This window comes from Kitasatospora sp. NPDC015121, assembly GCF_055562955.1.
On the sequence record NZ_JBVHEH010000015.1, the window covers coordinates 224886 to 273903 of the forward strand.

49 protein-coding genes (1 of these 49 running past the window's edge) are annotated in these 49018 nt (G+C 74.3%); 23 read left to right on the forward strand and 26 right to left on the reverse strand.

Features of this window, described 5'->3' with window-relative positions:
- A protein-coding gene (locus ACZ3J7_RS23920; RefSeq protein WP_465624486.1) for an outer membrane protein assembly factor BamB family protein crosses the window boundary here: on the reverse strand, positions 1–1763 show its 5' portion. 601 nt of this gene lie to the left of the window's left edge; 1763 of the gene's 2364 nt are visible here — the first part of the coding sequence; it begins with the start codon at positions 1761–1763; its stop codon lies beyond the left edge, outside the window.
- 304 nt (positions 1764–2067) lie between these two features.
- Between ACZ3J7_RS23920 and ACZ3J7_RS23925 the strand changes: the two genes are divergently transcribed.
- A complete protein-coding gene (locus tag ACZ3J7_RS23925; RefSeq protein WP_465624488.1) occupies positions 2068–2709 on the forward strand; it encodes a TetR family transcriptional regulator in 642 nt (213 codons plus the stop codon).
- 168 nt (positions 2710–2877) lie between these two features.
- Here the strand turns inward: ACZ3J7_RS23925 and ACZ3J7_RS23930 are convergent, their stop codons facing one another.
- The 6 genes from ACZ3J7_RS23930 to ACZ3J7_RS23955 form a co-directional block, all read right to left on the reverse strand.
- The gene (locus ACZ3J7_RS23930; RefSeq protein ID WP_465624490.1) at positions 2878–3822 is read right to left on the reverse strand and encodes a beta-ketoacyl-ACP synthase III; all 945 of its coding nucleotides are present in this window, start codon (positions 3820–3822) and stop codon (positions 2878–2880) included.
- Between the two features lie 96 nt (positions 3823–3918).
- The gene (locus ACZ3J7_RS23935; RefSeq protein ID WP_465624492.1) at positions 3919–4833 is read right to left on the reverse strand and encodes a L,D-transpeptidase family protein; all 915 of its coding nucleotides are present in this window, start codon (positions 4831–4833) and stop codon (positions 3919–3921) included.
- A gap of 212 nt (positions 4834–5045) precedes the next feature.
- Positions 5046–6209 (reverse strand): aminofutalosine synthase MqnE, encoded by a 1164-nt coding sequence (gene mqnE, locus ACZ3J7_RS23940; protein ID WP_465624494.1) that lies wholly within the window; start codon positions 6207–6209, stop codon positions 5046–5048.
- Between the two features lie 53 nt (positions 6210–6262).
- Positions 6263–7225, reverse strand: coding sequence for a threonine ammonia-lyase (locus ACZ3J7_RS23945; protein WP_465624496.1), 963 nt, complete (start codon positions 7223–7225; stop codon positions 6263–6265).
- 26 nt (positions 7226–7251) lie between these two features.
- Positions 7252–7713, reverse strand: coding sequence for an Lrp/AsnC family transcriptional regulator (locus tag ACZ3J7_RS23950; RefSeq protein WP_033250846.1), 462 nt, complete (start codon positions 7711–7713; stop codon positions 7252–7254).
- Between the two features lie 142 nt (positions 7714–7855).
- Entirely contained in the window at positions 7856–8509 is a 654-nt protein-coding gene (locus tag ACZ3J7_RS23955; RefSeq protein WP_465624499.1) for a UbiX family flavin prenyltransferase, read from the reverse strand.
- A gap of 104 nt (positions 8510–8613) precedes the next feature.
- Here ACZ3J7_RS23955 and ACZ3J7_RS23960 point away from each other — a divergent pair, with 104 nt between their 5' ends.
- Together ACZ3J7_RS23960 and ACZ3J7_RS23965 are read left to right on the forward strand one after the other, a co-directional pair.
- Positions 8614–9354 carry a cyclase family protein gene (locus ACZ3J7_RS23960; protein WP_465624501.1) on the forward strand — a complete coding sequence of 247 codons (741 nt, stop codon included), beginning with the start codon at positions 8614–8616 and terminating at the stop codon, positions 9352–9354.
- A 129-nt stretch (positions 9355–9483) separates the two neighbouring features.
- On the forward strand, positions 9484–10194 hold the full coding sequence (locus ACZ3J7_RS23965; RefSeq protein WP_465624503.1) for an MOSC domain-containing protein: 711 nt from the start codon (positions 9484–9486) through the stop codon (positions 10192–10194).
- Positions 10195–10197: 3 nt separating this feature from the next.
- Here the strand turns inward: ACZ3J7_RS23965 and ACZ3J7_RS23970 are convergent, their stop codons facing one another.
- Positions 10198–10575: a VOC family protein gene (locus tag ACZ3J7_RS23970; RefSeq protein ID WP_465624505.1), complete on the reverse strand. Its 378-nt coding sequence runs from the start codon at positions 10573–10575 to the stop codon at positions 10198–10200.
- A gap of 212 nt (positions 10576–10787) precedes the next feature.
- Here ACZ3J7_RS23970 and ACZ3J7_RS23975 point away from each other — a divergent pair, with 212 nt between their 5' ends.
- The 6 genes from ACZ3J7_RS23975 (at position 10788) to ACZ3J7_RS24000 (ending at position 17432) form a co-directional block, all read left to right on the forward strand.
- Entirely contained in the window at positions 10788–11552 is a 765-nt protein-coding gene (locus ACZ3J7_RS23975) for a GntR family transcriptional regulator (protein WP_465624507.1), read from the forward strand.
- Between the two features lie 90 nt (positions 11553–11642).
- On the forward strand, positions 11643–11870 hold the full coding sequence (locus tag ACZ3J7_RS23980; protein ID WP_465624509.1) for a 4Fe-4S dicluster domain-containing protein: 228 nt from the start codon (positions 11643–11645) through the stop codon (positions 11868–11870).
- An 11-nt stretch (positions 11871–11881) separates the two neighbouring features.
- Entirely contained in the window at positions 11882–13261 is a 1380-nt protein-coding gene (locus ACZ3J7_RS23985) for an ABC transporter substrate-binding protein (RefSeq protein ID WP_465624511.1), read from the forward strand.
- On the forward strand, positions 13258–14043 hold the full coding sequence (locus ACZ3J7_RS23990) for an ABC transporter permease (RefSeq protein WP_465624513.1): 786 nt from the start codon (positions 13258–13260) through the stop codon (positions 14041–14043). The genes ACZ3J7_RS23985 and ACZ3J7_RS23990 overlap by 4 nt, the downstream gene beginning before the upstream one ends.
- Positions 14040–14765, forward strand: coding sequence for an ABC transporter ATP-binding protein (locus ACZ3J7_RS23995; RefSeq protein WP_465624515.1), 726 nt, complete (start codon positions 14040–14042; stop codon positions 14763–14765). Before ACZ3J7_RS23990 ends, ACZ3J7_RS23995 begins: the two co-directional genes overlap by 4 nt.
- Before the next feature lie 12 nt (positions 14766–14777).
- A complete protein-coding gene (locus ACZ3J7_RS24000; RefSeq protein ID WP_465624517.1) occupies positions 14778–17432 on the forward strand; it encodes a fumarate reductase/succinate dehydrogenase flavoprotein subunit in 2655 nt (884 codons plus the stop codon).
- A 179-nt stretch (positions 17433–17611) separates the two neighbouring features.
- Here ACZ3J7_RS24000 and ACZ3J7_RS24005 read toward each other — a convergent pair whose 3' ends face one another.
- The 4 genes from ACZ3J7_RS24005 to ACZ3J7_RS24020 form a co-directional block, all read right to left on the reverse strand.
- Positions 17612–20311: an RNA repair domain-containing protein gene (locus tag ACZ3J7_RS24005; protein ID WP_465624518.1), complete on the reverse strand. Its 2700-nt coding sequence runs from the start codon at positions 20309–20311 to the stop codon at positions 17612–17614.
- A complete protein-coding gene (locus tag ACZ3J7_RS24010; RefSeq protein ID WP_465624519.1) occupies positions 20311–22023 on the reverse strand; it encodes an RNA ligase family protein in 1713 nt (570 codons plus the stop codon). Before ACZ3J7_RS24010 ends, ACZ3J7_RS24005 begins: the two co-directional genes overlap by 1 nt.
- A gap of 105 nt (positions 22024–22128) precedes the next feature.
- The gene (gene mqnP, locus ACZ3J7_RS24015) at positions 22129–23031 is read right to left on the reverse strand and encodes a menaquinone biosynthesis prenyltransferase MqnP (protein ID WP_465624521.1); all 903 of its coding nucleotides are present in this window, start codon (positions 23029–23031) and stop codon (positions 22129–22131) included.
- The gene (locus ACZ3J7_RS24020; protein ID WP_465624523.1) at positions 23031–24488 is read right to left on the reverse strand and encodes a menaquinone biosynthesis decarboxylase; all 1458 of its coding nucleotides are present in this window, start codon (positions 24486–24488) and stop codon (positions 23031–23033) included. Before ACZ3J7_RS24020 ends, mqnP begins: the two co-directional genes overlap by 1 nt.
- Positions 24489–24580: 92 nt before the next feature.
- Between ACZ3J7_RS24020 and ACZ3J7_RS24025 the strand changes: the two genes are divergently transcribed.
- The 3 genes from ACZ3J7_RS24025 (at position 24581) to ACZ3J7_RS24035 (ending at position 27181) form a co-directional block, all read left to right on the forward strand.
- The gene (locus ACZ3J7_RS24025) at positions 24581–24979 is read left to right on the forward strand and encodes a PLD nuclease N-terminal domain-containing protein (RefSeq protein ID WP_465624525.1); all 399 of its coding nucleotides are present in this window, start codon (positions 24581–24583) and stop codon (positions 24977–24979) included.
- Between the two features lie 351 nt (positions 24980–25330).
- Entirely contained in the window at positions 25331–26923 is a 1593-nt protein-coding gene (locus ACZ3J7_RS24030; protein ID WP_465624526.1) for an acyl-CoA carboxylase subunit beta, read from the forward strand.
- A 57-nt stretch (positions 26924–26980) separates the two neighbouring features.
- Positions 26981–27181, forward strand: coding sequence for an acyl-CoA carboxylase epsilon subunit (locus tag ACZ3J7_RS24035; protein WP_285736997.1), 201 nt, complete (start codon positions 26981–26983; stop codon positions 27179–27181).
- 81 nt (positions 27182–27262) lie between these two features.
- Here ACZ3J7_RS24035 and ACZ3J7_RS24040 read toward each other — a convergent pair whose 3' ends face one another.
- From ACZ3J7_RS24040 to hemL, 7 genes are all read right to left on the reverse strand, one after another.
- Entirely contained in the window at positions 27263–27667 is a 405-nt protein-coding gene (locus ACZ3J7_RS24040) for a hypothetical protein (protein WP_465624529.1), read from the reverse strand.
- A 70-nt stretch (positions 27668–27737) separates the two neighbouring features.
- Entirely contained in the window at positions 27738–28859 is a 1122-nt protein-coding gene (gene ccsB / locus ACZ3J7_RS24045) for a c-type cytochrome biogenesis protein CcsB (RefSeq protein WP_465624531.1), read from the reverse strand.
- Positions 28860–28862: 3 nt separating this feature from the next.
- Positions 28863–30602, reverse strand: coding sequence for a cytochrome c biogenesis protein ResB (resB, locus tag ACZ3J7_RS24050; protein ID WP_465624533.1), 1740 nt, complete (start codon positions 30600–30602; stop codon positions 28863–28865).
- 2 nt (positions 30603–30604) lie between these two features.
- Positions 30605–31387: a cytochrome c biogenesis CcdA family protein gene (locus ACZ3J7_RS24055; protein WP_465624535.1), complete on the reverse strand. Its 783-nt coding sequence runs from the start codon at positions 31385–31387 to the stop codon at positions 30605–30607.
- A complete protein-coding gene (locus ACZ3J7_RS24060; protein WP_465624537.1) occupies positions 31384–31980 on the reverse strand; it encodes a TlpA family protein disulfide reductase in 597 nt (198 codons plus the stop codon). Before ACZ3J7_RS24060 ends, ACZ3J7_RS24055 begins: the two co-directional genes overlap by 4 nt.
- Positions 31981–32132: 152 nt before the next feature.
- A complete protein-coding gene (locus ACZ3J7_RS24065; protein WP_465624578.1) occupies positions 32133–32783 on the reverse strand; it encodes a histidine phosphatase family protein in 651 nt (216 codons plus the stop codon).
- Positions 32784–32827: 44 nt separating this feature from the next.
- Positions 32828–34171, reverse strand: coding sequence for a glutamate-1-semialdehyde 2,1-aminomutase (hemL, locus tag ACZ3J7_RS24070; RefSeq protein ID WP_465624538.1), 1344 nt, complete (start codon positions 34169–34171; stop codon positions 32828–32830).
- A gap of 365 nt (positions 34172–34536) precedes the next feature.
- On the opposite strand from hemL, the gene ACZ3J7_RS24075 reads away from it, so the two are divergent.
- Together ACZ3J7_RS24075 and ACZ3J7_RS24080 are read left to right on the forward strand one after the other, a co-directional pair.
- The gene (locus ACZ3J7_RS24075) at positions 34537–35025 is read left to right on the forward strand and encodes a hypothetical protein (protein WP_465624540.1); all 489 of its coding nucleotides are present in this window, start codon (positions 34537–34539) and stop codon (positions 35023–35025) included.
- A gap of 60 nt (positions 35026–35085) precedes the next feature.
- Positions 35086–35889 (forward strand): hypothetical protein, encoded by an 804-nt coding sequence (locus ACZ3J7_RS24080; protein ID WP_465624542.1) that lies wholly within the window; start codon positions 35086–35088, stop codon positions 35887–35889.
- Between the two features lie 91 nt (positions 35890–35980).
- On the opposite strand, the gene ACZ3J7_RS24085 is transcribed toward ACZ3J7_RS24080, so the two are convergent.
- Together ACZ3J7_RS24085 and ACZ3J7_RS24090 are read right to left on the reverse strand one after the other, a co-directional pair.
- A complete protein-coding gene (locus ACZ3J7_RS24085) occupies positions 35981–37792 on the reverse strand; it encodes an alkyl/aryl-sulfatase (protein ID WP_465624543.1) in 1812 nt (603 codons plus the stop codon).
- Between the two features lie 170 nt (positions 37793–37962).
- Entirely contained in the window at positions 37963–38721 is a 759-nt protein-coding gene (locus ACZ3J7_RS24090) for a GntR family transcriptional regulator (protein ID WP_465624545.1), read from the reverse strand.
- A 170-nt stretch (positions 38722–38891) separates the two neighbouring features.
- Between ACZ3J7_RS24090 and ACZ3J7_RS24095 the strand changes: the two genes are divergently transcribed.
- Complete coding sequence (locus ACZ3J7_RS24095; protein ID WP_465624547.1) at positions 38892–39395, forward strand: ATP-binding protein; 504 nt, start codon at positions 38892–38894, stop codon at positions 39393–39395.
- Between the two features lie 44 nt (positions 39396–39439).
- Here ACZ3J7_RS24095 and ACZ3J7_RS24100 read toward each other — a convergent pair whose 3' ends face one another.
- The gene (locus ACZ3J7_RS24100) at positions 39440–40390 is read right to left on the reverse strand and encodes an N-acetylglucosamine kinase (protein WP_465624548.1); all 951 of its coding nucleotides are present in this window, start codon (positions 40388–40390) and stop codon (positions 39440–39442) included.
- 88 nt (positions 40391–40478) lie between these two features.
- On the opposite strand from ACZ3J7_RS24100, the gene ACZ3J7_RS24105 reads away from it, so the two are divergent.
- Positions 40479–41057, forward strand: a complete 579-nt coding sequence (locus tag ACZ3J7_RS24105) for a DUF4291 domain-containing protein (protein ID WP_465624549.1) — start codon at positions 40479–40481, stop codon at positions 41055–41057.
- A 9-nt stretch (positions 41058–41066) separates the two neighbouring features.
- On the opposite strand, the gene ACZ3J7_RS24110 is transcribed toward ACZ3J7_RS24105, so the two are convergent.
- On the reverse strand, positions 41067–42725 hold the full coding sequence (locus tag ACZ3J7_RS24110; RefSeq protein WP_465624550.1) for an RICIN domain-containing protein: 1659 nt from the start codon (positions 42723–42725) through the stop codon (positions 41067–41069).
- A gap of 241 nt (positions 42726–42966) precedes the next feature.
- Positions 42967–43206: a chaplin gene (locus ACZ3J7_RS24115; protein WP_465624551.1), complete on the reverse strand. Its 240-nt coding sequence runs from the start codon at positions 43204–43206 to the stop codon at positions 42967–42969.
- 448 nt (positions 43207–43654) lie between these two features.
- On the opposite strand from ACZ3J7_RS24115, the gene ACZ3J7_RS24120 reads away from it, so the two are divergent.
- The 3 genes from ACZ3J7_RS24120 (at position 43655) to ACZ3J7_RS24130 (ending at position 44784) form a co-directional block, all read left to right on the forward strand.
- Positions 43655–43897: a chaplin gene (locus ACZ3J7_RS24120; RefSeq protein WP_014136468.1), complete on the forward strand. Its 243-nt coding sequence runs from the start codon at positions 43655–43657 to the stop codon at positions 43895–43897.
- An 89-nt stretch (positions 43898–43986) separates the two neighbouring features.
- On the forward strand, positions 43987–44277 hold the full coding sequence (locus ACZ3J7_RS24125; RefSeq protein WP_465624553.1) for a chaplin: 291 nt from the start codon (positions 43987–43989) through the stop codon (positions 44275–44277).
- 123 nt (positions 44278–44400) lie between these two features.
- Positions 44401–44784, forward strand: a complete 384-nt coding sequence (locus tag ACZ3J7_RS24130; RefSeq protein WP_465624554.1) for a hypothetical protein — start codon at positions 44401–44403, stop codon at positions 44782–44784.
- A gap of 80 nt (positions 44785–44864) precedes the next feature.
- Here ACZ3J7_RS24130 and ACZ3J7_RS24135 read toward each other — a convergent pair whose 3' ends face one another.
- Positions 44865–45572: a hypothetical protein gene (locus ACZ3J7_RS24135; protein WP_465624556.1), complete on the reverse strand. Its 708-nt coding sequence runs from the start codon at positions 45570–45572 to the stop codon at positions 44865–44867.
- Between the two features lie 268 nt (positions 45573–45840).
- On the opposite strand from ACZ3J7_RS24135, the gene ACZ3J7_RS24140 reads away from it, so the two are divergent.
- The 4 genes from ACZ3J7_RS24140 (at position 45841) to ACZ3J7_RS24155 (ending at position 47860) form a co-directional block, all read left to right on the forward strand.
- Positions 45841–46185: a hypothetical protein gene (locus ACZ3J7_RS24140; protein WP_014136472.1), complete on the forward strand. Its 345-nt coding sequence runs from the start codon at positions 45841–45843 to the stop codon at positions 46183–46185.
- Positions 46186–46333: 148 nt separating this feature from the next.
- Positions 46334–46678: a hypothetical protein gene (locus ACZ3J7_RS24145; protein WP_033252293.1), complete on the forward strand. Its 345-nt coding sequence runs from the start codon at positions 46334–46336 to the stop codon at positions 46676–46678.
- Between the two features lie 201 nt (positions 46679–46879).
- Positions 46880–47137, forward strand: coding sequence for a hypothetical protein (locus ACZ3J7_RS24150; protein ID WP_465624559.1), 258 nt, complete (start codon positions 46880–46882; stop codon positions 47135–47137).
- A gap of 159 nt (positions 47138–47296) precedes the next feature.
- Positions 47297–47860, forward strand: a complete 564-nt coding sequence (locus ACZ3J7_RS24155; RefSeq protein ID WP_465624560.1) for a hypothetical protein — start codon at positions 47297–47299, stop codon at positions 47858–47860.
- 22 nt (positions 47861–47882) lie between these two features.
- Here ACZ3J7_RS24155 and hemB read toward each other — a convergent pair whose 3' ends face one another.
- The gene (hemB, locus tag ACZ3J7_RS24160) at positions 47883–48863 is read right to left on the reverse strand and encodes a porphobilinogen synthase (protein WP_465624561.1); all 981 of its coding nucleotides are present in this window, start codon (positions 48861–48863) and stop codon (positions 47883–47885) included.
- Between the last annotated feature and the right edge of the window lie 155 nt (positions 48864–49018).

The following is a 49018-nucleotide window of genomic DNA, read 5'->3' on the forward strand; positions in this document are numbered from 1 at the left end:
GCCCAGCGCACCCCGCCGCCCAGCGGGTCCACGCAGTGCAGGCGGCCGCCGCCCTGGTAGTAGGCGGCGCCGGCGATCAGCGCCGGGCCGGACTGCGGGTTCTCGTACTCCTGCTGGGCGTCGTCGGTCCGCCACAGCTCGGCGCCGGTGGCCGCGGCGCGCAGCTGCACGCCGCCGCCGCGCACGCCGCAGCACAGCACGCCGTCGGCGGCGTCCAGCGCGTACACCCAGCCGTCCAGCGAGTGGCGCCAGCGCTCGGTGCCGTCGGAGGCGTCCACCGTGTACAGGTGCGGGCCGTCGGCGGCGTGCAGCCGGCCGCCGTCCACGGCCAGCGCCCAGGCCACGTCGCGGGTCTTCCAGCGGCGCTCGCCGGAGCCGATGTCCAGCGCGTGCACCTCGAAGCTGGAGGCGAACAGCGTGCCGTCGGCGACCACCGGGGTGCCCCACACGTCGTTCGACATCCGGAACCGCCAGGGCCGCCAGCGGGCCGCGGGCTGCGGCGGGGCGGCGGACGGGGCGGAGCTGCGGCGCACCCAGTCGGTGCCGGCCGGGACGGCCGGGGGCGCGGCGGGCTCCACCCGCGGCCCGGGGCCTATCGGCACGTGCGCCCCGGGCAGCCGGATCTCGGCGTCGGAGCCGGCCGGGCGGGCCGGACCGGACGGGCCCGGGAGCTCCGGGCGGCGGTGCGGGCGGACCCGCTCGGTGGCGACCTCGGACTCGGAGACCGGCCCGGGCGCCGCGACCGGCGCCCCGACCGGGGCGGGCGGTAGCGGCGGCGGCCCGACCGGCTGGGCCGGCAGCGCGACCTGCGGCTGCGGCTGCTGCTGGGGCTGCGGGCGGGCCGGCGGCGGCTGCTGGGCGGTGACGGGACGTCTGCTGCTGCGCTTGGCCTCGATCAGGTCGAGCGCGGCGGGCGGCAGCCAGTCGCCGGCCTCGCCGGAGGCGTCCGCCCGGGAGAACAGGTGCGGGGCCAGCTCGGCCTGGATCTGGGCGGGCGTCGGCCGGTGCTCGGCGGTGGGGCGCATGCAGGCCCGCACCAGGTCGACCAGCTCGGCCGGCAGCCCGGACAGGTCGGGCTGGTCGCGCAGCAGCTGGAACACCGTCTCGACCGGGTTGGAGCCGCGGTACGGCGGGTGCCCGGTGGCGCAGAACACCACCAGCGAGCCGAGCGAGAACACGTCGCTGGCGCCGGTCACGCTGCGGCTGTCCCGGGCCTGCTCGGGCGACATGTACGCGGGCGTGCCGACCGCGACGTTGGTCATGGTCAGCCGGGTGCTGGAGACCCCGGCGGCGATGCCGAAGTCGATCACCCGCGGCCCGTCCTCGACCACCAGCACGTTGGACGGCTTGAGGTCCCGGTGCACCAGGCCGGCCGCGTGGATGGACTGCAGCGCCTCGGCGATGCCCGCGGTCAGCCAGCGGACCGCGTCGGCGGGCAGCGGCCCGCAGTCGTTGACCAGGTCCTCCAGCGAGGGCGCGGGCACGTACGCGGTGGCCAGCCACGGGACGGCCGCGTCGGCGTCGGCGTCCACCACGGCGGCGGTGTAGAAGCCGCCGACCGTCTTGGCCGCGGCGATCTCGCGGGCGAAGCGGACCCGGAACAGGTTGTCCTCGGCCAGCTCGCTGCGGACGGTCTTGACGGCCACCCGGCGCCCCGAGGCCGACCGGGCCAGGTACACCAGGCCCATGCCGCCCGCGCCGAGCCGGGCCAGCACTTCGAAGGGCCCGATCCGCCTCGGATCGTGCGCCGTCAGCTGGTCCACTCCTCAGCCACCTCCCCTTCCGCCAACGCCCCCCGGCGGTGGCGCCCCCCGATTCTCCAATGCCCGCCGCCCGGGAGCCAATCTCCCCCGCCCGGGACACGCCCCCGGGTACCGGAGCCGCCCCCTCCGAGTGGCCCGGCGGCGGCCGCCGGGGCCCCCTCAGCTGACTTGTCGTCACGCTGTGGGGTCATCAGCACACGGGGGGGCAACAACTCACGCGGAAAAGGCACGGTTTCCCCCCTCACCCGGACTAATAGTCGCACTACCGATTAGCGCCAAGATCTTGCCGCTGTAAGCTGACGGCATGACAGGACAAGTTCGCACCGTCGACGGTCGCGTCGCCGGGCGGCGCGGACAGGAGACGCGGCAGAAGCTGCTCGACTGCCTCCGCGAGATGCTCAGCACGTCGCCGTACCGGGACGTCAAGGTCATCGACGTCGCCCGTATGGCGGGAACCTCCCCCGCGACCTTCTACCAGTACTTCCCGGATGTCGAGGGCGCAGTCCTTGAGATCGCCGAGGAAATGGCCGAGGACAGCGGCGGGCTCAAAGAGCTCGTCGATGGAAAGTCCTGGGCGGGAAAGTCCGGCTTCACCACTTCCGAAGAACTGGTGGACGGATTCCTCGCCTTCTGGCGCAAGAATGACGCCATTCTCCGAGTGGTCACACTCGGTGCCGCGGAAGGGGACAAGCGGTTCTTCAAGATCCGCATGAAGGTCCTCAACTCGGTGGCGGGCCCACTCGCCGAAGCCGTGCGCAACAACCAGGGCAAGACCGACAAGACGGTCGAACCGGCGGCGATCGCCGGCGCCCTGGTGTCGCTGCTCGCCGCGGCCGCCGAGCACGGCAAGGCGTTCACCTCGTGGGGCGTGAAGGTCAAGGACCTCAAGCCCAACCTGGCGCTCCAGGTGTACCTGGGAGTCACCGGAAAGAAGCCGCCGAAGTAAGACAGCAGCCCACTGGCGCTCGGCCCCGGTTCCTGTCCGGGTGTGTCGGATGCGGCCGTGCCTCGGGGGAGGTTCGCCGACGTACCGCGGAGCGCCGTCCTTCAACGGACGGAGGGGCGGCCGGGAGGATTCACCTCCCGGCCGCCCCTTCGTCGTGTCCGCGGGCCCTCAGGGGCAGCGCACGACCTGTCCGGCGTAGGCCAGGCCGCCGCCGAAGCCGAACAGCAGCACCGGGTCGCCGCTGTTCAGCTCGCCGCGCTCGACCAGCTTGGAGAGGGCGAGCGGGATGGAGGCGGCGGAGGTGTTGCCGGAGTCGACGACGTCGCGGGCGACCACCGCGTCCTCGGCCAGGCCGAGCTTGCCGGCGATGGCGTCGATGATCCGCAGGTTGGCCTGGTGGGCGACGAAGCCGCGCAGCTCGGACGGCTCGACGCCGGCCTTCTCGCAGGCCTTCCGGGCCAGCGGGGCGACCTGGGTGGTGGCCCAGCGGAACACGGTCTGGCCCTGCTGGCTGATGACCGGCTTCCAGCCGCTGATCGCGACCGCCTCGCCCTTCTCCGGCGCGGAGCCCCACACCACCGGGCCGACCCCGGCCCGCTCGTCGGGGACCGCCTCCAGCACGGCGGCCCCCGCGCCGTCGCCGAAGATCACGCAGGTGGTGCGGTCGGTCCAGTCGATGATGTCGGACATCCGCTCCACGCCGACCACCAGCGCCCGGGTGGCCGCGCCGGCCCGGATCGCGTGGTCGGCGGTGGCCAGCGCGTACGAGAAGCCCGAGCAGGCGGTGTTCAGCTCGTACGCGGCGGGGGCGGGGATGCCGAGGCGGGCGGCGACGGCGGCGGCGGTGTTGGGGCTGCGCTCGACGGCGGTGCAGGTGGCGACGGCGACCAGGTCGACCCGGTCGGGCGTCACGCCCGCGTTGGCCAGGGCCTTCTCGGCCGCGGCGACCGCGAGGTCGACCAGGGTCTCGTCCTCCGCGATGTGCCGGGTGCGGATGCCGACCCGGGAGCGGATCCACTCGTCGTCGGTGTCGACCATCGCCGAGAGCTCGTCGTTGCCGAGGATCTTCGACGGCTGGTGGTGGCCAAGCGCCACGATGCGGGAGGCGGTCATACAGCCACTCAACCGGGTTACCGGTGAGTCGGGAGGTAACGCCCTGGCACAGGATCGGGTGCCGGAAGCTGTAGGGGCCTCACAACCGGCCGCTGATCAGGCGGCCAGCGAGGGGGCGTCGCCCATCATGATCATCGGGTGCAGCGCCGGGTCCAGGGTCCGGATCAGCTCGACCATGTGGTCCTCGGTGAGCGAGACGCAGCCGTGGGTGGGGCCGCCGTGGTCGAGGTGCAGCCAGATGCCGCCGCCCTTGGCGGCGCCCTGCGGGTAGGTGGTGTCGAGCGGGGACCTGCCCTCGACCCGGTTGTAGTTGATCGCGACCACGTAGTCGAAGGAGCCGGCCAGCGGTTCGTCGTTGAAGCCGCGTCCGGACATCACGAAGTTCCGGTTCTCGTCGTACGGCAGCTTGGAGCCGGGGTCGGCCTTGCGGCCGCCCGCGTCGGTGAGCGAGTACAGGCCGATCGGGCTGCGCAGGTCGCCGGAGCGGTGGTCGGTGGTCCAGCCCTTGTAGGCGTTGTGGGCGGGCCAGGCCTGGCCGGCCTGCCAGCCGCCGTCCTCGCCCCGGGTCCACAGCGTGACGGTGGTGTCCGAGGAGTCCTTGCCCTGGCCGCTGGCCACCAGCAGCTGGCGGGTGTCGGCCGGGACCTTGGCCATCCAGTCGGCGCCGATCCCCGGGATGCTGGTGATCCGGTCCCGGTCGGAGCGGTCCGCGGCGGGCGCCTCGGTGTGCTGGGCCTCGGCGGCCTGCATCGGGACGACCTCGGGCTCGCGGTCGGGGGCCGCGCTGGCGGTGGCGTCCTGGAAGTCCCGGCCGGGGCCGACGGTGAACCAGCCGGCCGCCAGGGCCAGCAGGGTCGCGGTGCCGACGGTGAACTTGCGGGCCCGGCGCGCCTTCGGCTTGCGGCGGCTGCGGCGGGCGGCGGCTCGGCCCTGGGGCTGTCCGGCCTCGTCCCGGTCGGACGGCGCGGCGGCCGGACGGCGGTGCGAGGCGGAGCGGTGGGAACCGGACATGCGGACGATCCTTCCAGACCTCATGGACGTGACGGAACCCGGGCCGTGTGATGAGCCTGTGAGCATACGCGCCCGGGGAAACGTTTCTCCGCCACGGCGGCTGCCCCGGTTGCGCGTTCCCATCCCACGCGCCCCCCGGGAACGGCCCGCGCCCGGTGGCCGGAAGCGGTCACCGGGCGCGGACGGGCCCGTCGGGGGCGGCTGCCGGACGGTCAGAGGCGCATCGCCTGCGGGGTCTCCCGGCGCGCGGGGTCCGGGCCGTCGTACTCGCGGATGACCTCGTAGCGGGTGTTGCGCTCGACCGGGCGGAAGCCGGCGTCCCGGATCAGGCCGAGCAGGTCGTCGCGGCCCAGCTTGTTCGGGGTGCCGAAGTTGTCCGCGTCGTGGGTGATCTTGTACTCGACCACCGAGCCGTCCATGTCGTCCGCGCCGTGGCTGAGCGCCAGCTGGGCGGTGGTGACGCCGTGCATCACCCAGAAGACCTTGACGTGCGGGACGTTGTCGAACAGCAGCCGGGACACCGCGAAGGTCTTCAGCGCCTCGGCGCCGGTGGCCATCTCGGTGCGCGCCATCAGGCGGTTGCGGACCTTGCCGTCCTTGGAGTCGTGGAAGTCGTGCTGGTAGCGCAGCGGGATGAAGACCTGGAAGCCGCCGGTCTCGTCCTGCAGTTCGCGCAGCCGCAGCACGTGGTCGACCCGGTGCCGGGGCTCCTCGATGTGGCCGTACAGCATGGTGGCCGGGGTCTTCAGGCCCTTCTCGTGCGCCAGGCGGTGGATCCGCGACCAGTCCTCCCAGTGGGTGTCGTGGTCGACGATGTGCTGGCGGACCTCCCAGTCGAAGATCTCCGCGCCGCCGCCGGTCAGCGACTCCAGGCCGGCCTCGATCAGCTCGTCCAGGATCTCGCTCGCGCTCAGGCCGCTGATCCGCTCGAACCAGTGGATCTCGGTGGCGGTGAACGCCTTCAGCGAGACGTTCGGCAGCGCGGCCTTCAGCTCCTTCAGGGAGCGCGGGTAGTAGCGCCACGGCAGGGTCGGGTGCAGGCCGTTGACGATGTGCAGCTCGGTCAGCGACTCCGACTCCATCGCCTTGGCGAGCCGGACGGCCTCCTCGATCCGCATCGTGTAGGCGTCCTTCTCGCCCGGCTTGCGCTGGAACGAGCAGTACGCGCAGGAGGCGCTGCAGACGTTGGTCATGTTCAGGTGGCGGTTGACGTTGAAGTGGACGACGTCGCCGTTCTTCCGCGTCCGCACGTGGTGCGCCAGCCCGCCCAGCCAGGCCAGGTCGTCGCTCCCGTAGAGCGCGATCCCGTCCTCGCGGGTCAGCCGCTCACCGGCGTAGACCTTCGCCTCCAGCTCGCGCTTGAGCCCTGCGTCCATGCGGCGCTCCGCCTCCTTGCGACTTCGATTCGTTGCCGGAACCGAGACTACGCCTAGGTAGCCAGCAGACCGGCCAGCAGGGCGGGGTCGAGGTTGCCGCCGCTGACCACGGCCGCGAACACCCGTCCGCCGAGCTCGTCGGCGCGGTGGAAGTAGGCGGCGGGGGCGACCGCGCCGGAGGGCTCGGCGACCAGCCGGCCGCGGCGGGCCAGCAGGGCGACGGTGGCCCGGATCTCGTCCTCGGAGACGGTGACGATGTCGTCCACGTAGGCGGTGATGTGCTCGAACGGGAGCACGCCGACCGAGGGGGTGCGCAGGCCGTCGGCGATGGTCCGGTAGGTGTCGGCGACCGGCCAGGCGGTGCGGACGCCCTCGCGCAGGCTCTGCCGCGCGTCCGCCGCGAGCTCCGGCTCCACGCCGACCACCCGGACGCCCGGGCAGGCCAGCTTGAGCGCGGCGGCCGTCCCGGCGATCAGCCCGCCGCCGGAGACCGGCACCAGCACGGTGTCCAGCTCGTCCGGGGCGTCCTCGGCGATCTCCAGGCCGACGGTGCCCTGGCCCGCGACGACGTACGGGTCGTCGTACGGCGGCACCCACACGTAGCCGTGCTCGGCGGCGAGTTCGGCCGGGACGGTGTCGCGCTGCTCGGCGGTCACGACCACCACCTCGGCGCCGTACGAGCGGGTGTTCTCGATCTTCACGGCGGGCGAGGTGTCGGGCATCACGATCACCGCCTTGATGCCGAGCCGCCGCGCCGCGTACGCCACCGCCTGGGCGTGGTTGCCGCTGGACTGGGCGACCACTCCCCTGGCCCGCTCCTCGTCGGTGAGCGCGACCAGCCGGTTCATCGCGCCGCGGATCTTGAACGCCCCGGTCGGCTGGAGGCTCTCCGGCTTCAGCCAGAGCCGCCGCCCGCCGTCCTCGGCCCACGGGCAGGGCAGCAGCGGGGTGCGCACCGCCGTGCCGGCGATCCGGCGCTGGGCGGCGCGCAGGTCTTCCAGGTCGACCAGGGGCATGGCGGGCGCTCCTCCGGGGGCGGGGCTTATTCGGCGGGGTGCAGCGGGAGTTCGCTGACCCGGTTCTCCCACTTGGTGGAGAGCACCACCGTCGTCCGGGTCCGGGCCACCCCCTTGGTGCCGGACAGCCGCTTGACCACCGACTCCAGGCCCTCGACGTCCGGCACCCGGACCTTGAGCATGTACGAGTCGTCGCCCGCGATGAACCAGCAGTCCTCCACCTCGGGGAGGTCCTTCAGCCGGTGCGAGACGTCGTCGTGGTCGGCCGCGTCGGTGAGCTGCAGGCCGATCAGCGCCGTCACCCCGTAGCCGAGGGTCGCCGGGTTGACCGTGGCGCGGTAGCCGGTGATCACGCCCGCCTGCTCCAGACGGTTGATCCGGTCCGTCACGCTCGGCCCGGACAGGCCCACCAGGCGGCCCAGCTCGGCGTACGAGGCGCGGCCGTTCTCCCGGAGTGCCTGGATGAGCTGTCTGTCCACAGAGTCCATTGCCTGCCGCGTCCTTCCGAACCTCACCAGAACCACAGATCATTATCCGGAATCCAAGGCGCCGCGCGCCGATCAACCCGGGTATCCCAGAGAACATACTCTCCCGTAACGAGGGCGCTCACTCGCCCCGGCGCGGCCGGTTTCAGGGGTGGTTCTCCGGGGTGCTCGCCGCCTCGCCGAGGGTGCCCGACCAGCGGCGGTACAGCCCGTGCGGGACCCCGACCGCGTCCAGCACCCGGCCGGCCACGAAGTCGACCAGCTCGCGGGCGGTCGAACCGCCCGCGTAGAACCCCGGCGAGGCCGGCAGGACGACCGCGCCCTGCTCGTCCAGCGCCACCAGGTGGCGCAGCGTGCTGCCGGTCAGCGGGGTCTCGCGCAGGCAGAGCACCAGCGGGCGGCGCTCCTTGAGGGTGACCGAGGCGGTGCGCTGCAGCAGGTCCTTGGACAGGCCCAGCGCGATGCCGGCCGCGGCGCCGGTGGTCGCCGGGACGACCAGCATGCCCTTCGCCGGGTACGAGCCGGAGGACGGGCCGGCCGCGAAGTCGCCCGCGGACCAGTGGCGGACGTCCGCCAGCTCGGCCTCCCCGGTGCCGAGCCAGGCGGCCAGGTCGGCGCGCCAGTGCGCGTCGCGGAAGGAGACGCCGGTCTCGTCCAGGATGGTCAGGCGGGCGGCCCGGCTGACGATCAGGTCGACGGACTCCCCGGCGGCCAGCAGCGCGCGGACCACCGAGGCGGCGTACGGGGTGCCGCTGGCGCCGGAGACGCCGACGACCCAGGGCTTGCGGGTGGTGCTCATGGTTCCCATTGTGGGGGGCGGGCGGTCGGGGGCCGCCGCGCAGCACGGGCCCGCCGTTCCCCGGGCCCCGGGCGGGGGGCCGTCCGGCGGGTCACAATGGGTGCATGGCAGCCGAGTTGGTGGATCTGACGCATCCGGTGGTGACCGGGATGCCGGTGTATCCGGGGGATCCGGGGGTGGAGTTGCGGGCGGCGCTCACGGTGGCGGGCGAGGGGGTGAACGTGCTGGCGGTGCACCTGGGGTCGCAGACCGGGACGCACGTGGACGCGCCGTACCACCTGGACGTGCGGTGGCCGACGCTGGACGGGCTGCCGCTGGAGCTGTTCACCGGGCCCGCGGTGGTGGTGGACCTGCGGGGGCTGCCGGCCCGGGGCGAGGTGACGGCGGAGCACCTGGCCGGGGCGCTCGCGGTCTCCGGGCCGGGGACGGTGCTGCTGCTGGCGACGGGGTGGCCGCGGTACTGGGGGACGGACCGGTACTTCGCGCACCCGTACCTGGCCGAGGAGGCGGCGGCGGCCATCGTCGCGGCGGGGGTGCGGACGGTGGGCATCGACGCGCTCTCGGTGGACCCGACGCCGGACCCGGGCCCGTCCGACCCGGGGGTGGCCAGTCTGCTGGCGGAGCTGGCGGACGAGCACGACCCGGAGCCGGAGCAGGCGACGCTGACGGCGCACCGGGTGCTGCTGGGGCCGGAGGGCGGCGGGGTGATCGCGGAGAACCTGACCGACCTGTCGGCGCTGCTGGAGGCGCAGGCGGCGGGGCGGCCGGTGGAGGTCTCGCTGTTCCCGCTGCGGCTGACGGCGGCGGACGGGGCGCCGGTGCGGGCGGTGGCGCGGATCGGGTGAGCGGGCGCGGCGCGCGGGGACGGGACGCGGGGACGGGACGGGGGGACGGGACGCGGGAGGCGCCAACGCTCCCCTCGCGTCGGCGACTTGGTCTAGACCACGCCGGGAGCACCCCGCTAGGCTCCCGCCATGCCTGAGATCGTCGGTGTCGTCGAGCGCCTGTGGCGCTACCCCGTGAAGTCGGCGGGCGGCGAGCTGCTGGACTCCGTCGAGGTGGAGGAGCGCGGCCTGGTCGGCGACCGCCTGTACGCGGTGCGCGACGGCGTCGGGAAGCTCGGCTCCGGGAAGAGCACCCGGCGCTTCCGGCGGATGGACGGGCTGCTGCGGCTGAGCGCCCGGCTGGGCGTCCGGATCGACGGCCCGGAGCTGTTCGACCCGCTGGGGATGCCGGTGCCGGACCCGGACTCCTTCCTGCGCGCCTACCTGGAGCAGGAGGACGTCGCGCTGGCCCGCGAGGACGCGGTGTCGCACTTCGACGAGCTGCCGGTGAGCGTCCTCACCACGGCCACCCTGGACTGGGTGGCGCGGACGGTGCCGTCGGCGGTGGTGGACGAGCGCCGGTTCCGGCCGAACGTGCTGCTGCGGACCCCGCCGGGGACGCCGCCGTTCAGCGAGGACGGCTGGTTCGGCCGGGAGGGCCGGGTGAAGGGCGGGACGCGGCTGGCGTTCGTCCGCGCCAGCCCCCGGTGCGCGATGGTCGGGGCGGCGCAGCCCGGGCTGCCGCACTCGCCGGAGATCCTGAAGGCGATCGTCCACGAGCGGGACGGCGAGCTGGCGGCGCTGGCCGCGGTGGCCCGGCCGGGGCGGCTGCGGGTCGGGGACGCGCTCTCGCTGGCGTGAGGCTCAGGCGGAGCGGTGCGCGACCAGGCAGAACGGGTGGCCGGCCGGGTCGGTGAGGACCGTCCAGCGTTCGTGCCAGGCCCTGACCTCGGCGCCGAGGGCGACCGCCTCGGCCTCGGCGGCGGCGGGGTCGGCGACGTCGATGTCGAGGTGGAGCTGCTGCGGGTGGGCCGGGTCGGGCCAGATCGGCGGGCGGTAGTCCTCGACGCGCTGGAAGCAGAGCACCCGGCCGTCGGGCAGGTGGACGGTGGACCAGGCTTCGTCCAGCGTCCAGCGCGGGTCGGGGCGGTCGGCCTCGCCGCCGAGCAGGGCGGCGTAGAACTGGGCCAGGCCCGCCGGGTAGTGGCAGTCCAGCACCACGCACTGCAGTGTGCCGATCATCGTGCTCCCCGTTCCGCTCGCGGTGTCCCCCGCCTCCCAGCATGGCGCATCGGCGCGGCGGGTGGCGGTTCGTCCGGCGGGGGCGGCGTCCGCGCAGGTGGGAGCGGTTACCGACGGGCCGTCAGGTGGCGTAATGGTCCGGCAACGAAAACCGGGGCGCCCCGGCCCTAGGGTTGCCGCCGACAGCGCAACCGAGGGCCGGAGCAGACCCGATGACCAGCGACAACACCGTTCGCAGCCGGAGCGGCGGACCGGCCAGGCGGCCGCGGGCCGACCGGGCCCGGCAGGTCGCGGACGTGCTGCGGCAGCAGGTGCTGAGCGAGGCGTTCGGGACCGGTCCGCTGCCGCACGAGGACGCGCTGGCCCGGGAGTTCGGCGCGTCCCGGAACACCGTGCGGCAGGCGCTCGACCTGCTGCGCGGCGAGGGCCTGGTGCGCCGGGTGCCGGGGTCGGGGACGCTGGTGGCGGCGGAGAAGGTGCCGCACGGGCTGAACCGGCTGGAGGGCCTGGCGGAGACCCTGCACGAGCACGGCGAGGTGGTGAACGAGGTCCGCTCGTTCGGGCCGGTCCGGGCGCCCGGGGCGGTGGCCCGCCGGTTCGGCCTGCCGGACGGGGCGGACGTGGTGTACGTGGAGCGGCTGCGCCGGTTGAACGGGCTGCCGCTGTCACTGGACCTGACCTACCTGGCGCCGGACATCGGCGCCCTGCTGGAGCCGGCCGACCTCGCGCACCGGGACGTGTTCCGGCTGATCGAGGAGGCCGCCGGGCAGCCGCTGGGCGCCGCCGACATCACCCTGGAGGCCGTCAACGCCGACGCGCACTCCGCCGCGGTGCTCGAAGTCCCGCGCGGGGCGGCGCTGTTGATGCTGGAGCGGCTCACCACGCTGGCCGACGGCCGGCCGGTGGACCTGGAGTACGTGCGCTTCCGCGGCGACCGGCTGGCCATGCGCGGCCGCCTGCTCCGCGACCTCGCCTGACCCGGACAGGACTGGACAGACCAGTACAGACCGGGCCAGACCCGAACCGAACAGACCCGAACCGACCTTCCTCACCCTGGAGTTGGACCGATGGCGCTCGCCGACCAGCGCACCGACGTGCCCGTGACCATCGACGCCTCGCTGTGCATCGCCGGCTGCACCCTGTGCGTCGACATGTGCCCGCTGGACTCGCTGGCGATCGACGAGCAGGGCGGCACCGCGTACATGCACGTGGACGAGTGCTGGTACTGCGGCCCCTGCGCCGCCCGCTGCCCCACCGGGGCGGTCACCGTCAACATGCCCTACCTGATTCGTTGAGGAAGCGTCAGATGTCTCGTACCAGAAGGAAGTTGAGCGCCGTCACGCTGGCGTCGGCACTGGTCGCGGCGGCGGCCGGCTGCTCCTCCGGGGGCGGCTCGGACACCGTCGAGGTGGTGGTCGGCTACCAGTCGAAGACCATCAACACCGTCACCGCCGGGACGCTGCTGCGCGCCCGCGGCTTCTTCGAGCAGCAGCTCGCCGAGCTGGGGAAGCAGGACGGGCACCGCTACCGGGTGGTCTGGCAGGACTACGACGCGGGCGCGCCGATCACCGCGCAGATGCTCGCCGACAAGATCGACATCGGTTCGATGGGCGACTACCCGCTGCTGATCAACGGCTCCCGCGCCCAGGCGGCCGGCGGGCCCGGCACCCGGCTGGTGTCGGTGACCGGCTACAACCTGCTCGGCGCGCTCAACTCCGTCGTGGTGCCGAAGGACTCGCCCGCGCACACGCTGGCCGACTTGAAGGGCAAGAAGGTCTCCAGCTCGGTCGGCTCGGCCTCCGACGGCACCCTGGTGCAGGCCCTGGCCGCGGCCGGGGTCGCCGAGGCCGACATCCAGAAGCAGAACCAGCAGCCGGCCGTCGGCGCCTCCGCGCTGAAGGCGCACGCCGTCGACGCGCTGGCCCAGTTCGTGGCCTGGCCGGCCGCGGTGGTGTTCGCCGGGGACGGGCGGCTGCTGTACGACGGCGCGGCGCTCGGCCGGCCGACCCTGCACGGCGTGGTGGTGCGGCAGAAGTTCGGCACCGCGCACCCCGGCGTCGTCCGGGCCTTCCTGCGCGCCCAGGACGCCGCCACCCGCGACCTCAACGCGCACCCGCTGGACGCCGCGCGGACCGTCGCCGAGGCCACCGGCCTGCCGCCCGAGGTGGTGTACCTCTACAACGGCCCGAACGGCATCGCGACCTTCGCCACCGCCCTCGACCCGCGGCTGCTGGCCGCGCTGCGCGCGGACGTGCCGTTCCTGACCTCGGTCGGCGTGCTCAAGGCGCTCGACCCGGACCGCTTCGTCGACCCGTCCTACCTGAAGGACTCCGGCGTGAGCGACGGCGAACCCGCCCGGATCACCGGCACCGACCCGGTCTGCGGCCGGCCCGTCACCGACCCGGCGCTGGCCGGCGAGCTCTGGTACGAGGGCGAGCAGGCGACCCGGCCGGCCGCCGACCCGACCTGCCTGCTCCGGGCCGTGAAGGCGAACCCCGGCAAGCTGCGGGCCGCGTACGTGCCCGACGCGGCCACCGGCACCCGCTGGTTCGCCGACCAGGACTGGTGGGTGCGGGACGGCGACGCGTTCAAGCCCTTCACCACCGAGGACGGCGCCGGGGCCTACCTGGCCGCCCACCCGTCCGCCACCCGGCTGACCTACCGGCAAGCGCTGGACGCCGCGTGAGCGCGCGGCGCAGGCTGCTGCGGGTGGCGGCGCTGCTCGGCTTCCTCGGGCTGTGGCAGGCGCTCACCGCCTTCAAGGTGGAGGCCTGGGTGCGGTTCGACCACCTGCCGACGGTGCTGGAGGTCCTCGACGCGCTGGAGGCGCAGCTCGGCACCGCCGTGTACTGGCAGGACCTGGCCGACAGCCTGCGGCGGATCTCCACCGGCTTCGCGCTGGCCGCGCTGCTCGGCGTCACCGCCGGGGTGCTGACCGCCCGTTCGCGGCTCGCCGCCGACCTGGTCGGCCCGGTGCTGGAGCTGGTCCGGCCGATCCCGGCGATCGCGCTCGTCCCGGTGGCGATCATGCTGTTCCCGGAGAACGAGCAGGGCATCGTGTTCATCACCTGCGCCGCCGCGTTCTTCCCGGTCACCGTGGCCACCCGGCACGCGGTGCGGGCGGTGCCGCCGCGCTGGGAGGAGGCGGTGCGCACGATGGGCGGCGGGACCGGGCGGGTGCTGTTCGGCGTGGTGCTGCCGGGCGCGCTGCCCGGGGTGGTCGGCGGGCTGTCGGTCGGCCTGGGCGTCTCGTGGATCTGCGTGATCTCCGCCGAGATGGTCTCCGGCCAGTACGGCGTCGGCTACCGCACCTGGTCCGCGTACACGGTGCTGGACTACCCGGGGGTGTTCGTCGGGATGGTCACCATCGGCCTGCTCGGCTGGACCACCTCCGGCGCGGTAGAGCTGCTCGGCCGGCGGCTCACCCGCTGGCTGCCCGCCCCGGTTCCGGCGGGGGTGGGGGCATGAGCCTGCGCCTGACCGCGCGCGCCCTGAGCGTCGGCCACCCGGGGCGACCGGTGCTGCGGGACGTCGAGTTGGACGTCGCCCCGGGCGAGGTGCTGACCGTGCTCGGCCCGTCCGGCTGCGGCAAGTCCACCCTGCTGCGGGCGCTGGCCGGGCTGCTGCGGCCCACCGGCGGCGAACTGCTGGCCGACGGGCGGCCGTTGGCCGGCCCGGGGGCGGACCGGGCGCTGGTGTTCCAGGAGGACGGGCTGCTGCCCTGGCGCACCGTCCGCCGCAACGTCGAACTACCGCTGTCCATAGCAGGGTTGGGCCGCGCCGAGCGGCTCGCCCCGGTCGACGACTGGCTGGGGCGGGTCGGCCTGGAGGGCCACGGCGAGCGGCTGCCAAGGGAGTTGTCCGGCGGGCAGCGCCAACGCGTCCAGCTGGCGAGGGCGTTGGTCGGCGCGCCGAGGGCCGTGCTGATGGACGAGCCGTTCGGCGCGCTCGACCCGCAGACCCGCGCCGCGATGCAGCGGCTGCTGCTCTCCGTCTGGGAGAAGGAGCGCTGCACGGTGGTCTTCGTCACCCACGACGTGGACGAGGCGCTGCTGCTCGGCGACCGGGTCGCCGTGCTGGCCGGCGGCACCCTGGCCGCCCTGCACGACGTCCCCGGGCCGCGCGACCCCGCGGCCGACCGGAGCGCGCTGCGCGCGCTGCTCCTCACCCCGTACTCCCCACCCACCTGAGAGGCACGGCAGATGCGCACACCCGAGATCAGCGAGGCGCGCCGACTGGAGTGCGACGTCCTGGTGGTCGGCGGCGGCACCGCCGGGTCGATGGCCGCCATCGCCGCCGCCGAGGCCGGGGCGCGCGTCCTGCTGCTGGAGAAGGCGCACGTGCGCCACTCCGGGGCGCTCGCGATGGGCATGGACGGCGTCAACAACGCGATCGTCCCGGGCCGGGCCGACCCGGACGCGTACGTCGCCGAGATCACCCGGGCCAACGACGGCGTCGTCAACCAGGCCACCGTCCGGCAGACCGCCCGGCGCGGCTTCGACATGGTGCGGCGGCTGGAACGGTACGGCGTCAAGTTCGAGAAGGACGAGCACGGCGAGTACGCGGTGCGGCAGGTGCACCGCTCCGGGTCGTACGTGCTGCCGATGCCGGAGGGCAAGGACGTCAAGAAGGTGCTGTACCGCGTCCTGCGCGAGCGCCGGATGCGCGAGCGGGTCACCATCGAGAACCGGGTGATGCCGGTGCGGGTGCTCACCGAGGGCGGGCGGGCGGTCGGCGCGGCCGGGTTCGACACCCGCAGCGGCGAGTTCGTGCTGGTCTCGGCCGGGGCGGTGGTGCTGGCCACCGGGCCGTGCGGACGGCTCGGACTGCCCGCCAGCGGCTACCTGTACGGCACCTACGAGAACCCGACCAACGCGGGCGACGGCTACGCGATGGCGTACCACGCGGGCGCGGAGCTGTCCGGCATCGAGTGCTTCCAGATCAACCCGCTGATCAAGGACTACAACGGCCCGGCCTGCGCGTACGTGGCCAACCCGTTCGGCGGCTACCAGGTGAACCGGCACGGCGAGCGGTTCGTCGACTCCGACTACTGGTCGGGGCAGATGATGGCCGAGTTCGCGGTCGAGCTCGCCTCCGAGCGCGGCCCGGTGTACCTGCGGACCACCCACCTGCCGGAGGAGACCGTGCGGGCGCTGGAGTCGATCCTGCACACCACCGAGCGCCCCAGCCGGGGCACCTTCCACGCCGGGCGCGGCCACGACTACCGCACCCACGACGTCGAGATGCACATCTCCGAGATCGGCCTGTGCGGCGGCCACAGCGCGAGCGGCGTGTGGGTGGACGAGAACGCGGCGACCACGGTGCCCGGGCTGTACGCGGCCGGGGACCTGGCCTGCGTGCCGCACAACTACATGATCGGGGCGTTCGTCTTCGGCGAGCTGGCCGGGACCCACGCGGCCGGCCACCTGCCGGCCGCCCGGGCCGGGCTGCCGGCCGACCAGGTCGCCGACGCGCACCGGCTGGTCTACCGGGCGCTGGAGCACCCCGACGGGCCGCCGCAGCAGCAGGTCGAGTACAAGCTGCGGCGCTTCGTCAACGACTACGTCGCCCCGCCGAAGACCGGCGCCCGGCTCTCCGTCGCGCTCGACCACTTCGAGCGGATGCGCGGCGAGGTCGCCTCGATCGGCGCCCGCACCCCGCACGAGCTGATGCGGGCGGTGGAGGTCGACTTCATCCGGGACTGCGCGGAGATGGCCGCCCGGGCCTCGCTGGCCCGCGAGGAGTCCCGCTGGGGCCTCTACCACCAGCGCCTGGACCGCCCCGCGCAGGACGACGCCCGCTGGTTCCGGCACCTCAACCTGCGCAAGCGGGCCGACGGCGCGATGGAGTTCCTGACCCGGCCGGTCGCGCCCTACCTCGTCCCCGTCGACGGGCTGGAGCCGCCCGGCGGCGAGGTCGACCTGCTCGGCACCGTCGAGGCGATGGTGGTCGGCCGCACCGGGACGAGCGCCTCGGCGGCGGACCGGACGGCGGCCCCCGGCGCGGCGAAGCCGCGGGGCCGGGTGCTGGAGGTGCTGCGGGCCGAGGGCGCGGCGGTCGTCGACTACCTGACCGACCCCGACCCGGACGTCCGGCTGGCCGCCGTCGCCGCGCTCACCGAGCACACCCCCGAGGGCACCGGCCGCGCGCTGGTCGCCGCGCTCGGCGACCCCGACGGGCGGGTCCGCGGCGCGGCCGTCTCCGGCCTGCGGGAGCTGGTGGAGGTCCTCGACCCGGCGCTCGGGACCGCGCTGGCCGGTGCGGCCGGCTCCCCCGACCCGGTGGTGCGGGCGGGCGTCCTGGAACTCGCCCGGGTGCTGCGCGGCGGGTCGGTCCCGCTGTTCGCCGCCGGGCTGCGCGACGCGCAGACGCCGGTGCGGCTGCAGGCCGTCCGCGGGCTGGTCTCGCTGGACGCGGCGGACGCGCTGGCCGCCGGCGCGGCGGACGTCGCCCGCGAGGTGCGGGTCGCCGTCGGCGAGGGCCTCGGCGTGATCGGCGACGCCGCCTCCGCGCGGGTGCTGGCCGGGCTCGCCGAGGACCCCGACCCGCTGGTCCGGGCCGGGGCCCTCACCGGCGCGGCCGGCCTCGGCGGAGCGGGACTGGCCGACCTGGCCCAGCGCCCGGACCCGGCCTGGCAGGTCCGGAAGGCCGCCGCGGGCGTCCTCGGCGCGGCCGGGCGCTGGGCCGCGCTGGCGGCCCTGGCGGCGGACGAGAACGCGGACGTCCGCAAGGCCGCCGTCCGGGCGATGGCGGCGGGCGCCGGGGAGCCGCCGGTCGACGCGGCCCTGCGCGAACGCCTGGCGGACGGGGACGCGGACGTCCGGGCGTACGCGCGGCTGGCGCTCAAGGGGGCGTAGGAGGCCCGGACGGGCCTCCGGAGGCCCGGACGGGCCGGGGGGCCGGGGACCGGAGGCGTTGCGCCGTCCCCGGTCCCCGTCGGCGGCGGCACACGGCGGTACGGGCCCTCCGGGGGGAACCGGCGCGCGGCAGCGCGGGCCCGTCGTCGCCCGGGTCCCCGGTGCCGCTCCTCGTCCGTCTAGAAGGCGAGCTCCCCGCCGGGAACGCGGCGGGCGGGGACGTCCGGGAGGGTGTGGCGCAGGAGCGGGGCGAGGGTCTCCGGGGTGGGCGGGGTGGGGCCGAGGCCGATGGCGAGGGTGGGGCCGGGGAGGGGGTGGGGCCAGGCGTGGTGGGCGGGGGCGTGCGGGTCGAGGGCGGTGAGCAGGGCGCGGAGGCGGCCCCGGGTGGGACCGAGGCGGTCGGGGGCGGGGGTGAGCAGGAGCCAGGCGGCGTGGCGGCGGTGGAGCGGGGGCGGGGTGAGGAGGTCGGGGTGGTCGGGGCCGAGTTCCCAGGCGCGGTAGAGCTCCTCGGTGAGGAGGTCGCGGGTGCCGGCGCCGACCTGGGTGGTGCAGCTGCGGACGGGGGCGGTGGGGGTGTAGACGGTGACGGGGTCGGGCTGCGGGGTGGCGGGGCCGCCGTGCAGGGTGACGGGGTGGCGCCAGTCGTGCGCGGCCCAGACCGCGGTGAAGTGCCCGAACAGCTCGGCGGGGTCCTCGGTGGTCGTTCCGACGACGGTCCGGGCGGCGAGCACCGTCCAGGCGAGGGAGGGGAGGTGGCCGAAGGGCGCGGAGGTCAGGCCGCGGACGGACGCCCAGGCCTTGACCCGGCGGGTGAGCGCGGCGAAGGCGGCGTGGCGGGGGCCGACGGCGGCCAGCACCGCGTCGGCGTCGGTGACGGCGCTGTAGGCGATCGCGGAGTCGGCGGCGGGGGCGAGCACCAGGTCGACGGCGAGGCCGGCCACGTCCAGCCGCAGGCCGGGGACGCGGGCGCCGTGCACTTCCCGGAGGTTGCGGGCCTCGGGCAGGGCGTCCGCCACCTTCCGCGCGATCACGGCCGGTCGGACGGGCCCGGGCAGGACGGCGACCAGGTCGAGGTCGGCGCCGGGCGCGTGGCAGCGCATCCGGCGGGAGCCGGCCAGGTGGGTCCCGCCGGGTAGGACGGCGGCGATCCGGGCGGTCAACTCGTGGACGTCCGGACGGGGTTCGACGGGATCGGCGACCGCGACCGGCTCCGGGAGCTCGCGGACCGCGCCGGTGCCGAGGGTGACGACGGCGCGCGGGGTCATCGGCCCGTCGCCGCGCCGGGAGAGCAGCACGAACTCGCCGACCTCGACCGTCGTCGGCGTCAACTCGTCGGTGGGGAAGGAGCCCTGGCCGAGGGTCAGGTGCGGCCGGTAGCCGTCCTCGTGGGTGCGGCACTGCGGGAAGCGGCGCCGCAGGGCGCGGTGCAGGTCCGTCCAGCCGGTGCCGGGGCCGGCCGCCGGGTCGAGCCAGCGGGTGCCGGTGCCGGTGCCGGGCCGCTCGAAGCTCCGGACGCCCGCCAACCGGGCGGTGAACGGCGGGATCTCGGCGGCGGCCTCGGCGAGCAGCGGCAGCGCCCGGTCGAACTCGTGCTCGGCGACGAAGGCGGGCAGCAGGGTGACGTGCGGCGGCCAGCGGTCGTGGTGCGGGTCGTGCCGGGCGCGCAGGCGCTGGAGGGGCGGCCAGAGGTGGGCGGGCGGCAGCCAGGCGACGGCGGTGCGGGCGGTGGTGGGGGCGTCGAGCCGGCCGGGGGCGGCGTCCAGGTCGAGGTCGACGGCGAGGCCGTAGTGGTCGGAGGGGTGTAGGCCGTCGGGGCCGGGGCGGTGGCCGAGCAGCCGGGCGGCGGCGGTGCGCGGGCGGCCGGGGCGGAGCAGGACGCGGTCCAGCCGGCCGGGCCGGCCGGTGCGGGAGGAGACGGCGGCGAGCGGGTTGGCGACGGGGTCGAAGGTGGGGGTGTGGTCCTCGGGGCCGTGCGCCTCGGTCCAGGTGTCGCGCAGGCCGAGGGCGGTGGCGGGCGCGGCGGTGGTGTCGTTGAAGTCGCCGAGCACCAGCAGTTCGCCCCCGACGGCGGCGAACCCCTCGGCGAGGGTGGCGAGTTCGGCGCGGCGGCGGTCGGCGGCGGCGGGCGAGTGGTCGCTGCTGAGGTGGACGGCGGCGACGGTGAGCGGCCCGGCGGCGGTGTGGACGGTGACGGCGGTGACGGCCTTGTGCGGGCCGAGCGGGTGCCGCCCGGCCTCCTGGACGGGCAGGCGGCTGAGCAGCAGCAGGCCGTGCTGGTCGATCTCCCGGCCGAACGGGTCGGCGCCCAGGGTGTAGCCGGCGCGCACCCAGTCCTGCGCCAGCAGCAGCTTCACCAGGGCCGGTTCGACCTCCTGGAGGGCGATCAGGTCGGCGTCGGCGGCCTCCAGCGCGGCGAGCAGCAGCGGGCGGCGGCGGGCGGTGTGGATCAGCTCGGGGTCGTAGCGGTCCCACAGGGTGTTCCAGGTGACCACCCGCAGCCGCCCGACCGCCCCGGCTCCGGCCCCAGCCCCAGCCCCAGCCCCGGCTCCGGCTCCGGTGGGCCGCCAGCCGCGCCCGGGGTGCCAGGCGTGCGGGGTGCTCGGGGTGAAGAACGGCGCGGGCAGCGCGCGCGGGGCGGTGCGCCGTCCGGCGGTGGTGGTGTCGAGCAGGTCGGTGCCGGTCTCGCGGTCCCAGACCACCTGCCCGTCCGCCTCGACGTGCCGGACGCGGTGCCAGGGCACGTCCCCGGCGGCGGTGAAGCTCTCCAGCGGGACGCGGGTGATCCGGTCGTCGCGCTGCCGGACGCCGAGCGTGAACCGGGCCGGGTCGAACCGGTCGTCCCAGCGGACGCGTTGGCAGATCTGCTCGATCGGTCGCATCAGTCCTCCTCCTCCGCGCCGTCCGCGGCGTCCAGGGACCCCGCGCCGTCCACCACGGTGCCGTCGGCGCCGAGGTAGCGGGTGCGGTGGGCCTGTCCGGGGTAGGGCGGGCTCCAGCGGTGCAGTTGGGCGGTGAGCACCTCGGCCGGGACGGGGTGCGGGCGGGTGGCGTTGCGGCGGACGAGCTCGGCCGGGTCGACGACCGCGACCACCTGGGTGAGCAGCGCGCCGCGGCGCTCGGCGATCGCGTGCACGTGGCCGCGCTGGTGGCGGTTGAGCGAGGTGGCGTCCCAGACGGCGGTGCCGTTCCCGGCGAGGGCGGCCTCCAGTGCGGTGAGCCCGGCGCGCAGGAGTTCGGGGTTGTCGCGCTGGTCGGCGCGGGAGCCCCGGGCGGCCCGCAGCTCGTCCAGCGCGATCCGGGTGCCGGGCAGGGTCGCCGCGTACGTGGACTTGCCGCTGCCGGACGGGCCGCACAGGTGCGTCAGCCGGGGGAAGCGGCCGTCCCGCCAGGTCCAGGTGGCGGCGACGGCCTCCTCGACGGTGGTGATCCGGCCGAGGCCGTACGCCTCGCGGGCGTGGGCCCAGCAGCGGTCCCGGACGTCCGGGTCGAGGCCGGTCAGGGCCTCGCGCAGGCCGGTGCGCAGCGGGGCCAGCGGGTCGGGGCCGAGCAGTCCGGCGTCCTCGGCGTGCAGGGCGGACCAGGCGACCTCCTGCTCGGCCCCGGGCAGCGCGGCGGCGGCGACGGCGTGCAGCACGCCGAGGTCGGCGGCGGCGGTGAGGCCGGTCAGGCCGGCCCGGCGCCGCTCGTCGGGGTACGGCTGGGCGAGCCGGGGGTGCAGGCCGACCAGGTCGGCGATCCGGCGGGCCCGGCGCGGGCCGAGCGGTCCGGCCAGGGCGGGCAGCAGGGCGGCGCGGTGCTCGGCGCGCAGCGCGTAGGCGAGGACGCCGTCGAGCCGGGCGTTCCCGGTGCGGCCGAGGGCGTCGAGCCGGGCGGTGACGTCGTCGAGGCCGGTGAACGGGGAGCGGCCGAGGGCGGCGGCGAGCCCGGCGCCGTCCGGGGTGCCGCCGGAGCGGACGTGCCAGAGCGGGGCGTTCGGGCCGAGGCCGTTCTCGACCACGGCGGCGTGCATCCAGTGGGTGTCGGTGCGGACGTGCCGCGGACGGACCCACTTGGCGACCCGGCGCCCGAACCCGGCCCGGTCGAAGCCCTCGACCGTGCGCACCACGTAGCCCTCCTGGCGCTCGGGGTCGATCCTGAGCGCGCGCAGCGCCCGCTCGTCGTAGCGGCCGCGCCACAGCACCCGGGGCGTGGGCACGCCGAGGCGGTGCAGGAAGCGGACGGTGGCGTCCCAGTCGAGGCAGCGGTCCCGGTCGGTCCAGACCGAGAAGCCGTGGAACCAGCTGTCCAGGTCGGTGTAGGCCAGCGAGTGCCGGGCGTACAGGTTCTCCCCGCAGATCCGCCAGCCGGCCGGGAGGTGCGGGCCGATCCGGCCCTGGAGGCCCTTCACCCAGGCGCGGGAGGGGTGGTGGCCGGAGTCCGGGGAGCGGGCGTGCAGGCCGTCCCGGTAGAGCGTGGTGTTCTCGCCGTCGAGCTTCTCGGTGACGACCACCTCGGCCCCGGCCAGGCCGGAGGGGTCGCCGCTGCGGACGTCGTCGGCCGCCGCCCCCGGGGACCACGGGAGGTGCGGCGTCCGCGGGTAGGGGACGCGCATGCGGGCCACCCTAGGAACGCGGTGCCGGGCCCGGCCAACGAATTTGCGCGGGACGCACGACAGGGGCGCGCGGGTTCGCCCGCGCGCCCCTGGGTCTGCCGGTGATCAGATCGTCAGGCCGCGGCTGACCAGGTCGATCAGCGCGAAGCCGAACAGCGAGATCCCGACGAAGCCGTTGGTGGAGAAGAACGCCCGGTTCAGCCGGGACAGGTCGTTCGGCTTCACGATGGTGTGCTCGTAGACGAACGCGCCCGCCACCACCGCGAGCCCGCACCAGAAGAACGCGCCCGCGTCGGTCAGCACCGCGTACCAGGCCAGCAGCACGGTGGTGACCGCGTGGCAGACCCGGGCGCCGGTGATCGCGGCGGGCACCCCGAACCGGGCCGGGACGGAGCGCACGCCCGTGCCGCGGTCGGCCGCGACGTCCTGGCAGGCGTAGATCAGGTCGAAGCCGCCGATCCAGACGCCGACCGCCAGGCCGAGCACCACCGCGTCCCAGGACCAGCTGCCGGTGACCGCCAGCCAGGCCCCGATCGGGCCGATCGCCTGGGCCAGGCCGAGGATCGCCTGCGGGAAGTCGGTGAACCGCTTGCCGTACGGGTAGACCACCATCGGGACGACCGCGACCGGCGCCAGCAGCAGGCACAGCGGGTTCAGCAGCGCCGCCGAGCCGAGGAAGACCACCAGCGCGATCGCCGAGCCGACGTACGCGGTGCGCACCGAGACGGCGCCGGTGACCAGCTCGCGGCCGGCGGTGCGCGGGTTCCGGGCGTCGATCTCGCGGTCGATGATCCGGTTGGCGGCCATCGCGAAGGTCCGCAGGCCGACCATGCAGACGGTGACCAGCAGCAGTTCGCGCCAGTGCACCGACCGGTCGGCGAGGAACATCGCGGTGAGCGCGGCGATGTAGGCGAAGGGCAGCGCGAACACCGAGTGCTCGATCGCGACCAGGCGCAGGAAGGCCCGGGTCCGGCTCGGCGGGGCCTCGAACGCGTCGGCGGTGGTCATCAGAGCCCGTACTCCTTCCAGCGGCGGGTGACCCGGGCGGCGGTCTCCGGGTCGGAGGCGACCATCTCGGGCCAGCCGCCGTCGCGGGTGTAGCCCTCCTCGGGGAGCTTGCGGGTGGCGTCGATGCCCGCCTTGCCGCCCCAGAACTGCTGGTAGGAGGCGTGGTCGAGGTGGTCGACCGGACCCTCGACGACCGAGAGGTCCCGGCTGTAGTCGACGTTGCCCAGGGCCCGCCAGGCGACCTCCTGGTAGTCGTGCACGTCGCAGTCGGCGTCCACCACGACGATCAGCTTGGTCAGCGACATCATGTGGGCGCCCCAGATGGCGTGCATGACCTTCTGCGCGTGCTTCGGGTACTTCTTGTCGATCGAGACGATCACGCAGTTGTGGAAGCCGCCGGCCTCGGGCAGGTCGTAGTCGACGATGTCCGGGATGATCACCTTGAGCAGCGGCAGGAAGAAGCGCTCGGTGAACTTGCCGAGCGGCCCGTCCTCGGTCGGCGGCCGGCCGACCACGATCGACTGCAGCAGCGGACGGCGGCGCATCGTCACGCAGTCGATGGTCAGCGCCGGGAACGGCTCCTGCGGCGTGTAGAAGCCGGTGTGGTCGCCGAACGGACCCTCGGGCAGCAGCTCGCCGGGCTCCAGCCAGCCCTCCAGCACCACCTCGGCGTCCGCCGGGACCTGCAGCGGGACGGTCTTGCAGTCGACCATCCGGACCCGCTCGCCCGCGACGAACCCGGCGAACAGGTACTCGTCGATGTCGCCGGGCAGCGGCGCGGTGGCGGCGTAGGTGACGGCGGGCGGGCAGCCGAAGGCGATCGCGACGGGCAGCTTCTCGCCGCGCTTGGCGGCCACCGCGGCGTGGTTGCGGCTGTCCTTGTGGATCTGCCAGTGCATGCCGATGGTCCGCTTGTCGTGCCGTTGCAGCCGGTACAGGCCGAGGTTGCGGACGCCGGAGTCCGGGTCCTTGGTGTGGGTGAGCCCGAGGTTGAAGAAGGAGCCGCCGTCCAGCGGCCAGGTGAACAGCGCGGGCAGCCGCTCCAGGTCGACGTCGTCGCCGGTGAGCACCACCTCGTGGACGGGCGCGTCGGCGGACTTCACGTTCCGCGGCGGGACGTGCGCCATCGAGGCGAGCTTGCCGAACGCCTCCCGGAAGCCGGTGAAGCCCTGCGGGAGTTCGGGCTTGAGCAGGCCGCCGATCTTCTCGGCGATGTCGTCGGGCGACTTGAGGCCGAGCGCCTTGGACAGCCGCCGCTCGGTGCCGAAGACGTTCACGGCCAGCGGCATCGCCGAGCCCTTGACGTTCTCGAAGAGCAGCGCGGGGCCCTTGGCCTTCTGCACCCGGTCGACGATCTCGCCGACCTCCAGGTGGGGGTCGACCTCGACCTTGATCCGTTTCAGGTCGCCTTCCCGCTCCAGCGCCCGGAGGAAGGAACGGAGATCGTCGTATGCCATACCTGCCAGTATCCGGTACGGGCTAACCTGAGCCCGCCAAGGGTCCTGTCCGAACTTCACCGGAGATCTGCGCTGTGCTGAGAGTCGTGCCCATGGTGGCGCTGCTGGCCCTGTGGGTGTGGGCGTTCATCGACTGCCTGACCACCCCCGAGGACGAGATACGCCACCTGCCGAAGGTGGTCTGGGTGATCGTCGTGCTGTTCTTCCCGCTGGTCGGCTCGATCGCCTGGCTGGTGGCCGGCCGCGACCGCACCGGCGCCCGCCGCCGGGGTGCCTGGCCGTCCGGCCCGACCGCCGGGTACCCGGAGCGCGAGCGCCCCCGCCGCCCGCTCGCGCCGGACGACGACCCGGAGTTCCTGGCCTCGCTGAAGCGCGGCAACGAGCAGCACGAGGACATGCTCAAGCAGTGGGAGGCGGACCTGCGCCGCCGCGAGGAGGAGCTGCGCCGCGACGGCGACCGGCCCGAGGACGAGGACCGCCCCAGGTCCTGATCACGCCTTTTGGCGCATCCCTACCATCCGGACCCGCCGAGTGGCCCGGACCCCGGCCCGCCGGCCCCCGTGCGCCCCTGTCGACGGGCGGCCGGCCGGCCGCCTCCGCGCGCCCGCGATCCGGCCGTTGACCTGCCGGTTCGACCGTTCCCCCACCCCCTCTCCGAGGCATGCCCGGACACCCGTCCGCGGCGACCCGGCGGTAGCCCCGTGCGCCCCCTTATGTCGAGCCTGTACAGCGTTCGGCTCCCGACCTTGTACGGATTCGACGCCGAAACGCGGGCGCACTGACTCGTACTGTCGTAACAGAAGAGGTGTTCGCTGCCCCACGCGAGCTTGGAGTGGTTCGAAATGACGGTCCTGCACGATGCGCCGGTCGGCGACGAGGCTCCGGCCGACGCCCGTAGTCGGGTCGCCGAGCTGCACGAACTGCGCGAGCAGGTCCGCCGCGGGCCGAGCGAGAAGGCCACCGAGGCGCAGCACGCCAAGGGCAAGCTGACCGCCCGGGAGCGCATCGAGCTGCTGCTGGACGAGGGCTCCTTCCACGAGGTGGAGCCGCTGCGCCGGCACCGCGCCCAGGGCTTCGGCCTGGAGGCGAAGAAGCCGCACACCGACGGCGTGATCGTCGGCTGGGGCACCGTGCACGGCCGGACCGTCTTCACCTACGCCCACGACTTCCGGATCTTCGGCGGCGCGCTGGGCGAGGCCCACGCGCAGAAGATCCACAAGATCATGGACATGGCCATCGCGGCCGGCGCGCCGCTGGTGTCGCTGAACGACGGCGCCGGCGCCCGCATCCAGGAGGGCGTCACCGCGCTGGCCGGCTACGGCGGCATCTTCCAGCGCAACACCCGGGCCTCCGGCGTGATCCCGCAGATCTCCGTGATGCTCGGCCCGTGCGCGGGCGGCGCGGCCTACAGCCCCGCCCTCACCGACTTCGTGTTCATGGTCCGCGAGACCTCGCAGATGTTCATCACCGGCCCGGACGTCGTCAAGGCGGTCACCGGCGAGGAGATCTCGCAGAACGGCCTCGGCGGCGCCGACGTGCACTCCTCGGTCTCGGGCGTGTCGCACTTCGTCTACGACGACGAGCAGTCCTGCATCGAAGAGGTCCGCTACCTGCTGTCGCTGCTGCCGCAGAACAACCGCGAGATGCCGCCGTCGGTGCCGAGCGACGACCCGGTGGAGCGCCGCAACGACTCGCTGCTCGACCTCGTCCCGGCGGACGGCAACCGCCCGTACGACATGCGCAAGGTGATCGAGGAGGTCGTCGACCACGGCGAGTACCTGGAGGTCCACGAGCGCTGGGCCACCAACGTGATCTGCGCGCTGGCCCGGGTCGACGGCCACGTGGTCGGCATCATCGCCAACCAGCCGCAGTCGCTGGCCGGCGTCCTGGACATCAACGCCAGCGAGAAGTCCGCGCGCTTCGTGCAGATGTGCGACGCCTTCAACATCCCGCTGGTCACCATGCTCGACGTGCCCGGCTTCCTGCCCGGCGTCGACCAGGAGCACGACGGCATCATCCGGCACGGCGCGAAGCTGCTCTACGCGTACTGCAACGCCACCGTGCCGCGGATCCAGCTGATCCTGCGCAAGGCGTACGGCGGCGCGTACATCGTGATGGACTCCCGCTCGATCGGCGCCGACCTGTCGTTCGCCTGGCCGACCAACGAGATCGCCGTGATGGGCGCCGAGGGCGCCGCGAACGTCATCTTCCGCCGCGACATCAACGGCTCCGAGGACCCGGAGGCGACCCGCGCGCAGAAGATCAAGGAGTACAAGAGCGAGCTGATGCACCCGTACTACGCGGCCGAGCGCGGCCTCGTGGACGACGTCATCGACCCCGCGGAGACCCGCGCGGTGCTCGCCTCCTCGCTGGCCATGCTCCGCACCAAGCACGCCGACCTGCCCAGCCGCAAGCACGGCAACCCGCCGATGTAACGACCGGTCAAGCGCGCCGAAACCTTTCCGAATCAAGCTTGGGGGAGAACAGGAACCATGAGCGAACCTCTCGTCCGCGTCGTCCGCGGCTCGCTGACCGCCGAAGAACTGGCCGCCCTGACCGCCGTCCTGGCCGCCCGGGCCGCGGTGGCCGCCGCCACCGCCGCCGCCCCGGCCGTCGAACCGATCGCCACCTGGTCGCGCGTCGAGCGCCGCCCGGCCTACTTCTCCCCGGTCAGCTGGCAGCAGGCCGCGTAACGGCCGCGGACGCGTGTGCGCGCGGGGGCCGGAAGCGAGGAGATCGCTTCCGGCCCCCGCGCGCGTGCTCCTCGCGGAGCCCTACGCGGCGGCCAGCGCGGCCGGCCGGCCGGCGTGCATGGTGGTGAGGTTGGCCGCCAGCCGCTGCGGGTCCTGGGCCAGCCAGAGCCGGACCGCGGCGCCGAGCATGATGCAGGACGAGCCGAGCCGGACGCCGGTGGACTGGGCGATCCGCGCGGTGGCGATGGTGAGCAGGTCGGCCAGCTCGGTGGGGAGCCAGACGGTGAGCGCGCAGGGCGCCGGGGGGGTGATGGCGGCGAGCAGCCGGTAGGCGTCCGCCGGGCAGTGCAGGGTGGGCAGGACGTCCAGCAGCCCGTCGGCGACGACTTCGGAGACGTCGCTGTGGTGGCCCTGGGCGAGCCGTCGCAGCAGCGTGCGTTCCGCTGCGGTGATTCGGACGGTCATGATGACCTCGTCGCACTCCATGGTGCGGCCCTCCTCGCGGCTTTGTGGTGCGTGGGTGGTGGGGTGGTGGGACGGGTGTGCCGGGGCGGCGTCAGACGCCGGCGTAGGAGTGCTTGCCGGTGACGAAGATGTTGACGCCGTAGTAGTTGAACAGCCAGCAGGCGAAGGCGAGCAGGGCCAGGTAGGCGGCCTTGCGGCCGCGCCAGCCGGCGGTGGCGCGGGCGTGCAGGTAGGCGGCGTAGGCGACCCAGGTGATGAAGGACCAGGTCTCCTTCGGGTCCCACTCCCAGTACTTGCCCCAGGCGGCCTCGGCCCAGATCGCGCCCGCGATGATGGTGAACGTCCAGAGCGGGAAGACCAGGGCGTTGATCCGGTAGGAGAGCTTGTCGAGCGTCCCGGAGGCGGGCAGCCGCTCCATCAGGTTGGCGGCGCGGACGGTCAGCCCGGCCGCGACGCGGTGCTCGTGGCGGTCCTTGAGCAGGTAGGCGCCGGTGGCGATGAACGCCGCGAAGAAGGCGCCGCCGCAGATGATCGCGGTGGAGACGTGGATGCCCAGCCAGTACGAGTGCAGGGCGGGGACGAGCTGCTCGGAGTCGGTGTACAGGACGGTGACGGCGATGCCCAGGAAGAGCAGCGCGGCGATCACCACGGGCAGGCCGAGCCAGCGGACGTTCTTCTTCGCGGCCAGCATGACCACGTAGGTGGCGACCATCATCAGGGCGAAGGCGCAGGAGAACTCGTACATGTTGCCCCACGGCCAGCGCATCACCGACAGGCCGCGGGTGACCACGCCGCCGGTGTGCAGCAGCAGGCCGAGGACGGTGAGCGAGACCGCGATCCGGCCGGCCATGTCGGCCTTCTCGCTGGTGCCGGCCGGGCCGGGGCCGTCGGCCGGGCCGTCGTCGCCGCGGCCGCTGGTGACCGTGGTGGCCCCGGCGTCGGCGAGCGCGGTGCGGGTCAGGGTGGTGGTGCCGCCGCCCTGGGAGGCGACGGTGACGGTGACCTTGCGGACGCCCTTGGCCGCGGCCACGGACTCGGCGACCGACTCCGCGAGGGAGCCCTGCTGCGCGGAGCGGACGGCGACGCCGCCCTTGGACCCGAAGGTCCACTCGATCATCTGGGCGAACATGGCCAGGGTGTAGACGGCCATCGCCGAATAGATCAGGTTGTTGGAAGTCTGGGCCAACTGGGTGTTGACCTGCGCGAGCAGCACCGTCTACTCCTTGGTTTCCGGGGCGGTGGGGACGGTCGCGGCCGGGGGGTCGGTCGCGGCGGGTGCGTCGTCTTCGGGGCCGTCGGAGCCGGTCGGTTCCTCGGCGGCGGGTGCGTCGTCCTGCAGGTCGACGGCGAGCTCGGCGAGCTCCTCGGCGGTGCGGTTGGACTCGCTGCGGCCGAGGCCGGCGACCTCGACCAGGGTGCGGCCGTCGGGGCCGGCGGTGGCCCGGACCCAGATCCGGCGGCGCTGGACGAACAGCGAGCCGATCAGGCCGAGGATCGCGGCGACCGCGCCGACCAGCGCGACCCCGTTGCCGGGGCGGTGCGAGACGGTGAAGTTGGCCCACTGCTGGTAGCCGTCGAAGGTGACGCTGCCGTAGCCGTCCGGCAGCTGCCAGCCCTCGCCGACCTTGAGCGGGACGGAGGCGGGCGCGCCGTTGACCTTCAGCTGGGTCATCGCCTTGTCGTCGAGCTCGTACACGTTCTGCGGCAGGCCGCTGTCGGTGCGCAGGTCGCCGACGTACGCGTTGAGCACCAGCAGCGGGTTGGCGGCCGCCGGGAAGACCGACAGCGGGCGGCCGGTCTGCTGGAAGTTGTCCGGCGCGGTGGGTAGGAAGTAGCCGCTGAGGGCGAGCTGGGTCCGCTCGCCGTCCGGGCCGGTGCCGTAGTCGTTGACCTTGATCACGCCGGGCGAGGTGACGTTGGAGTCCTGCGGCAGGAACACCGTCGGGCCCCGGTAGACCACCTCGTCCTTGGCGTTGCGGACGGTCACCACCGGGGCGAAGCCGTGCGCGGTCAGGAAGACCTTGGAACCGCCCACCTCCAGCGGGTGGTTGACCTCGATCCTGGCGTTCTTCTGCTTGCCGGGGTCGGCGCCCTCCCAGTAGCGGACGTTGGCGACGAACTCCTTGGCGGTGCCGGCCGCCGGGCCCGAGGTCTGGAAGTCGGCGGTGAAGCCGTCCAGTTTGAAGCCGAAGGCGTCCAGGTCGTCGACGCCGTAGAACCGGGAGCCGGTGAAGTCGTCGAGCTGGGTGGTGGTGTTGGAGTAGCCCTGGCCCTCCAGCACGATCTTGGTGCCGGAGCCGCTGGCCAGGCTGGCCCAGGCGAAGCCGGTGAGCAGGGCGAACAGCGCGAAGTGGAACAGCAGGTTGCCGACCTCGCGCAGGTAGCCCTTCTCGGCGGCCACCGAGCCGCGGCCGGCGGCGGCCCGGAAGCCGCGCGCGCGCAGCAGCCGGTGCGCGGCCGCGTTGACCGCGTCGGGGGCGGCGTCGGTGTGCCAGGCCGCGTAGACCGGCATCCGGGTCAGGTTGCGCGGGGCGGCCGGCGGCCGGGCGCGCAGCACGCCGACGAACTGCCAGGTGCGCGGCAGGATGCAGCCGGCCAGCGAGACGAACAGCAGGATGTAGATCGCGGAGAACCACACCGAGCTGTACACGTCGAAGAGCTGGAGCTTCTCGAAGAGCGGGGCGACGCCCCGGTGGTCGTCCTTCCACGCCGCGACCTTGAACGCGTTGGTGTTCTGCGGCACCAGCGAGCCGGGGATGGCCGCCAGCGACAGCAGGAACAGCAGCAGCAGGGCGACCCGCATCGAGGTCAGCTGCCGCCAGAACCAGCGCAGCCAGCCCAGCACGCCTATCCCGACCGGGGCGGCGTCGTTCTCCTCGGGCGCGGTGCTGAGCCGTTCGACGTCGGGGTCCTCCGCGGCGTCGGCCGGCTGGCTGCTGGTCTTCGTGTCGCTCACGGTCAGATTCCGATCGAGAAGTTCGCGGTGAGGTACTGGAGCTGGTTGACCAGCTCGTCCCACACTCCCGTCACCAGGGCCAGGCCGACCGCGACGAGCATGCCGCCGCCGATCCGCATCACCCACTGGTAGTGCCGCTTGACCCAGCCGAAGGCGCCCAGCGCCTTGCGGAAGGCCAGCGCGGCCAGGACGAACGGTACGCCGAGGCCGAGGCAGTAGACGGCCATCAGCAGCGCGCCGCGCCCGGCGTCGGCGTCGGCCTGGCTGAAGGCCAGCGCCTGGATGGCGCCCATGGTCGGGCCGATGCACGGGGTCCAGCCGAGGCCGAAGACCAGGCCGAGCAGCGGGGCGCCGGCCAGGCCGATCGCGGGGCGGCGGTGCGAGCGCAGCTCGCGCATGCTGAAGCCGGGCAGCAGGCCCATGAAGGCCAGGCCCATCAGCACGGTGAGCACGCCCATCACGACCGAGATGACCCGCCGGTGCTCCTGGAGGGTCTGGCCGAAGGAGCCGAACAGCGCGCCGCCGGAGACGAACACCGCGGCGAAGCCGAGCACGAACAGCAGCGAGCCGGCCAGCATCCGGCCGCGCCGGGCGCCCTTCGCGTCGGAGAGGTCGGCGGCGGAGAAGCCGGTGACGTAGCTGAGGTAGCCGGGCACCAGCGGCAGCACGCACGGCGAGAAGAACGAGACCAGCCCGGCGGCCAGCGCGATCGGCAGCGCGAGCACCAGCGCGCCGCTGCCGACCGTCTCGTTGTACCCGGTGCCGGCGGCCAGCGGGCCGCTCACTTCGACTCCGCCAGCACCCGGTCGACCATGCCCTGCAGGTCCTCGGCGGACAGCGCGTGCATCGACCGGGCGGCCAGCCTGCCGTCCTTGTCGACCACGATGGTGGTCGGGATGGACTGCGGGTTGAGGCTGCCCTTGGGGAACTTGAGGATCTGGGCGCCGTCCGGGTCGTAGATGCTCGGGTAGGTCACCCCGAAGTTCTTCTCGAACGCGACGGCGTTGGCGGGGTCGGTGTCCCGGGTGTTGATGCCGAGGAACTGCACCTGGTCGCCGTACTTCACGCTGGTCTCCTGCAGGCCCTTGGCCTCGGCCCGGCAGGGGCTGCACCAGGAGCCCCAGATGTTGAGGACGACCACCTTGCCGCGGTAGTCGGAGAGCTTGAGGCTGCCGCCGCCGTCCAGCGAGGTGCCGCCGATGTCGGGGGCGGCGACCCGCTCCGCCGGGCTCGCGGTGTCTATGCCGCCCTTGCCGGTGACGAAGCCGACCCCGCCACCGCCGCCGGTGGCGGAGCTGGCGCAACCGGCGAGGACCAGGGTGGCGGCCGCGCCGAGGACGGCGGTGAGGCGGATGCGGCGGCTGGACGTCCGTGACATGTGAAAAGTTTCGCATGGCTCTTCGGCCCGTTTTAGGGGGGTCCGGCCTTGTCGACCGAACCCCCCGTGACCTGCGGTTCTTCTGCTTATGATCGTCTTAATTCGGGCATTTCGCCGCCCGCCGGGCTTACCCGCGCGGGGCCCGGTGTGAGCTACGCCCCGAAGCTCTTGCCGACCGGTTTGTCACCCTTCTTGCCCTTGCCCACCAGGTGGGCCGGCAGCAGGTCCCGGGCCGGCTCGCGGTAGCCGATCGAGACGATCCGGTCGCCCTCGTAGGTGAAGCTGGTCAGCGAGGCCAGCGAGCACTGCCGCCGCCGCGGGTCGTGCCACAGCCGGCGCCGCTCCGCGAACGAGCGCAGGATCCAGATCGGCAGCTGGTGGCTGACGCAGACCGCCTCGTGCCCGCGCGCCGCGTCCCGGGCCGCGGCGAGGGCGCCCATCATCCGGACCGCCTGGTCGATGTACGGCTCGCCCCAGGACGGCTTGAACGGGTTGGTCAGGTGCTTCCAGTACCCGGGGTTGCGCAGCGAGCCGTCGCCGACGCCGAAGGTCTTGCCCTCGAAGACGTTCTCCGCCTCGATCAGCCTCGGGTCGGCGGCCACCTGCAGGCCGTGCGCCTTGGCGATCGGCTCGGCGGTCTCCTGGGCGCGCTCCAGCGGCGAGGCCACCACGTACGTGACGTCCCGGTCCTTGAGGTGCTCGGCGACCCGCTCGGCCATCTCCCGGCCCAGGTCGGAGAGGTGGTAGTCGGGGAGGCGGCCGTAGAGCACGCCCTCCGGGTTGTGGACCTCGCCGTGCCGCATCACGTGGACGACGGTGGTCTCCCGGTTCTCCCGGTGCTGCTCGGTCACTTGGCGGTCTCCTCGGTGGCCTCGGCGGCCGCGCGGGCGGCGGCGGGCAGGGCGGCGGCGATCCGCTCGACCGCGCGCTCGTCGTGCGCGGCCGAGACGAACCAGGACTCGAAGGCCGAGGGCGGCAGGTAGACGCCGCCGCTCAGCATCGCGTGGAAGAACGCGTTGAAGCGGAACGCCTGCTGGGTGCGCGCCTCGTCGTAGTTGGTGACCTGCCGCTCGGTGAAGAAGACCGAGAACATGTTGCCCGCGGTCTGCAGCCGGTGCGCCACGCCCTCCTTGGCGAGCGCCTCGGTGACCAGTCCGGACACCTCGGCGGCGACCCGGTCGACCGTCGCGTACGCCTCGTCGGTGCAGTGCCGCAGCTGGGCCAGGCCGGCCGCGGTGGCGATCGGGTTCCCGGAGAGCGTGCCCGCCTGGTAGACCGGGCCGGCCGGGGCGAGGTGCGCCATCACGTCGGCGCGGCCGCCGAACGCCGCGGCGGGGAAGCCGCCGCCCATCACCTTGCCGAAGGTCAGCAGGTCCGGCGCCCAGCCCTCCTTGGCGGCCTCCAGGCCGTACCAGCCGGCCTTGGAGACCCGGAAGCCGGTCATCACCTCGTCCGAGACGAACAGCGCGCCGTCGGCCCGGCAGAGCTCGGCCAGGCCCCGGTTGAAGCCGGGCAGCGGCGGGACGACGCCCATGTTGCCGGGCGAGGCCTCGGTGATCACGCAGGCGATCTGGCCGGGGTGGGCGGCGAACGCGGCGCGCACCGCGTCCAGGTCGTTGTACGGCAGCACGATGGTGTCGCCGGCCTGGGCGCCCGTCACGCCGGGGGTGTCCGGCAGGCCGAAGGTGGCGACGCCGGAGCCGGCCGCGGCCAGCAGCGCGTCCACGTGGCCGTGGTAGCAGCCGGCGAACTTGACCACCTTGGCGCGGCCGGTGAAGCCGCGGGCCAGCCGGATCGCCGACATGGTCGCCTCGGTGCCGCTGGAGACCAGTCGGACCTGCTCGACCGGCGCGATCCGGGCGACGATCTCCTCGGCCAGCTCGACCTCGCCCTGCCCGGGCGTGCCGAACGAGGTGCCCAGGGCGACCGCCTGCCGCACCGCCTCCACCACCGCCGGGTGGGCGTGGCCGAGCAGCATCGGACCCCAGGAGCAGACCAGGTCCACGTACTCGCGGCCGTCCGCGTCGGTCAGGTACGGGCCGGTGCCGGACACCATGAAGCGGGGCGTGCCGCCGACCGCGCGGAAGGCCCGCACCGGCGAGTTGACGCCGCCGGGGGTGACGGCCAGGGCGCGGTCGAACAGCGACTGGGACTGGGGGGCTTCGTACGGGTAGCTCATCCGCTCGCTCATCCGTTGGGTGCTGGGAGCGGTCGGGAACCGCTCTTACCCGCACATGGTCTCAAATCGTGTCCTGGCGTTCTGCATGTCGGGCCCGATCATCTGGAACGATGATCCGTGTGCTGCTCCCTCACCGGCTGTACCGAAGGTAAGGTCGGGTGACGCGCGCTCGTGTAGCACGCCGACAGACGGGTAAGGGGCATGTTCGGAGGGACACCGGACGTGCGAGGGTCTGTCGATTCCGGCGAGTTCCGGTGAGGATGGTCCGAGTGTCCGACAGGCAGGACGGTTCCGACGAGGTCGCGGGGCACGGCCGCCGACCCCGCGAGACCGGCGGGGGTACGGGAACGGGCAGGGGAAGGAGGGGGGAGGGCAGAGTGGGGGTCACCTACAAGTACTTCGGCGCACCGGACCGCGCGACCGCCGCCAGGGTTCCCACCGCCCTCGGCCCCGGCGGCCTCGGCCTCGACGCGGGCGAGCTCGGCGCCCTCGGCCGGCTCGGCGACCTGATGGAGACCAGCGGCTCGGTCAACGGCCACCTCTCCACCAAGATCAAGCCGGAGACGATGAGCGCGATGGTGCTCACCGGCATCCAGGGCGTCCCGCTGCACCACGTGCCGCCGCTCGAACTGGTCGTCCTGCACCCCGACTACGCGGTCGTCCAGCTCCCGCACACCGTGGTCGAGCCGCTCCGCAAGGCGGAGGAGACCGAGCTCGGCGCCGCCGCCTTCATCTGGTCCACCGTCCCCGACCGCCGGGGCCCGCGGGACGCGTTCGTCATCTACCAGATGCTGCACGAGTGGCAGGACTTCGCCAACCGCCTGCACGAGGCCGGCCACCAGCTGTACTGCCTGGTCTGGCCCTGAACCGGGCCGTCGGCACCCGGCGGTAGCGTGGGCGCTCCCCGCTACCCGGAAGGCCCGACGGTGGACCTCACCCGCCCCTCCACGGAGCAGATCCTGGCCCTGATGCCGGAGCTCGCGCCGCACGGCCGCCGGGCCGCCCGGCTCTGGCCCGCCTCCGGGGCGCCCGGGCCGGACGACAGCTCGATCGGCGGCCCGGTCCGCTGGCCCGCCGACGAACCGTGGCCCCGCTGCCCGGTGGCGGAGGACGGCGATCCGGAGTGCTTCCCGGCGCTGTTGCCGCTCGCCCAGCTGCGCGCCCGGGACGTGCCCGGCCCGTGGTGGCCGGACGGGCCTGACGGGCCGGACGGGCCGGACGGGCCGCAGGTGCTCTGGTGCCCGGTCGAGCACTGGGACGCGCCGGCGGGTCAGGCCGACGTGAGCCCGGTGGTGGCCCTGCGCTGGCGGCGCGCCGCCGAGCTGGCCGCCGCCCCGGTGGCGGACCCGCCGCCGCCGTCGGAGCTCGCCGAGGAGTGGTACCTGCCGCGGCCGTGCGTCCTCGCGGTGGAGCACCTCACCGACTTCCCCTACCCGGAGGAGCTGCCGCCCGAGCTGCGGCCCGGCCTGGAGCGACTGCTGCGGGCGACCGACCCCGAGGGCGGGGACGTGATCACCCGGGTCCCCGGCTGGAAGCTCGGCGGCTGGCCGTCCTGGCACCTCAACTACCCCTACCAGCACGTGTGCGACTCCTGCGGGGGCCCGCTGACGCTGCTGTTCACCATCGCCAGCGACGACACCACGGGCGTCACCGTCGGCCGCTGGGGCGAGCTGCGGATCTTCGGCTGCCCGGCCGACCACACCCACCCGTTCGTCGCCGACCTGCACTGACGGCCGCACCGGCCGCGGGCGTCGGGGCAGGTCGGCCGGCGCCGAGCACGGGGCCCCGGCCGGCCGGGACCGACCGGGCGTCAGGCGCCGGTCAGGGGGTGACCACCGCGAACGCCGGGTCGGACTCGTCCAGGACCGCGAACAGCCTCGTCAGCACGGCGGGGTCGCCGTCCAGGGTGAGCCCGTCGGTGCCCTTCCCGGCCAGCAGGCCGAACAGTTGCGGCTTGCTGAGCGTGACGGTGAGGTCGGCCGGCCCCGGGTCGGCGGCGGTCTCGGCGTGCACCAGGACGCCGTTGCGCAGGGTGACCCGGTGGGTGGTGCCGAGGTCGGTGAACTTCCAGACGGTGCTGAGCCGTTCGTTCCAGGCCGCGGGGCCGTCGACCCGGATCGCCAGCGAGTCGAAGACCTGGTCGACGGTGAGCGCCCCGGCGAAGCTGCCGGCCCCGAACGGCATCGCCTTCGGGGGGTTGCGCAGCTCCAGCGCGCCCATCAGGTAGCAGTTGCGCCAGGTGGCGTTCTCGGCGCCGTACCCGAGCCGTTCGAAGACCTGCGCCAGCTGCTCCTTGGCGTCCGCGTCCTCCGGGTCGGCGAACACCGCGTGCTTGAGCAGCTGGGCGGCGAACCGCAGGTCGCCGGAGTCGGCGTACCGCCGGGCCTTGGCGAGGACGGCGTCCTGGCCGCCGATGCAGTCGACGTAGCGCTTGGCGCTCTCGGTCGGGGGGTGCTCCCACAGCGAGGCCGGGTTGCCGTCGTACCAGCCCATGTAGCGCTGGTAGACGGCCTTCACGTTGTGGCTGACCGAGCCGTAGTAGCCGCGGGCGTGCCAGGCGGCGGCCAGGGCGGGCGGGAGTTCCAGCTGCTCGGCGATCTCCGTGCCGGTGAGGCCCTGGTTGAGCAGGCGCAGGGTCTGGTCGTGCAGGTAGCCGTACAGGTCGCGCTGCTCGGACAGGAAGCGGGTGAGCCGCTCGGTGCCCCAGGTCGGCCAGTGGTGCGAGGCGAACACCACGTCGGAGTCGGCGGCGAACAGCTCGATCGCCTCGGTGAGGTAGCGCGACCAGATCCGGGCGTCGCGGACCACCGCGCCGCGCAGGGTCAGGATGTTGTGCAGGTTGTGGGTGGCGTTCTCGGCCATGCACAGGGCGCGGCGCTCGGGCAGGAAGAAGTTCAGCTCGGACGGGGCCTCGGTGCCGGGGGTCAGCTGGAAGCGGAACAGGACCCCGTCGAGCCGCTCCTCCTGGCCGGTGCGCGTGACGTCGAGGGTGGCGGGCACCAGGCTCGGGGTGCCGTGCGAGGCCGTGTGGCCGAGGCCCATGCCGACCAGTCCGGTCGGGCCGGCCGGCAGGTCGCCGCCGGAGTAGTAGTCGCCGCGCCGCAGCATCGCGGTGCCCGCGTACACGTTCTCGGCGACCGAGTGCTCCATGAACCCGGCCGGGGCGACGATCGGGACGTCCGCGCCCTCGGGCAGGACGCCGCCCACGCCGCCGAAGTGGTCGATGTGCGAGTGGGTGAACAGCACGGCGGTGACCGGGCGTTCGCCCCGGTGCGCCCGGTAGAGCGCCAGGCCGGCCGCCGCGCACTCGGCGGACACCAGCGGGTCGACCACCACCACCCCGCGCTCGCCCTCGATCAGCGTCATGTTCGACAGGTCGTAGCCGCGGATCTGGTAGACGCCCTCGGTGACCTCGAACAGCCCGGCTCGGGCGGTCAGTTGGGACTGCCGCCAGAGGCTGGGGTGGACGGTGTCGGGGCACTCCCCGGCCAGGAAGTCGGTGGCCCGGAAGTCCCAGGCGACCCGACCGTCCGCCGTGGTGACGGTGTCGGTGTCGGGCGGGGCGACCAGGCCGCGGTCGGCGTCCTCGAAGTCGGTGCGGTCGGAGTAGTCCAGCTGGTCGTGGTGGGTCACCGTGGCGCCTCCCGGGTCGCGGGCCGCACCCGCGCCGCTCGCGGGCAGTCCCTCCCCCACCCTCCGCCGCCGCGCCCGGGCCCGCCCCGGCGCGCCGCCGCGCGCTGCTCCGAAACGGTGAACGCGGCCGGTCCGTCCACAGGCCTGTGGAAAACTCCGGCCGCTCCGGCTCAGGCGTCGAAGTCGTACTCCAGGATGTACGAGGCGGCGTCGAGCACCATCTCGTTGACCTCCACCGCCTGCCCGTCCTCGGCGAACGCGGTCCGGTGCACCAGGAGGACCGGGGTGCCGGGCGCCAGCGCCAGCCGCTCCGCCTCGTCGCCGGCGGGCATCCGGGAGCGGATCTGCTCCTGGAAGTGCACCGGCTTGTGCCCCAGCTCGGCGAGCCGGGCGTAGGTCCCGCCGGGGCCGGTGTCCGGGGCGGTGATCGGGCTGCCGGCGACCAGCGCGGCCGGCAGGTACGAGTCGGAGAGCAGGACCGGCTTGCCGTCCAGCACGAAGCGGCGGCTGCGCACGCAGGCCGGTTCGTCGCCCTTGAGGCCGAGCACGGCGGCGATCCGCTCGGGGGCCTCGCGCTCGGTGACGCTCAGCTGGTCGACCGTCAGTTCGCGGGCGGCTATGTCGGCCGACCAGACCGAGGCGCCGCCGCCCCAGGTGCGGCCGGAGAGCCGCTGGATGCCGCGCCGCCGTATCGGCCGGAACTCCCGGACGAACACGCCGACGCCCCGGCGGGCCTCGACCGTCCCCTCGTCCTTGAGCACGCCGAGGGCCTGACGGGCCGTCATCCTGGCCACGCCGTAGGTCGCCATCAGGTCGTTCTCGCCCGGGAGCCGGTCGCCGGGCCGGTAGCGGCCGGAGTCGATCTCGCGCTTGAGGTCCTCGGCGATCCGCTGGTACTTGGGCTGCGGGACGCGTGGGTGACTGGTCATGGCGGCGGACTTCCTTCCCCTCTTCTCTAGACATCCTACGCGCGGTGTGACCCCTGACGCATTGACATCTCTAGAGATTTCAGCTTGTCTAGAGATGTTGGGATCTGACATACCCTCATATCGGCTGACGAGTCTCCGCCCATCGGGCGAAACCGCGTGAGGAGCCCGCCATGTCCGTCCACCGTCGATGGTTCTCACTGCCCCGCGAGCCCGCCACCGTCGCCGCCGGACGCCGCCGGGTCCGCGACCTCCTCTCCTCCTGGAACACCCCGCTCGACGAGGACACCCGCTTCGCCCTCGACCTGGTCACCTCCGAGCTGCTCGGCAACGCCGTCCGCCACGCCACCGGCCCGGCCGTCACCGTCGGCGTCCACGCCGACCCGCTGCACCACCGCGCCGTCATCGAGGTCTACGACTCCTCCCCCGCCCTGCCCCGCGTCCCCGGCCGGCCCGACGAGGACGCCGAGTCCGGCCGCGGCCTGCTCCTGGTCGCCGGACTCGCCCTCGCCCACGGCGTGGTCCGCAAGCGCGGCGGCAAGTGGGTCTGGGCCGAGATCGCCCTCCCGGGCGCGGCCGCCCGCCCCGCCCCCGGGCCGCAGGACGACGCCCCGCGCAGGCTCCCGCGCCAGGCGGCGCCCGGCACGATCGCGCCCTGGACGATGACCTGCCCGTAGCCGGGCCGCCCGGCGGGACGCCCGGTCGTCGGGCCGTCAGGCCGTCAGGCCGTCAGCGCGCGGTGCAGCTCCGGCGTCCCGTGCCCCAGCGCGCGGGCCGCCAGCCAGGCCGCCGCGCCCGCGCCGTCGCCGGCGGTGCGCAGCGGGGCGGCGGGCCAGCGGGCGGCGAGCAGCGGGCGGAGGCGGGCGGCCAGCGGGGTGTCGGCGGTGAGCAGGCCGCCCGCCAGCACCACGGGCAGGGCGGAGCCGGGCGGGCGGAGCAGCGCCAGGGTGTCGAGCAGGTGGTCGGCGGCGCGGTCGACCAGGGCGCGGGCGGCGGGGTCGCCGGTCCCGGCGCGGGCGAGGACGACGGGGGCGAGCCGGGCCAGGTCGGTGGGGGCCCCCGCGTGGACGGCGGCGATCAGCGCCGCGCGCGGGTCCGCGCCGGGGCCGTCCGGGCCGGTCAGCTCCGCGGCGAGGGCCGCGTCCAGGCCGGTGAGCGGCTCGTCCCGGTCGAGGGTGGCGAGGGCGCCGGCGACGGCCTCGCGGCCGAGCCAGACGCCGGAGCCGCGGTCGCCCAGCAGCCAGCCGTGCCCGTCCGCGGTGCGGCGCACCGCGTGGTCGCGGATCTCGGCGGCCATCCCGCCCGTCCCGCTGAGCAGCACGTTCCCGTCGGGTTCGGGGGTGCCGGCGGCGTGTGCCAGCACCACGTCGCTGACCAGTTCCGGGTGCGCGCCCAGGTCGAGGCCGTCCCAGAGTTCCGCGAAGTCCGGCCGGGCGACCAGTCCGCCCGCGAGCCCGAGCACCCCGGCCGTCACCCGTCGCGGGTCGAGCCCGTCCAGCGCGGCCCGCACGGTGCCGCCGATCTCCCGCGCCGCGGCCGCCACCCCGTGCGCGACCGGGTTCCCCCCGGCCCCCCGGGCCCGCCCGAGCACCCGCCCGTCCAGCCCGGCGACCACCGCCCGGGTGCTGGTCCCGCCGACGTCCAACCCGAGCACCAACGCCGCACCGGCCACCGCGAACCTCCTGGCAGAGAGGCCCCCATGCTATTCGGGGCCGGAAAACCGGTACCGCCCCGCGCCCGCCCCCGGCAGGATCGGCCGGGTGACGGAGACGCCGAAGAGGCAGGTCAGGGCGGACTACGACGAGGAGACCGTGACGGTCTACCAGGCGTTCCGGCCGGAGATCGCGGAGCCCGCGGTGGCCGGGGGGCGGTTCCCGGCGGCGTTCGACCCGGGGCGGACGACCTGGGTGAAGCCGTCGTTCCGCTGGCTGATGCACCGCAGCGACTGGGCCCGGAGCGCGGGGCAGGAGCGGGTGCTGGGGGTGGTGCTCCGGCGGGCGGGGTTCGACGCCGCGCTGGAGGCGGCGGTGCTGAGCTCGTACGAGCGGGGGGTGCACGCGTCGCGGGCCGAGTGGCGGCGGGAGCTGCGACGCGGCGGGGCCCGGGCGCAGTGGGACCCGGAGCGGGACCTGGACCTGCGGCCGCTGGGGCACCGCTCGCTGCAGCTGGGGCTGAGCGGCACGCTGGTGGAGCGCTACCTCGGCGAGTGGCTGGTGCGGATCGACGACCTGACGCCGCTGGCCCGCGCGTTGCACGCGACCCGGGACCCGGCGCTGCTGCCGCCGGAGCGGCCGTACCCGCTGCCCGCGGGTGCGGCCGTCCGGCTGGGGGCGTCCTGACCCGCCGGGTCAGCCGTGCAGATAGACGATGCCGAGCTTGGTGAGCCGCCAGTGCTGGGCGGCGGAGCCGTCGTCGGCGGCGAGTCGGACCAGGGGGTCGCCCTGGGCGTCGGTCTGCGGGCCGGCGGTGGCGAGCATGGCGGGGGCCTGGGAGTCGGCGAGCTTGTAGGTGCCGTCGCCGACCGGTTGGAGCAGCCAGCGCTGGTTGCCGCCGCCGTTGCAGCGCCACTGCTCGATCTTGGCGCCGGGGGCGGTGGAGGCGCCGGCCACGTCGAGGCACATGTCGCGGTTGCCGCTGAAGTCGAGTTCGTAGCTGCCGCCGGCCTTGGCCTCCAGGACGAAGGACTGGTTGAGCCCGCCGGTGGCCGGATAGGTGATCGCGGTGCGGCCGTCGGTGGCGTCGCCGTAGCTGCCGCCGCCGGCCAGGTCGAGGACCCGGCCGTCGGCCTGGTTGGTGAGCTGGTACCAGGCGCCGTCCTCGGGGGTGTCGGGGAAGGGCCTGCCGGGGGTGAGCGGGGTGATCGAGGTGCCGTTCTGCTGGTTGAGCGAGCAGAACGCCTGGCTGAGCCCGGCCTGCTGGTAGAACTGCCGCAGGCAGGCGGCCTCGGCGGCGTAGCCGGCCACCCGCAGGTGGTACGACTGGCGGACGTTGTTCATGCACAGGCCGGGGATGGCGATCGGGGTGTCGCAGCCGTTGCGGGTGGTCTCGGAGAGGTCGATCACGTCGCCGTTGGTGTACTCGTACGGCGAGCTGGTCCACTCGGCGCAGACCTCGTGGCCGAAGGCGACCCGGCGCTGGTCGAGGTAGCGCACGCCGGGGACGCCGGCGGCGGCTTCGCGCAGGGCGTCGCTGAGGGTGGGGACGACCCAGTTGTGGCCCCAGGCGAGGTCCTCGGGGAAGGCGGGGCAGCCGTCCGCGACCTTGCCGGCGTAGTCGTTGCGCCGGATGTCGGGGGTGATCGGGTTGAAGTACGACTGGTAGACCAGCTGGTAGGAGTCGTCGGAGTAGCCCGCGTTCCGCATGGTGGTGCGGACGCTGGTGAGCGCGGCGGTGACCTTGGGCTTGACCGCGGCGGCGCGGCGGGTGATCTCGGCGCTGCCGATGGTGTCCCGGCAGCCCTGGGACTTCGGGACCGGGAAGTACTGGGCGAGGCAGTCCATCATGATGTTCGCGAACTCGAAGTCGTCGTTCGCGCCGATCGTGACGACCACCAGCTTGACGTCGTACTGGCGCGCGGTGGCGGCGAGCTGGACGTCCTGCTTGGGCTCGCCGAAGTCGCCGCTGCCGGGTCCGGTGATCTTCGCCAGCTCGGGGTCGCTGACCAGGTCGCCGGTCTGCGCGCCGGAGCAGGCCAGGTCGACCGGGGTGACGCCGGGCAACTGGGTCACGAAGATCTCGGACCTGGTGGAGCGGTGGCAGTAGTTGGTGGGGGTGTCGGTGCCGGGGACGTAGTCGTCGCCGGTGTGGGTGCCGGCGCCCTCGCCGGAGATCGCGCTGTCGCCGAGCGCGACGATCGCGGCGGGCCTGCCCGGGTTGCCGGACGCCGCCCGGGCGTCGACGACCGACGGGCCGGCGCCGAGGCCGAGGGCGGCGAGCAGGGCGGTGACGGCGAGCAGGGCGGGCGGACGGCGGCGGCGCGCGGGCGCGCCGAGGTGTGGCCTGGACACTCATGACTCCTTGCGGGGGTGGGGGATCGCCCGGCGGGTGCCGGGCGGCGCGGAGCACGGGACCGGGCGGGGGCCCGGTGAACATGAGGCAGGCTCACATGCTAGGTACTGACAGGTAACACAACAAGACTCGCGACGGCATGACCCGCCGTCAGCGCGCGGGCCCCGGAAAGCAGTCGAGCCGCCGACCGCACCTCGCCAGGAGGGTGCGGTCGGCGGCTCGCCGACCGGGGGCCGCGCGTCAGCCGACGTTGGCGCAGGAGTTGCCGAACGCCGGGTTCAGGGCGCCGATGACGTCCACCGAGTTGCCGCACAGGTTGACCGGGATGTGGATCGGCACCTGGATCTGGTTGCCGGAGGCCACGCCGGGGGAGCCGGCGGCGACGCCCTCGGCGCCGCTGCTCGCCGCGGCGGAGCCCGCACCGGCGGCGACGATGCCCACGACAGCGGCGCCGACGGCGGCAGCCTTCTTGATGCTCATTGAGTCTCCTCGATAAATCAGATCTTCCAATTGCCGCGCCGGGGGCTGCCGGAAGGAAGCACACGGGACGTGCACCAGGCCAACGAAGCCGCCCCGGCGCGGTTGCGCACGCCCGCGAACAATCACCCACTCGGCCTAATACGCGCATTCGGGTGATCAGCGGATCCGCCCGTTTCCCCGGCCGCGCCGACTCGTTCTTGCTGACGAACACCGCTCCACAGGCAGCCACCGGGCCGCCCTGGACGCGCCGCGAAGCGACCGCTCCCCGCCGTGAGCGAGTGGTCGCGGGCGCACCCCGACGCGGCACGGATCGCCCGAGCCACGGGCGACACGAGGGTGTTGGGCCGCGTGAGTGACATTCACGGCGCATCCGGAAAACCCCGGGCGATGATGCCAATCGCCCGGCACCCGACCATCCGAAGTCGGGCTGAACGTGAGGAAGAAAGCTATGCGCAACTTCAAGAAGGCCGCGGTCCTGTCCGTCGCCGCCGCCGGCCTGGTCCTCGGCTCCGCCGGTCTGGCCAACGCCTCCGCGGGCGCCGAGGGCGTCGCGGCCGGCTCCCCCGGCGTGCTCTCCGGCAACCTGATCCAGGTGCCGGTGCACGTCCCGGTCAACGTCTGCGGCAACACCGTCAACGTCATCGGCCTGCTGAACCCGGCGTTCGGCAACTCCTGCGCCAACGTCGGCTGAACTGCCTGACGCAGCGCCCGCGCCGCACCGCACACCCGTTGTGCGGTGCGGCGCACCAACTCCCTGTGTGATCTAGGAGATCAACCCCCATGCAGAACGTGAAGAAGGCCGCCGTCCTGTCGGCCGCCGCCGCCGGCCTGGTCCTCGGCTCCGCCGGTCTGGCCAACGCCTCGGCCGGCGCCGAGGGCGTCGCCGCCAACTCCCCCGGCGTGCTCTCCGGCAACGCCGTGCAGGTTCCGGTGCACGTGCCGGTCAACGTCTGCGGCAACTCGGTCAACGTCATCGGCCTGCTGAACCCCGCGTTCGGCAACTCCTGCGCCAACATCGACGCCCCGGTCGTCGAGGAGCCCCCGGCGCCGCCGGTCGGCGACGACTGCTGAACAGCCCCGGCTGATCGGTAACCCCGTGCAGACCGCCCCCCGGCCCCGCGGCCGGGGGGCCGCCCGCGTTCCGCCCCGCACGACACCCGTGCACCCCGCACACCACCCGTAAGGATGTGGCCGATGACCCGGAAGACCACCGGCGCCGTGGCCGCGCTCGGCGCGGCGATGCTGCTCGGCGGCGTCACCGCCCAGGCCGCGCACGCCGAGCCCGACGCGCTCGCCGGACTCCCCGCGCCCACCACCCACCTGCAGAACACCGACGCCCAGCAGGCCCTGGGCAGCACCACCGGCGCGCTCGGCTACGCGATCGCGCCGGTGAAGGAGCTGCGGCTCGACCCGTGGGCCGGCTCCGGCGCGGACGTGCTGAACAACGGCGTCGCGGTCGTCCCCGACAACGGCGTCGCCCCGGTCGGCACCGCCCCGCTGACCGCCCCGCTGTCCGGCGGCGGCGGCCCGCAGGACCTGCCGCTGGCCGGCCCGCTGCTCGGCGTGCTGCCGGGCTGAGCAGCGCACCGGCCCCGCACGCGCGACGGCCCGGGTTCCCCGCGGAGGGGGCCCGGGCCGTCGCGCGCGTCGGGGTGCCGTCAGAACCGGGCCTGGTCCAGGCCGCCGGCCAGGATGCCGACCGGGTCGGCCTGGTTCAGCATCTCGCCGGTGGTGGCGGTGGTGGTGCCCGCCAGGTTCTTCACCGAGTCGGTGACCGAGATCTGGTCCTGCTCGCCGCCGAGCGAGGCGCTGGCGCCCGGGACGGCCTGCACCGGCGCGGTCACCAGGTGCGGGTCGACCTTGTCCAGGGTCAGCGCGGCGTCGGTGAGCCGACCGCCCTCGCCCTCCACGAAGGAGACCGGCTGCCCCAGGCCGACCGCCGGGCCGCCCAGGTTGAGCGGGGCGGCCGGGGCGTCCACCCCGAGGGTGCCGAGCTCGGCGCTCCGGTCGACCTCGGGCAGCGGCAGCACGGCGCCCAGCGAGGGGCCGACCTTGCCGCCGTTGAGGGCGGGCAGCACGTGGTCCGGGATCGGCTGGGTCGGGCTCTGGCCGGTCCCGGTCGGCGGCATCAGCGGGGAGGTCGGGATCCCGCCGTGGACCTCGCCGCCGTCCGGCAGCAGCGGGAGCGGTGCGGTGGCCGCGCTGAGCGGAATGGTGAACGGCACCTCCTGGGTGGCCAGCCCGTGCTCGATCGCGGCCACCTCGGCCGGGGTCTTCGGAGCCGCCTGGGCCGCGCCCTGCGCCGCCGCCACGCCGGCGCCGACCGCCAGCAGCAGGGCGCCGGTCGCCCGCTTGGAGAGCTTCATCGTGTTCGCCGTTCGTTCGGGAAATTGGTTCGAGTGCCTGGTGGGCACCCTGGCGAACGAGCCAGCTCCGCCGCGGATAGCGGGAGTTAACCGGAACGGCTGAATAATCCGATCTCCGCATGGTCGACAATCCGACCGGCGCGCGGGGAAAACCGAGATCGGTGACGAATTTCCCCGCGAGCCCGTAACTTTCCGAGTCGCCATTCTTTGATCCCGACGACGACGGGGCAGCACCCCTCGAACGGCATTTCAGAGAGGTATCTCCATCATGCTCAAGAAGACTTTCGCTACCGTCGGCCTGGCCGCCGCCGCGCTGGCCGCGGTGTCCACCCCCGCCGTCGCCATCGGCAACGCGGACGGTTCGGCCGGCTCGATCCAGGGCAACGGCGGCACCAACGCCACCGGCACCTGGGGCAACAACAGCCCGAACTTCCACTTCGCCGACAACCCGAACCTGTGCCTCCCGGAGATCCACAACATCGGTGTCGCCGTGCTCGGCGTGGCCGTTCCGGTCGAGGTCGACGCGCTCAACAACCAGCCCAAGCAGACCTGCGTGGTCGGCCAGGGCACCCTCGGCAGCGGCGACGGCGGCGTCTCCCACCTGGTCGGCTGACGCCCCGTCACTGCCCCCGGCGCGGAGCCCCACGCTCCGCGCGGCACCATCCGCCCGGTCCGCTCCCCCGGCCCGGCGGTCCAGGACCCGGCGCGAGCCACGCACCGGTCCGCTGCTCCACTCCATCAGATCCGAAAAGGAAAACCCAATGATCAAGAAGGCTCTCGCCGCCGCCGGCGTTGCCGCCGCCGGTCTCGCCACGATCGCCTCCCCGGCGATGGCCATCGGCGACGCGGACGGCGCCGCCACCTCGGTCCAGGGCAACGGCGGCACCAACGCCACTGGCACCTCGGGCAACCACAGCCCGAACTTCCACACCCTGGACAACCCGAACCTGTGCCTCCCCGAGGTGCACAACATCGCCGTCGCCGTCATCGGCGTCGCGGTGCCGATCGAGGCCGACGTCCTGGACAACGAGCCGTCGCAGACCTGCGTCGTCGGCCAGAACACCGTGGGCAGCGGCGACGGTGGCGTCAGCCACCTGATCGGCTGACCCTCCCGGTCGCGACCGACCGCCGGGCCCGCGGGAGCGATCCCGCGGGTCCGGCGGTTCCATGTCTCCGGCCGCTCCCGGAAACCCGTGCGTCCGCGGCGCGTTCGGGTGATCGGAGCACCGGTGGGCGCGTGCAGCGCCGCTCCAGCCGCACCCCTGTGTTGACGTAGAACCACTTCCCTGACGCAGAGAGGAACTCCCATGAAGAGCAAGCTGGGCAAGGCCGTCGTCACCACCGTCGCCGCGCTCGCGCTGGCCGCCGTGGCCGCCCCCGCCTACGCGCACGTCGCCGTCGGCGGCGGCTACGAGGGCGTGGCCACCGCCGACGAGCCCTTCGTCGCCGGCCACTGGGCGGGCTTCGCCGAGACCTCCCACATCTTCACCGCGGGCGGCGGCTACGGCTGGGCCACCGACACCGCCGTCGGCGGCGGCGAGGGCGGCATCGTCGCGATCGACTGACGTCGCGCCGACGCCGAGGGGCGCGCAGGCCGTTCGCGGTCTCCGCGCCCCTCGGCGCGTCCGCCCCCGGTGCCCGGATACTCCGTTGTGCCGTCCGGTGCCGCACGGAAGACTGGCCGACCGGCCCGACCGGGCCGGGTCCGGAGGGGGAGGACGGTCATGGAGAAGATCCCGACGCTGTTCGAGCGGGACGGCGCCTTCCGGGTGGTGGACCGCCCGCGCGCCGAGTGCGCCTGGGTGTTCGCCGGAGAGGGCGCGGCGACCGAGAAGCTGGACGGCACCAACGTCCGCCTGACCGTCCGCTCGGGGCGGCTGGTGCGGGTGGAGAAGCGCCGCAACCCGAGCGCCGCGCAGAAGCGGGCGGGCGTCGTCGACGGCTGGTACGTCGACGCCGCCGAGGACGCCGCCGAGGACCGGTGGATCCTGGCCGCCGCCCGGGGCACCGACGTGGCCGACTGGCCGGACGGCGAGCACCCGTGCGAGGCGCTGGGCCCGCGGATCCAGGGCAACCCGCTGGGGCTGGCCGGGCACCTGTGCCTGCCGTTCGACCGCGCGGCGCCGGTGTACGAGGGGGTGCCGCGCGACTACCCGGGCCTGCGGGCGTACCTGGCGGGGCTGGAGAGCCGGTTCGCGCCGGGCGCGCTCGCCGAGGGCGTCGTCTTCCACCACCCGGACGGGCGGCGCGCCAAGATCAAGCGGAGGGACTTCCCGGAGCCGTCCTGATCCGGGCGCGCCCGACGGCGGGTCAGCGCAGCAGGCCGGCGGCCTCGACCGCCCAGTAGGTGAGGATCTGCTCGGCGCCGGCCCGGCGGATCGAGGTGAGCGTCTCCATGATGGTGCGCTCGCGGTCGATCCAGCCGTTGGCGGCGGCCGCCTCGACCATCGCGTACTCGCCGGAGACCTGGTAGGCGGAGACCGGCACCGGGGAGGCGTCGGCGATCTGCCGCAGCACGTCCAGGTAGGACATCGCGGGCTTGACCATCACCAGGTCGGCGCCCTCGGCGACGTCCTGGGCGAGTTCGCGCAGCGACTCGCGGGCGTTGGCCGGGTCCTGCTGGTAGGTCTTGCGGTCGCCCTTGAGCGAGGAGCCGACGGCCTCCCGGAACGGGCCGAAGAACGCGGAGGCGTACTTGGCGGTGTAGGCGAGGATGCCGGTGTCCTGGTGGCCCGCCGCGTCCAGCGCCCGGCGGATCACGGCGACCTGGCCGTCCATCATGCCGGACGGGCCGACCAGGTGGACGCCCGCGTCGGCCTGGACGACGGCCATCTCGGCGTAGCGCTCCAGGGTGGCGTCGTTGTCGACCGAGCCGTCCGCGGCGAGCACGCCGCAGTGGCCGTGGTCGGTGTACTCGTCCAGGCACAGGTCGGACATCACCACCAGCCGGTCGCCGACCTCGGAGACCACGTCGCGGATGGCGAGCTGGAGGATGCCCTCGGGGTTGGTGCCCTCGGTGCCGGTGGCGTCCTGCACCTCGGGGACGCCGAACAGCATGATGCCGCCGACGCCGGCCTCGGCGGCCTCGACGGCGGCGCGGCGCAGGGTGTCGCGGGTGTGCTGGACGACGCCGGGCATCGAGGTGATCGGCTTCGGCTCGGCGATGCCCTCGCGGACGAAGGCGGGCAGGACCAGCTCGGCCGGGTGCAGCCGGGTCTCGGCGACCAGGCGGCGCATCGCCGGGGTGGAGCGCAGGCGGCGCGGGCGGACGGACGGGAATTCGGCGGACACTTCGAAGGCTCCCTGAGTCACGGAGAATGCGTCGGGGGGAGGCCCGGAGGCCGCCCCCCCCCCCCCGGGGAAACCCCCCGGGGGGGCGCCACCCGGGGGGGGGGGGCCGGGCCGGCGTACCCCGCCCCCCCCCCCGGGGGGGGGGCCCCCCCGGG

Bases quoted from the DNA above. Each gene is read 5' to 3' on its own strand.
- ACZ3J7_RS23925 (WP_465624488.1), top strand. From the start codon at position 2,068: ATGACAGGACAAGTTCGCACCGTCGACGGTCGCGTCGCCGGGCGGCGC.
- ACZ3J7_RS23930 (WP_465624490.1), bottom strand. From the start codon at position 3,822: ATGACCGCCTCCCGCATCGTGGCGCTTGGCCACCACCAGCCGTCGAAG.
- ACZ3J7_RS23935 (WP_465624492.1), bottom strand. From the start codon at position 4,833: ATGTCCGGTTCCCACCGCTCCGCCTCGCACCGCCGTCCGGCCGCCGCG.
- mqnE (WP_465624494.1), bottom strand. From the start codon at position 6,209: ATGGACGCAGGGCTCAAGCGCGAGCTGGAGGCGAAGGTCTACGCCGGT.
- ACZ3J7_RS23945 (WP_465624496.1), bottom strand. From the start codon at position 7,225: ATGCCCCTGGTCGACCTGGAAGACCTGCGCGCCGCCCAGCGCCGGATC.
- ACZ3J7_RS23950 (WP_033250846.1), bottom strand. From the start codon at position 7,713: ATGGACTCTGTGGACAGACAGCTCATCCAGGCACTCCGGGAGAACGGC.
- ACZ3J7_RS23955 (WP_465624499.1), bottom strand. From the start codon at position 8,509: ATGAGCACCACCCGCAAGCCCTGGGTCGTCGGCGTCTCCGGCGCCAGC.
- ACZ3J7_RS23960 (WP_465624501.1), top strand. From the start codon at position 8,614: ATGGCAGCCGAGTTGGTGGATCTGACGCATCCGGTGGTGACCGGGATG.
- ACZ3J7_RS23965 (WP_465624503.1), top strand. From the start codon at position 9,484: ATGCCTGAGATCGTCGGTGTCGTCGAGCGCCTGTGGCGCTACCCCGTG.
- ACZ3J7_RS23970 (WP_465624505.1), bottom strand. From the start codon at position 10,575: ATGATCGGCACACTGCAGTGCGTGGTGCTGGACTGCCACTACCCGGCG.
- ACZ3J7_RS23975 (WP_465624507.1), top strand. From the start codon at position 10,788: ATGACCAGCGACAACACCGTTCGCAGCCGGAGCGGCGGACCGGCCAGG.
- ACZ3J7_RS23980 (WP_465624509.1), top strand. From the start codon at position 11,643: ATGGCGCTCGCCGACCAGCGCACCGACGTGCCCGTGACCATCGACGCC.
- ACZ3J7_RS23985 (WP_465624511.1), top strand. From the start codon at position 11,882: ATGTCTCGTACCAGAAGGAAGTTGAGCGCCGTCACGCTGGCGTCGGCA.
- ACZ3J7_RS23995 (WP_465624515.1), top strand. From the start codon at position 14,040: ATGAGCCTGCGCCTGACCGCGCGCGCCCTGAGCGTCGGCCACCCGGGG.
- ACZ3J7_RS24000 (WP_465624517.1), top strand. From the start codon at position 14,778: ATGCGCACACCCGAGATCAGCGAGGCGCGCCGACTGGAGTGCGACGTC.
- ACZ3J7_RS24005 (WP_465624518.1), bottom strand. From the start codon at position 20,311: ATGCGACCGATCGAGCAGATCTGCCAACGCGTCCGCTGGGACGACCGG.
- ACZ3J7_RS24010 (WP_465624519.1), bottom strand. From the start codon at position 22,023: ATGCGCGTCCCCTACCCGCGGACGCCGCACCTCCCGTGGTCCCCGGGG.
- mqnP (WP_465624521.1), bottom strand. From the start codon at position 23,031: ATGACCACCGCCGACGCGTTCGAGGCCCCGCCGAGCCGGACCCGGGCC.
- ACZ3J7_RS24020 (WP_465624523.1), bottom strand. From the start codon at position 24,488: ATGGCATACGACGATCTCCGTTCCTTCCTCCGGGCGCTGGAGCGGGAA.
- ACZ3J7_RS24025 (WP_465624525.1), top strand. From the start codon at position 24,581: ATGGTGGCGCTGCTGGCCCTGTGGGTGTGGGCGTTCATCGACTGCCTG.
- ACZ3J7_RS24030 (WP_465624526.1), top strand. From the start codon at position 25,331: ATGACGGTCCTGCACGATGCGCCGGTCGGCGACGAGGCTCCGGCCGAC.
- ACZ3J7_RS24035 (WP_285736997.1), top strand. From the start codon at position 26,981: ATGAGCGAACCTCTCGTCCGCGTCGTCCGCGGCTCGCTGACCGCCGAA.
- ACZ3J7_RS24040 (WP_465624529.1), bottom strand. From the start codon at position 27,667: ATGGAGTGCGACGAGGTCATCATGACCGTCCGAATCACCGCAGCGGAA.
- ACZ3J7_RS24060 (WP_465624537.1), bottom strand. From the start codon at position 31,980: ATGTCACGGACGTCCAGCCGCCGCATCCGCCTCACCGCCGTCCTCGGC.
- ACZ3J7_RS24065 (WP_465624578.1), bottom strand. From the start codon at position 32,783: ATGCGGCACGGCGAGGTCCACAACCCGGAGGGCGTGCTCTACGGCCGC.
- hemL (WP_465624538.1), bottom strand. From the start codon at position 34,171: ATGAGCGAGCGGATGAGCTACCCGTACGAAGCCCCCCAGTCCCAGTCG.
- ACZ3J7_RS24090 (WP_465624545.1), bottom strand. From the start codon at position 38,721: ATGACCAGTCACCCACGCGTCCCGCAGCCCAAGTACCAGCGGATCGCC.
- ACZ3J7_RS24095 (WP_465624547.1), top strand. From the start codon at position 38,892: ATGTCCGTCCACCGTCGATGGTTCTCACTGCCCCGCGAGCCCGCCACC.
- ACZ3J7_RS24115 (WP_465624551.1), bottom strand. From the start codon at position 43,206: ATGAGCATCAAGAAGGCTGCCGCCGTCGGCGCCGCTGTCGTGGGCATC.
- ACZ3J7_RS24120 (WP_014136468.1), top strand. From the start codon at position 43,655: ATGCGCAACTTCAAGAAGGCCGCGGTCCTGTCCGTCGCCGCCGCCGGC.
- ACZ3J7_RS24125 (WP_465624553.1), top strand. From the start codon at position 43,987: ATGCAGAACGTGAAGAAGGCCGCCGTCCTGTCGGCCGCCGCCGCCGGC.
- ACZ3J7_RS24130 (WP_465624554.1), top strand. From the start codon at position 44,401: ATGACCCGGAAGACCACCGGCGCCGTGGCCGCGCTCGGCGCGGCGATG.
- ACZ3J7_RS24135 (WP_465624556.1), bottom strand. From the start codon at position 45,572: ATGAAGCTCTCCAAGCGGGCGACCGGCGCCCTGCTGCTGGCGGTCGGC.
- ACZ3J7_RS24140 (WP_014136472.1), top strand. From the start codon at position 45,841: ATGCTCAAGAAGACTTTCGCTACCGTCGGCCTGGCCGCCGCCGCGCTG.
- ACZ3J7_RS24145 (WP_033252293.1), top strand. From the start codon at position 46,334: ATGATCAAGAAGGCTCTCGCCGCCGCCGGCGTTGCCGCCGCCGGTCTC.
- ACZ3J7_RS24150 (WP_465624559.1), top strand. From the start codon at position 46,880: ATGAAGAGCAAGCTGGGCAAGGCCGTCGTCACCACCGTCGCCGCGCTC.
- ACZ3J7_RS24155 (WP_465624560.1), top strand. From the start codon at position 47,297: ATGGAGAAGATCCCGACGCTGTTCGAGCGGGACGGCGCCTTCCGGGTG.